The organism is Bifidobacterium canis, assembly GCF_009727065.1.
Taxonomy (GTDB): domain Bacteria; phylum Actinomycetota; class Actinomycetes; order Actinomycetales; family Bifidobacteriaceae; genus Bifidobacterium; species Bifidobacterium canis.
This window is the reverse complement of the sequence record NZ_WNLP01000002.1, coordinates 57,672-115,342: the sequence shown is the minus strand read 5'-3', so window position 1 is coordinate 115,342 and position 57,671 is coordinate 57,672. Positions and strand designations below refer to the sequence as shown.

Genomic DNA, 57,671 nt, shown 5'->3' with positions numbered 1-57,671 from the left:
TGCACGCCGGCAAACCTCCCCGTGTGCTTCCAACAGCAACATCCTGTTAAGTGCACGCCAGAATGATCCTTCGCGCACACCCAGCAGAACTACGCTGTTCAACGCACGCCAGCAAACTTCTTCATGCACATCTAACAGGATCATTCTGCTAGATGCACGCCAACGCGCGCCTACGCGCACGCTGAGCATAATCATCCTGCTAAGTGTGCGCCAGCGTACTGCCACGCGCACACGCAACAGGAACGTTCTGCTCAGTGCACGCCAGCGGGCTTCTCCGCGCACTCCCCACAGCGCCATCCTGCTAAATGCACGTCAAGATAATCCCTCATGCACTCCCAACAGCACTCACCTGCGAAGTGCACGCCAGCGGGCTCCTTCGCGCACTCCCAACAGGAACATACCGCTCAATGCACGCCAGCCGATCATCTCGCGCACTCTCAGCAGCATCATTCTGTTAGATGCACGCCGACGTGCGCCTACATGCACATCGAACATAATCATCCTGTTGAAAGCACACCAGCAAACTCCCCCACGTGCATGCAACAGTTTCGTTCTGCTAAAGGCACGCTAACAGCCTTCTTTGCGTGCACTCCGCAGCAATAATCTGCTGAGTGCACGCAAATGAGCTATGCCCGCCTCACGTTGGCGAGCATGTACTTTATAATGATGATGCTATGTCACTTGGTTTGAACATTCTGCTGATTTTCGTCTTTCTTCTGCTCGGCTCTGTGTTTGCCGGCACCGAGCTCGCGCTGGTTTCGCTGCGCGGTTCGCAAATCGATCAGATGGAACAGGAGGATGCTCGCGGCGCGCGCGTAGCGAAGATCGCGCGCGATCCAAACACGTTCCTGTCTACCGTGCAGATCGGCGTCACGCTCTCCGGCTTCCTCTCCGCTTCGTTCGGCGAATCGTCAATTTCGCCGTTCATCGTGCCGGTTGTGGAGAGCTGGGGCGTGCCAAGTAACGTTGCCGCGCCGCTCACCACGATTGTGCTCACGCTGATTATTTCGTATTGCTCGATTGTGATCTCCGAAATGGTGCCTAAGCGCATCGCGATGCAGCGCAACGAGCAGATCGCACGCGCAGTGGTGCCGGCGATCAGCGCGTTCGCCACGATTTGCAAACCGATTATTTGGCTTATTGGCAAGAACACGAACGGCATTGTGCGCTTGCTTGGCTTCGACCCGAATGAAACTGAATCCGAGGTGTCTGACGAAGAGCTGCGCGTGCTCGTCAGCTCGAACACGAACCTGACGAAGGATGAGCGCACGATTCTCGATGATGTGTTCGACGCTTCCGAGACCATCGTGGCTGAAGTGATGCGACCACGCGCAGACGTGGTGTTCCTCGACGGGTCGATGCCGTTGAAGGAAGCGGCGGAGCAAGTGCGCGAAATGCCATATTCTCGCTACCCCGTTATCGGCAAGTCGTTCGATGACGTGCTCGGATTCATTCACGTGCGTGACTTGCTCGACGTGCGCGATCCGAATGCGAAAACCGTTGCAGACGTGACTCGCGAGGGCATTTCGCTTCCTGGCACATCGAAGCTGCTGCCGAGCTTGTCGCTGCTACGCAAGCGCAGCATTCATCTGGCCGTGGTGATCGACGAATACGGTGGCACTGATGGCATTGTGACGCTTGAAGACATGACCGAGGAACTCGTCGGCGATATTCGTGACGAATACGATTTGCCTGAAGACACCCCGAAGAAGGATTTGCCGACTGACGTGTTCGTGAATGGCGTGGCTACGATCGACGGTGGCATGACCATCGAGGATTTCGCCGATTTGACTGGCATAGAGCTTGAAGATGGGCCTTACGAGACAGTCGCCGGCTACTTCCTCGCTCACTCCGGAAAGATGGGCGAAGTGGGCGATCGTCTGGTGATCGACAATGCCTACACAATGACAATCACGAAGGTGGATGGCCGTCGCATCGAGACAATCGAAGTACGCAAGCAGTCCCCTGAAGACGCCGCCGCTGCTGAAGATTCCGACTCTGCTGACTCTTCGGATTCCTCCAACTGATCCCTCCACCCCCAGTTTGCTGGTGGAGATATAAAACCTCACAACCTTCGAGTAGCCTCCTCACAAGAACGTTGAAAATAGCCATTTTTCAGATCGGCATACTCGAGCCTTTGGCAGTTTTGTATCCCCGCCAGCAAAATAAGCGAACGAGATAGAGATCACATTAGGCTTTCAGCTCATGGAAGCTCCGTTTGCGCGCGCCTTCTCATAAGCTCGAACTACATACCAATCTTGGGAAAGGATTGACATCATGGCACTTTCATTCATTGTTCCAGGTCTCGACGAAGCAACCTCCGAAAAGGTGATCGGCATTCTGCAGGAACGTCTGAGCCAAGAGCAGGAAGCCGCGCTCGTTCTGAAGCACGCGCACTGGAACGTTGCAGGCCCGAACTTCATCGCCGTGCACGAGATGCTCGACCCGCAGGTTGACGAAGTGCTCGCGATGGCCGACGAAACCGCAGAGCGTATCGCCGCTCTCGGTGGTTCGCCAAGCGGCCGCCCAGACGACATCGTGCGCTACCGCACTTGGACGAAGTTCGAGATGGAAGGTCGTCAGGACACCCTCGACTATCTGCGCGCACTCGACAAGTATTATGACGCGTTCATCGTCGCAGACCGCAAGGCCGTCGCTGAACTCGACGATCTCGATTTCGTCAGCTCGAATATCATTCAGGATCATGTGCAGAAGCTCGAGCAGTTCCAGTGGTTCATGCGCTCGTTCCTGGTTGACTGATTTGTGAGCAATATCAAGTAACTGAAGTCAACGCATTATTAGTTATGCGGGCTCCCCGGCAACTACTGCGTGCTGGGGAGCCCACATATTTTGCGCGATAATCGCTGTTTTTCAAATAACACGGATTCCCACCAAACTTTCAGGTTGTGCCATGAGTTCGCCAAGCATCGTGGGGTTAACTATAAATCAACAGCTGAAAAGCTGAACTTCTTTCTTCTCTTCTCTCTTCCCCGGTATTTCCCCACCGGGGTTCTCTTTTCTGCCATGCTTCGCATAATTCGCCACGCCAACGTGCATCACCCAATAATATTTTTCCCGAAAGAGCTAGAATATAGAGACATGTGCAACGGCGCACATTGGGGAATCAAGGAGTTTTACTATGGTCAACAATACTGAGAGCAAGCACAGAAGCACCCGTGCTATCGGCGTCGTGATCGCTGTGGTGATTGCGGTAGCTGTGATCGTGGGTGCACTGGCGTGGAACGGTTCTAATCGTTACACTCCGCAAGCCGCGCAAGAGCAGACGCAGACAGTTCCGGCGACGGAATCCAAGGAACTGAAAGAGTCGCGCGCCGCGCTTGAGAAGAAGCTCGCGGAAGCGCAGAAAGTGTATGACGCGAACTACAGCAAAGTGGTCGATCCGGAAACATGCGGCAAACTCGGTGCTCTGATCGATGGCACCGAAGGGTTGCTGGAAGCCCAGCCGGCGCTCGCGGAGAACTTCAAGACTCGCGCAACCGAGCTTGATACCGCGATGAAGGCCATGCAGGAGGCAGCAAAGGAAGATCCGCAGGTTGCATACACTCGCTTGGTGAACGAGACGAAGGCTCGTGAGGCCGAAGCGGACGAGATGCAGGCTCAGGCGGACAAGATCAACGCTGAAATAGATCGCAATACCCGTAAGGAGTATGAGCGTCAGCAAGCGGAGATGGAGAAGCAGGCTGAGGAGATGCTACAGAGCACGGATCAGCTTTCGTAGCGAACTCAACGCACGGTGCGAACGCCTAGCTTATGCGGTTTGCTTGCGGGTCAAACGCACGGTCACTTTGTGAGTGAGCGTTTGGAGCGCGGAGACGAGGTAGGCGGCGGCGAGCACGATAATCAGATCGAGCGGCGGGAAGCACAGGGCGAGTACGGCTGTGGCGAGTAACGGTTTGCGAGTCCATGCGGAGACGAGCGATGCAGTGGTCACGCAGACGACGAGGATCGGATCCACACCGAACCACAAAGCCAGCGCATAGCCCAAGCACACGCCGCAGAAGATGGTTGGGAAGAATTCGCCGCCTACCCAGTCTGCTGCTACACACAGCTTGGTCAGGAACAGTTTGAGCACCACCAGCAGCACGAGCATGATCGGCGCCCAGCTGGTCCACTCGTGCATCATGTCTTCCGTACCAGTCTGACCGGAGAACAGCACGCCTGGCATGAAGCAGGCGACGGCGCCCAGTGCGATGCCGCAGATGATCGCGCGTGGCAGCGGATCTGGTCCGACGTGTGCCATGAGCTTCTTCGACCATGCGTTGAACAGGTCGCCCATCGCCGCGCATGCCCAGCCAACGAACAGCGCAAGCACTGCCACGGCGATTGAGGTGCCGGAAAGCGAGCTGAAGTCCAGAGTGTCGAAGCGTGCGATGGCGGCGAAATGACCGAGGATGCGTACGACCAACGCGCATCCACCGGCGAAGCCAAGGCCGGCGATAGCCCACACAATCGTCCTCAGTAAGCGTGGATGCGGGATGTCGTAGGTTTCGGAGATCTTGCTCTCGTGACCGCCACTCGAGGAAGTCTGTGCGGAAGTGGTGGGGTCAGTGGGATCTTTAGCGTCCTTAGATGCAGTGTTAGCTGTCGAGCCGCCGGTCGTAGCGGAAGCGTCAGCCGTGGCAGTGGAGTCATCGGAGGAGGCGAGCAGTGCGGTGAACGCGGCTGTTACAGGATGCTTCGGTTTCGACAGCGCTCCCCTGCCAGCTCTGCGCACGGAGTTCGAGAGCCCTGATAATCCAGCAGCAGCGAAGCCGGAGATGCCGGCTTCTGGGCCGACTGCGCCGCCAAACGCGATAGGAAGGATGAATAATATGAGCGACTCACCCCAGTTGGGAACGCGGTATCCGCCATCTCTTTTGTAGTCCGCGATCACCTCGCCCATCGTGTCGAGCGTGTAGCCGCATTTGCGGGTCCAGAGTCCGATGGCGACGCCGCCAATCAAGCACAGAATAAGCGGAGCCACCATGTGAAGAGGGCCGGAAGCGTCGAAGAAGAACTTCTCCCAGATGTGCTCCTGCAGGAGGTCGGCAATGCCCAGAACGCCCATCGTGCCGAAACCAACCACTACGCCGAGCACGGCGGCGAGCAACACCACCAGCAGTATCGTGACCGCGAGGTTCGAGGCCGGAATCGCGCGGCGCTCTGCGTTCGCAGGTGTAGAGTCTTTCTTCACAGGTGCAGCCCTCCTCGTTCGGCGATGCGGTTCGGTGCTATGCGCGCCGCCGCTCACAGGTGTCGATTTGCTTGCTCGTAGGTGGCTTATGTGCGTTTACACGCCCACACGCAAGCGAAGCCGAACACGCTCAAAAGCTTTACTTTCCAACGATTGTAGACTATAGCCCATGAGCATCACACAGCTTTGCCGCACACCAGCGAAGAGCGAAATGTGCATCAGCGGGCACTGGGTTGACTAGCTGCGGAAAGAGCACGAGCAAACTTCGTGTTTGCAGGCGAATATATGAAGACGTACAGAAGAAAGGGGCGAGCATGCTGGAAACGGAGAGATTGCTGCTCACGAACTGGGATGAGCGTGATGCGTCCGAGTTTTGCGAATCACGCGGAATCCCAATATTTTGCCGGCGACCGGCTGCCCTGTAATAACCAGTCTTGAAGAAGCGCAGCGAGCACTGTGCGATGAGTATTGTGCGGCGGAGAATTACAAAATACTCCTCAAAAATGCTGGTGTGAATGGTGACGGCTCTAGCGATGCCGAGCGTGGGAAATCTGAGATAATCATTGGAAATATTGGCCTGCGCTTTGGTGAGGACGCGTGTTCGGAGAGTACGAGCGAGCCTGAGGTGGGATTCTGGCTGGATGAGCAGTTTCAGGGGCGCGGGTATGCGAGCGAGGCGCTGGCGGAGGTGTTGCGGCATGCGCAAGAAGATCTGCATTGCCCTGCCGTGTGGGGTTGCCATTATGAGGGGAACGAGAAGTCGGCGCGGGTGCTGGAGCGCGCGGGATTTGTGCGAGTGCGGGTGAATCCGCGCGGAGATACGCGGCTCGGGTACACGTTGCCGGAGGTCGAGATGAAGCGGGAGTTTTGAGTTCTCGATGATCTCAGTGAGCCACTAGCGCGTACATTGAAAACCCGTGCAGTGTTGCCTGCACGGGTTGAATACAAAGGCTTACTAATAGTGCGGTACGGTCTCACAGAGTTTTGTAGCGCAGCCAGACGGCGCCGCTTTCGGAAGAGGGCTCGCACGAAATGAGCTTCAGGTGTGTGACGGGAGCGTTCGGGGCGAGACCGTCGAAGACGCCGGGCATACCTTCGCGTCCGTCGATGCCGGGACCGATCACCACGCTGATCTCGTCGAGTAAGCCAGCTTTGAGGAAGCCGCCGTTGATGTGTGCGCCGCCGACGACTGCCATGCGTTCGACGCCGAAGTCGGTGGCGAGAATGCTGCACACCTGCGCGAGATCGATGGAATCAGTGCCTGCGGCAATCCAAGCAATGCCCTTGCTGTCGAGATAGTCGGCGTATGCCTGCGGCGCCTGCCCGCTCATGGCGATCAGGAGGTGGCGATCCCCTGAGTGCGCGCCGTTCCACAGCAGAGTGCCATGCGTATCCATGATCACTTCGTATGCGCCACCGTTTTCTGCAGCATTCGCAGGCACTGCGGAGTGGCACGGGTGACCGATCGGAGTCTTGTCGCCGTCGAATACGCCGGATGCCATTTCGTCTTGCGCGGTCACGCGGCCGCTCACGCGAGTGGGTGCGTCGAGCGCGGCGAGTGAGTCGTAATAGACGTCGTTGCCGGCGAGCTGCGCGGTCATGCCGCAGTCGATGCGGCCGTCGACTGATGACATCATGTGGCAGATTATGTAGGGTCTTGGCATCGTGAGTCCTTTTCTAGAAAGTGCTTATGTCGGTTTCTGGGAATCATTGTAAGATCCACACAATTACTTAGACATAAGTATGACGCGAAAAGATCGGCGCTGTTCAACCTCAACAATAAGTACAGAGATGCGTTCTGATAATCATCAAAACTTACTAGTTCCCGAACGGAACATAGGGACCATCAGAACGCAACCGTCAATCTGCAACACTGTAATATTGAACCGTCGGTTTAATCTGCTGAGCATCGCACTGGCTATAGGCCTCAAAGCGCACTTTCTCACCAGGAGCCCAAGAATTTACATTGGCATATGCTTCTTGCTTCACACCATCTTTGTCATACAGGTTCAAGACCACAGAAACATTCTCAAATGAATACTCTGTAGTATTCTCAACTATCGCAGTGTAAGTGTAATTGTCATAGCCTTCATCATTCTTCTTAAATTCAGCAGACGAAATCAGCTTGTTGATCGCTTCTTTCTCCTCTTTTTCTTTCGCCGCAGAAGTACCATTAGCAACTAGATCTTTAAGCGTGTTCTCATATTGCGCGCTTACCTTCAGACCATAATCATCTACAAAAGTTTTGAGAATCTGTGTTCTCTTGTCATAAACTTCTGTCCATTTTCTACATACTCAGTGGACTCATAGGAGTATTTGTCAATCACGCCAAGGGACTCTTCAAGAACATTAATGTAACCAATAACCTGTTCCTGCAGTTTCGAATTTTCGTACTGACGATCTTTTAAAGGCTTATCAGTATTCAACTCCGTGTTAACTGCTTCGCGCACTGTTTTCGCACCAGAATTATCATCAGAATCTTGTTGATCAACTATCGCAAAGCGTTTTTCCAACCCTTGGGAAATGACAGACATCGCCTCATCATCCGCATAGTCAGGACCAGATTCTTTCTGACCAGAACACGCAGCAAAAGTAACAATTAAACCAAAACAAGTCAATATAACAAAGATTTTACTCATTATTGATTTTCTCATCTGCACTCCTTATTTTTCTCTACTCTTCAACAGCGCAACATAGGTGCAATAGATATTTAAGATTTGCTATCAACCTATATTTTTAACGCTGATTGTGAATTATCATAACGAATTCCACACAATGTTTAAACAAAGTACGATTATTTGAACACAACATGCACTTTCATGCATTGATAAGACATTGCAATTAATGAGATGAATCGATCTTTTGCATCCTGAATTTTTATTAGGACCACAATGCGACTACATAGGTAGACAATATCAAGAATATTCGCATCAGAAAACGACTGAGCATAAGCTGCACACAGGTGAAAAGCTGCTCTGCTTTCCTATAGGCTCATTGTTATGCTGTTGCTTACAGATCCCCTGTGAAACGGGATCTCCAGATCGCCGGGGTGCTCCCTCGGCATTTTCTTCAGCACGACTGTTTGCCACGTGAATAGTGCTGCGGAGCCGACAACAAGCGACATCCAATTGCCAGCTCCGCGCGACGGTGAGATCGAACTTCACCCTTCAATAATCAGTAAGTAGAAAGTATGGTGATGAGATTTGGATTGGGAGCTGGGGTCTGTACCATGACGCCCAATTTGGGGTCTTTTCCATAGTGAGCAACGATAAGATTCAATAATTCGTCTGTCTGCTCTTGCGTCACGGTATTAGCATGGAATGTGACAGAAACCACTTTGACTGGTTTTGATTCAGAGTCTTCTTCGTTGGAATCCAACACGAGTGTGGCTGGAGTAGATTCGATAATTGCATCAGCAATGGATTCCATCGACGCATTGGCATCATAAGGCAGGAATTCGGCATTCAGGATGAAATCTTGCGACATGCAGGTAATGTAGGGATCATTGGAGTCATCGTAATTGTCGTCGTCTTCCCACTCTGATCTGGCTTCCCATACTGCCTCGTCAATAGCGTCGATTTTCTCTTGGTCCGCCTCCGCAGGAGGCGTCATTCCTTGAATGAGTGCAAGCTCTTGCGCAGTAATAAGATTGAGTCCCTTCATGATCATCACTCCATACTCGTATTTTTAAACAAAATATATGGGTTAGTCTATATCGTTGCTTGTTGCGACGCGCTCTATGAGAACCAATGACATGCATGCACCTGCATGCCGTAATACTTATATTTTTACGACTGCTTTCGGCGCGTACAATACAACTACACCGATAATGAAGGCAGGATCGACGATGGCAACTGGCGTACTTTATGTGATGTCTTCTGCAGTAAAAGGACTTATAAAGATAGGCAAGACCGAAACCAGAAATTTCCCCGAACGCATGCGTAAATTGGAGACTGACGGCTATCGCAATGTCACGAGCTTCAAACGTCGATTTGCGATTGAAGTTGAAGACTACGATGAGAAAGAGCGAATGCTCGATGAAATCTTCTCTAAGGCACGCGTCAGCGAATCCGAGTTATTCGCACTCGATATAGATCTGGCAGTCAAACTACTCTCGTCGTTCGAAGGACGACAGATCTACCCAGAAGCAGAGCCCAAGGAACAGGTGTTTGCCGAAGCGACCAAACAGCACCACGAGCACACCGATGTGCTGAAAATTCCTAACGGCACGTATTACCTTGTCAGGAAGAAGCCGCCACTTCATGTTCAGATGATCGTAGAGGATGGTGAGCTGACCATTCCAGCCGGACAACGTGTATCAACAACTGAAGGAGCCAGCATAGATCCACACACCCGAATCGGTGCGCAACGGCGGGAATGTGTCGACCAAGCCGGCGTAGTGATCAAGGACATGCATTTTGACACACCATCTGCCGCTGGAGTCTTTGCAATCGGACGGGCATGCAACGGCTGGAAAGAGTGGAAGACGGAAGATGGACGTGTGATTGGCAGTTTTCGATGAGATGATACTTGCAATTACCCTTATCCCTTCCACCACCAAGCATCTTGTCCTTGGGTTACTCGTCCACCTCCGGATCGGTAATGAAAATCAGCTCCCTTCGCACGTAACCCATTCATAAACTCTTTCAATTCTTCATAACCACCAATAACCCAAAGACTGCCACCCTTATCTCGATAATCAAAATATGGTATATGTGCTTTTCAATCATTGCAACGATCGGATCGTTTGTCTCCTCGTTTGCGATAGAAATCACACCTTTTACCGTACGGAATGGGGAACCACTGCAATAATGGTAAATTGTTTTGCATTGAGCGAATATTCATCAACAAGCTCATCTATAAGTTGTTTTGATCTATCGCCCCGCCATAAGCTTGAATTTTGTCATATATCACTTGGCGAATAGAGACATATGGTTTCATATCCCATTCACGTAGGCCCCAATCATCTTTATTGACTCGTACAGTTTCAGGATTTGCAGATAGCATATTGCTTACATTTACAATATTTGTACCCAATTGAATGGCAGCAGCTATTTCCTCCGCACTCATAGGCTTATGCTCAATTGAGAGAATGGCCATAGACATACGCGTTTTCGTTGGCTGCAAAATCACATGGCCTTTATAGAAGGCGGCAGCGGAATACTGCAACCAATTTTTAGTAATTTCTATAGAGCCTTCCTTATTTTTATCACGAAAACATATTTTGCGAGGCTATCCTCGGGCAGCACACCATATTTATTAGCAAACCGCTCAAGTGAATTGTCAAAGAAAGTTTGCGCATCTTTAATTGTTGGCGCTGCGACCCATCCATCTTTAATTTCCAATTGAATCTGATGGTTATACTGAGACAAGATAATGTTAGCCAGGGGAGCATTCAGCCCAGGCAATACGTCATTGAGTTCTGGGAAGCGCAGAGTTGCTTGTTCACAGGTCAAGAAAGGTATACCCTGATCAAAAAGATTGGTGAGTTTTGACCAGATTTTAAATCTTTTGAATACTGGAGCTAACCGTTTACGAATCTCTGCTTCTAGCTGACGGATGCGTTCCCGACTGATCCCATAATCATCACCTATTGAACTCAAGGAATCGGGAATTGTTTTTGTGAAACGCCTTACAAAAATATCAAAATCTCGTTCATCAAATCCAGAAAGTACTTGACTAAGATTGTCAGAGAAGCAATCCGCTTTGTCTGTTGGAGCTTCTTTAATCGCAAGAACTACATCTTCTTGCGATTCGCCACCAATAAGAAAGTCTCTCGCGGTGAGACTATTAAGCTGCTGCGTAATACCTCTAATATCCGATGGAGCATTCTCACTAACGGATAGGGCAAATGGATGCGACTCACTTTGCTCATGCTCACACAGCCATGTAGCAACTTTCAGGAAATCAGACAGTAAAACAAACGAGGGAAGATCCGTGACTTCTTCATCAGAGCGGAACGTATCATCGTCAACAGGCCAGTCATTATCGATCAGCATGTTGGATATAATACCGCAATAACAATGGTATTGTATAATAGTTTATCTTTTACACCCTAAAGGATCTAAACACAGTTTGGTCTAAAGAGCACTGGCCAGCCCATTAGGACTATGTCAAGTATATAAGAATCTTCATCTTTGCCAATAGATGCCGAGATTGAAAATGACGCTCTTGATGCTTAATCCGCATAACAATCACCATTAGCAGACTGCTCACAAGTATAGGTTTTGCCGTACCGCTTATCGTATACTCAATGGCCAGAGATAAATGAAAGAGGGCGGAGAATACGGTTTCAACGAGAAGTTGAAGATCCGCATCGACGTCAACACCGCAAAGCGTCTGCCCTCATGTGCAAAGCCGTTACTAAATCAAATCATTTCTTAACGTTTTTTATAACAGTTTGAAGAACCTTCGGACCGTACTTTTTGACTGCCATACCACCCAGCGCGACGACACCTGCGATTCCGAATCCTGTCTCTGCGCACTTCATGTCACAGCGATAGCAGTAATCGCTCTTTCTCTTCAACGAGATTCGCTTACCACACGAAGCGCATTTTCGGCTTTTAGTCGTTTGTGCTTCTGTGGTCTCAATCTCTTGCGCGTCATCGTTATTGTCTTTATTCTTCTTCTGGAACATCAGCAGAAACTTCCTTTTCATCTTCAATCTGCTTCGAATCAGTATCCTGAACACTAGCAGTAATGGCATCTGCCGTATCTCCGGCCTCCAGCTCAGAATGCAGTTGCTTCGTCCGCTTTATAATCTGCTGGAATTGTTCAATCAGTTTCTGCCCGCCTACCTCTACGTCAAGAGGTCCGTTGAGATCTAGCAGCGTATTCTCATCATCGAGCCTTCGATCTTCAACAAATTCAGCGAACTCCAGAAGACTCTCTTGAGCAGCGTCTACCTGGTTGAGCAGTATGTGACCCTGGCATTCCACCTGTACCATGTTCGCTATGGCCACAAGGTCTTGCATAGCGTCCGACGCAGCTTTTTCTGCAAGGTCAGCGTTCCCTGTCACCACATTCTTTGCAATGGCGAAAATGCCACTGTCATTCCCCTCAATCACACGCTGACGTTCAACAAAGTTTCTCATCAGTGTGCGCTTTGCATCTGTAGCCGTGGAGAGTGCTACACGGACATATTCATCGCGAGCGCGACCCTCTGGAATCATCTGAGCCTGCCGCAACTTGTCCCATGCGCTATCTGCAATCGCCAAGCGATCGTTCTGTAGATCCTTGCTCAGCGATTCAATCATTTCACCCATGTGCTCTATCTGCGCGGCAACCATCGCGATTGCAGCTTGGGTCTCCAAATGCCGCAACGAATGCAACAGCTCCGGATTAGAGGCCACCTCTTTGAGGCGCACCTGCTTGGCGAAATGGCCTTTCTCATCGAAGAGAACAGGCAGCAGGCCACCTTCGCTCTCTTTCAGAACAAGCTTTCCTTCATCGATAAGCTTGCAGTAATAAGCAGGAAGATCGGCAACCCACCGAGTTTCCGTTTCATTCATCGCCATAGCACGAATAGCTTCCGCAAGCGCGGGAAGCGCCACTACAAGCCGATCCCAGCTGCCCAGCAATCTGCCGAGTCTCTTACTGTCAGCGGGAGCCAGATCTACAAGCTCGATTTCTGACATCTCTTCCTCATCCTCTTCCTGAGCATTGAGAGGATCCCAACGGGTGATTGCCATCTTCACCGACAGCGCAGGTAGATACTCGTCTTGCGTTGCGATGGACCGTGTATTATCTTCGCTTTCAAAACCGCAGTACGGGCAACGTTTTGCACGGTCGGAGATATTAGTTCCGCATTCGGGGCAACGGATCATCGCCATATGATTCTCCTGTGAACAGCAACAGCAATGTATTCCAGTATATTCGTAAGCTTTCGAAAGATGTATGTAGGAGCCAGAACATGAACAAAAGAGTTGCAAGTCACCGGCACTTTTCATCGAGCATCCGATTACATTCCTCATCCACCAACGTGCACCGAATATACCTCTCACTTACGAGGCGACATTATCCGAGATATCAGCCGCTATAGCGGCCGGAAAACCGCTATATTGACCCATGCATACAGAGTAGTATGCCCACTAATGTCACCTTGTAAGCAAAATTACCGCGAAATGCCTGCGAAAATCACTCGTCAGAGTCTGCGCTATCTTCAAGCTGCTCGCTGTGCGACTTCCAGATGTCGAGCACGGTCATTCCCAACCAGCCCAACGCGAGCGCGCAGAACATGCGCGAGCGTCCCTTGGCTCCCGAACGACTGTATGCAGACGACGCGGAACTGCACGCCGACGCCGCAGCGATGTACGGCAGCGTCCTATCAGTGATCCAATCCGTAAGCTTCATGATTCCTCCTCGATCATGGCAAATATTTAGCCAAACTAAACCAACGCCTTCCATTGTAAATACACTTACGCACACCAGTTATAGAACGAGTCCGCATCGCTTATCATCCTGAAGTATCATCCTCAAGGTTGAGAGGGCGGCAAGAGCGCGCGTAGATTCATCCGCAAGCCCGATTCAAACAACGGACGAGCCCACATACAGTAAGAACCATCAAGCAAACAACAGGCCAACAAGCAGAAAGGAAACGGCCATGAGCATGATGGATATGATGATGGGCATCGGACTGGCAACCAGCGGCATCCCAACCACAACGACTGCCTCGGCCACTACCTTGATGATGATGACCGACGCCGAAACCGCCCGCAACAACAACTGATCTTCCAAAAACAAACCTATTGGCTGGCAGGAGAAAAACTCAGGAGTCGGAGCGGCCCGTCGTTTCGCGCAACACGATTGTTGGCTCCAACGACTCATGCAAAGCGCCAACATGCACATCAGTCGGAATGGGCTTTCCCAGTAGCTGCAACACTTTTGCGGCAGCCATGCGCCCTAGCTCCACGGGGTCTTGGTGAATGGTGGTCAGGTCTGCGGCAACGGCGATGTTGGCGTCATCGAAGCCGATCACCGAAACGTCTTCCGGCACGCGTAAATGCTGGCGTCGAAGCTCTTTGACCAGCGCGATCGCCACTGCATCGGTTTCCGCGCACACCGCCGTGGGATGCCTCTGCGACGACAGCAGTTGCGCCACCAATTGCGAAGCGAGCTCCGAAAGCGGCAAGGGGCGCTCGTGAGGCTCGGCAGACACGATGTCGATATGGTCTTCGTCGTATCCGTTCTGCTCTGCGGCCTCCAGGAACGCCTCCGTGCGCTGGCTCGTGCTGTACACCATGTTCGTCGGAATGTAGTCAACGGCAAACGCGATGCTGCGATGCCCCAACGATTTGAGCAGGCGCACAGCCTTCTCCATGCCGCCGAAGTTGTCGGCCTCCACTGACGCATCGCAGAACGACGCCGACGGAATGTTGACGCCAACCGAGGGCATATCGATCCCCTTGAGCTGTTGCTGCAGCGTTCCGTCGAGTTGGAACGACGAAACAATGATCGCATCGGCATTGCGGTTCTTCGGCAGTTGTGCGAAATACGCGTCCGCCTCCTCTTTGCCGAGAATCACCGCAGGCGAGACGTCGTATCCCTCCGGATCGAGCACCTCATACACACCTTCGAGCACGTTGGCGTCAAACCAGTCATTAAGCTTGCCTGAGCTCAGCAGAATCACCCGCATAGTTTTGCCCGACGCCAGCGATGACGCGTTCTTCGACAGCGTGAAGTTGAGCTGATCCGCCGCCTGCTCGACCTTCTGCCGTGTGCGCTCCGTCACGTTGTCGGCTCCGTGCAACGCGCGCGACACCGTGGCTTGCGAGACGCCCGCCAGCTTCGCCACATCGGCAATAGTCGATCGTGCCATGCGCCGCTTCCCCCAAATCTACTGTGATTCTCGCTATGATTCTTCGCTGAATTTGCCGAGAGCATTCTCGCAGATTCGCTACAAATCATGATTATGATCATCGCTTCCATATTTGCTAATCGTTGATTTTACAAGCAAACACTCCGAAGACACTCCCGATTTGCAACCTCAAAATGTAAGCGTTATCATTCTAAGCAACAACTCAGTCAACGAAGACACAATCTCTGATTACTGAAGAAGTTGCCAAAGAAGAGAATATAACTGAATATATAGTTAACTATACAAATTCAGTCAAAATGTAAGCGCTGTCATAGATGACACGCACACGAGAGGGAGACGACGATGACACAGCAGACAAGCTCACCGCTGCACAGTGCAGACGCGCAGTGGTGGAAGCAGGCCGTTGTATATCAGGTCTACCCGCGTTCGTTCAAAGACACGAGCGGCTCCGGCCTCGGCGACATCGCCGGCGTGACCGAACAAGTGCCGTATTTGAAAAAGCTCGGCGTAGATGCCATCTGGCTGAGCCCGTTCTACCCGTCACAGCTGGCAGACGGCGGTTACGACGTCGACGATTACCGCAATGTGGACCCGAACTTGGGCACAATGGACGACTTCGACGAACTCGCACGCGCCGCACATGAAGCCGGCCTCAAACTCGTCGTCGACATCGTGCCGAACCATTCGTCGAATAGGCACGAGTGGTTCAAGGCTGCGGTAGCGGCAGGCCCCGGCTCCCCCGCGCGCGACCGCTACATTTTCCGCGATGGCCGCGGCGAGCATGGCGAACTGCCGCCAACAAATTGGATCGCCAGTTTCGGCGGCTCGGCATGGACTCGCGTGCCGGACGGCCAGTGGTATTTGCACATGTTCACCGCCGAGCAACCGGACTGGAACTGGAAGAACGCCGACGTGCACGAAGACTTCAAGAAGACGTTGCGTTTCTGGCTCGATCACGGCGCAGACGGCTTCCGCATTGACGTGGCGCACGGTTTGGCGAAAGATCTCGACCGCGACGATCTCGACGATTTCAAGATCATCGGCGACGAAACAAGAATCACCGACGGCACACATCCGCTCTACGACCGCAACGAAGTGCACGACATCTACCGCGAATGGCGCACGGTGTTCAATGAATACGATCCGCCAGCATTCGCCGTGGCAGAGGCCTGGTGCCCGCCGAACCGCCAATATCTGTATGCTTCTCCAGACGAGCTCGGCCAAGTGTTCAACTTCGAATTCGCCAAAGCCGACTGGATTCGCGACAGCTTCCACACCGCCATCGAAGAGGGTCTTGCAGCCGCCGAGCGCTCAGGATCCACATCAACATGGGTGATGAGCAACCACGATGTTCCCCGTCACGCCACGCGTTACGGGCTTCCCCAAGTCCCCTCGGCGGCACACCACCAATTCGTCAAGGATTGGCTGCTGCGCGACGGCACGAGCTACACGGAAGATCGCGAACTCGGCGCACGCCGCGCACGTGCCGCGATTCTGATGGAGCTCGCACTGCCCGGCTCTGCCTACATCTACCAGGGTGAGGAGCTTGGCTTGCCCGAAGTCGCCGATATTCCTTGGGATCAGCTCGAAGATCCGACCGCGTTCCACCGCGTTCGCGCGCAGTCCGAAAAGGGTCGCGACGGCTGCCGCGTGCCGCTTCCTTGGACTGCGGACGGCACTTCGTTCGGCTTCTCTCCGGAAACCAAGCGCGCCGGAGTCGGCGTCTCGGCTGACGAGATCGGCACTGCGGCTGAGAAGCCGCATCTTCCGCAACCCGCTTGGTTCGCACACTACGCAGCCAGCGAGCAAGACGATGACCCCGATTCCATGCTCAACCTATATCGCGAAGCCCTGGCACTGCGCCACGAGCTCATGCCCGCAGACACGTCGCTGACCTGGCTTCGCGAAGATCGTTCCTCCGGCAACGCAGACGGAGCGAACGGCCAACTCGGCGGAACGATTGCGTTCCGCCGAGCCAATGGCTGGGTGAGCATAACCAACTTCGGCGCCGAGCCAGTCGATCTGCCCGACGGCGCAGTGGTGCTGATGTCCGCGCCGCTCACCGACGACGGCAGATTACCGCAAGACACCACAGCGTGGCTGATGCAGTAAATAAAAGAATTATAATAATTTATTTTTATAATAACGAGGAAAGAGAAATTATGAACCGCAATATCACAAAGATAATCGCAGTTGCCACAGCCACCGTGCTGACAGCTTCGCTGGCAGCGTGCGGCGGCAATAGCTCGGATTCCGAGAATGGGCACGTCTACTTCATGAATAACAAGCCCGAAGTAGTCGACCAATACAAGCAGCTCGCAGAGATGTATACGAAGAAAACCGGCGTCAAAGTTGACGTGCAGACCAGTGCGTCGGGTTCGTATGACACGACGATGAAGTCCGAACTCGCGAAGAGCAACGCGCCGACGATGTTCAACATCTCCGGTTTCGACCAGTTCGCCAAGTACGAGAACTATGTCGAGCCGCTGCAAGACACCGAAGTGTTCAAACTGCTCAACGACAACGGTAAAGCGTATTCCTACACGATCGACGGCAAATCGTACACGCTGCCCTACGCCGCGGAATGGTACGGAATAATTTATAACAAGAAAATAATCAATGACTACTGCAAAAAGATTATGCGGTGATCAAGAGCGCCGATGAAATCAATAATTATGACACGTTGAAGAAAGTCGCGGAATCCATTCAAGCGCACAAAAGTGATCTCGGACTCGACGGCGCGTTCACTACAGCGGGCTTGGACGCCTCCGATACCTACCGTTTCACCGCGCACATGAGCCGCATTCCGCTGTATTACGAATACAAAGACATGAACACGACGTTCTCGAAGACCATCAAGGGAACGTATCTCGACCAATACAAGGATCTTTTCGATCTTGAACTGAAGAACAGCCCGACCGAACCGACGATGGTCAGCTCGAAGACCTACGACGACGTGACATCCGAATTCTCACTCGGCAAGGTCGCCTTCTACCCGAACGGCGTGTGGGCATATTCGCAGATCAAGAACAACAAGGTCGCCGACGACGACCTCGGCATGCTGCCGTACTACATGGGCATCAAGGGCGAGGAGGCGAGTGGACCTGCGGGCGTGTATGACGCAAGCTGGGCGGTGAACAAGAACGCTTCCGAAAAAGACAAGAAAGCTACACTCGACTTCATCAAGTGGATGGTCACCGACGATTCGGCCAAGAAGATCCTTGCCAAAGACATGGGCTTCTCCGTTCCGTTCACCACATTCACCAAGGACTACCAGCCTGAAAATCCGTTGACCACGGCAGCACAGGCCTACACGAAGGCGGGCAAGACCGAGGTTCGCAGCTTCACGATCCCAGACCAGCAGTGGCAAGACGATCTCTCTTCGGCTTTGCTGGCATACGCTCAAGGAACCGGAGACTGGGGCCAGGTCAAGGATGCATTTGTGAACGGCTGGGCCACCGAATGGGCTAACAACGAGGAATCGCTGGGCTCCGTTCCGCAGGCTCAGAAGTTCAACGCCTGACCTTCTTTCTTCACCTGTTCCCTCCACCCACAGGTTACGGCTCGCCTCCCTTGATTTTCCGGGCGAGCCGTAGCCAGCACCCTAGCTTCACGGATTCGCGGTCATGCGAAGGATCTAGTTTCTCCACCCTTCATCCTTCTCCTAGTTTCTTCGTGTGACCGCCCGTGAACCACACAATATTCTTCCCTTCCCCTTCTCTCATCAGTACAAGGTGGTTGGGGCGAACACGCTTCTGTCCGCCCCAACCACCTTTCTTTACGTTTGCCCTTTGATACTGCCTCATGCCCTCAGCCATCATCCCCGTCAGCAAAATGATGGGCTATGGTTGACGATTATCCGGCTGAATTGCCAGCTCCTTTAGCAACTTGACCCATTTGTTTGTCGCATCTTCAATCTCATCTTTCTCCCATTTCTTCAACAGCGTTTCTCCTGCCATGAATTGGAATTTCAGACTTTGACTGGCTATATCGAATTCCTTCACCTTGGCCGGTGGAAGCAAATTGTTTCGCAATGAGTTCTCTTGCGTAGACATTAAGCACAGATTGCCAAAAGAGTCTTTGTCTTCGGGTGATGGCTCATTCTTGTTTTTGTTGCAGACCCCTCTCCGACAACAGGATTCTGCGGATAGAAGTGCTCCACGGAATCCCGATACCGGAATCGGAACGCACTGACATCTAACGGCTTCCCTCGTTCCACTCCCTCTTTCCTAATCCTCTCCTTGAGTTCGTCGAATTCAACGCGCACCTTCTCGCAGATTTCAGAAGAAGCCACATTCTCGGGCCCTGCCAGCATGTTCCACAGCGCATAGTCGAGGTAGTTGAAGATGAAATGATTCGTCTTGACACCCCGATTCACCGTTTCCCTGATTCGCTGCACGGATTCCTCAGGACCGCTCGACTCATCCAGACCCAGCACACTACGCAAACGCTTTTGCGCATACTCTTGCAGGTCTCGCTGGAACGCTTCATCACCAATAACAATCGCATGCTCATCACGCACTTGCTTGAACAGCCACTGCAACATCTCTTGCAGAGCGTTCTTATAAGTTCTGCCCGATTCCGTTACCTGGAACATCGACTGAAGCATAACGATGTTATTTTGCGTCGACGGGTTCCTCTGTGATGATGTTTCAGCTGTCTCAACATCTCCGTCATCTGCTCCGAAGGAATTCACCAGCACATAGCTTGCATTTCTCTTACTGTCCACAGTCTTCTTGTATTTCTTCAGAATCCAGTCGTAGTCGTTTTGACCGTCATCGGCGCTGCTCTTGATGATGTAGTTGTCAAACAAAAAGCGCCCCAGTAACAGCTCGGCAGCAAACTCACGAACGCAGTCTTCGTTGGCATCATTGATGAGATATGTATCAAAATTGTTCAGCAGCCGCTGGTCATCAAGGGATACTTCGTTTTGTCCACCACTGGCTCCATCCGCCACATCCCCATGCTTCCTATGCATATAAACCGACAGAATCTGCAGCAGAAAATTCGGGAAGTCGATAATCGGGCGATAGCGCGAGGGATGATCTTCCACCTCCGAAACTTTCCTGATATCCGTAGTTTCAGATTCATTGTGCTCTGAAATTTCACCTAAAATATCTTCAATACTTTTCAGCTCATGATATTCTTCGCCGGAGTCCTCACCATCGGTCGCCGATGCTGTGCCAAACAAATCTTGTGATGTCAACTTTTCAGGAGAACACCAGTCCCCGCCGAACCAGCGCTCGCGCATATCTGTTGCGACATTGGCTTGCACGTAGTGATCCATGTCGGCGCAGGCGTCCCAAATCTGGGAGAATGCCTCTCTATCCGACTTCTTGTTCAGTTGAGACATCAGTCGTGCCTTGACGATTTCATGCGCCTCAAGCTGCTGACCGCGCGTATTCATAATTTCAAAGTAGTGATTGAGATCCGTTTTAGCGGGCAAGAAGTCTCGCACGAGCTTCACGTTATTCTTCAAATAATTGCAATACTCTGCTGAATCATCGCCTATATTCTGCTCGAAATACTGATGAATCCGGTCGTAGCCGTCATACAACGATTGAGCTACAGCATCTCCCTTCTGAGCAGGGGTATCAGCGTTTCTCCTCCGCAACTGCTGCAATGCACGCGTGTATTGGTCACGGCAGTCAAACTCCAATGTCATGTTCCATGAATCCATTGCAACTGACGGCTGATCCTCCGAATTTCTGTTCTTCAAATATGAGAAAAGCAGATACAGGGTGGTGAGTCGCTGCTGGCCGTCGATCACCGTGCATACGGTTTTGCCATCTCGGTTGTCTTCATGAAGGACGAGCGAACCAAGATAGTATGCCGGGCTCCCCTGCTTCCGCGCGTTGCTAATGTCACTGAGCAAGGTATCGATTTCATCCCGACCCCATGCATAGGCGCGCTGGTAGATCGGCACGACGTATGTTCCCTCACCAGTGAATAGATCACCAAGAGAAACGACATCGGATTTCTCGACTATTTCACTCATTGCGCGTCTCCATCATTGTTATCTGATTCACTATTGGCAGATGCAATCACCGGCTGAATAGCCGAAGAAATCCATTTGAGAATGTCATCTTTTCTTGTAAATTCAAATAAACCATCAGAATACCAATGCCAGCTCTTACTTTCGTGTCTGGTCACATGTTTTTGCTCAAGCAGTTGGAAGAGCATCCAGCGGTCGGTAATTCCTTGCTTTGCAAGATCACGAAGTCGATCGGCAAGTTGGTCACGATTCTGAACACCCTGAAAAGGCGCACCATATTCTCGATCTCCATCGCTGCTTGTGCCATGCGAAGAATCCGTAATTTTTTATACAGTTGCAATAGATCCTCATTTCGAGGTATATCTTCAATCCTTTCGTCAAGCGAAATACCGAGTACATCTTCGGGAGCCTTTGCGTTGCGAATTATCTCGAACATGCGCTGGTTCCCGTCGTATCGTGTCGATAACGCGAGGGCGTAACTATTTACCGATGCAAATCCCAAACTCCTCAAGAGCAGTCGTAAACGTGCGGCATACAGGAAGAAGAGACGAATGGCTTCATTCAAACACTGCTCGCCAAATCGGTCTACGTAATAGAGCAGCTCGCAGAAGAACAGATCCTTCACCTGTCTGTATCTCCAATTAGTAGAAGCCTTGGTCTGCATAAAGTCGAATATTTCTCCGGATGTCTCATTCAGTTCAAGTGTGGGCTCTCCCCACAAACCGAGGTTTCTAGCCAGTTGATAGTAGTGTTCGGTGAATTCAAAGAATGTTTCACCGTTGACGACTGGCTGATCAATTTGGAACGGATACTCAAGCTGAGACGCGACTTTTGATCGCTCAAGCACACCATTATCGCGCTTATAGTTGTTCACGCACTGCCGAGCCAGCAGGTAAACCTTGCTCCAATTATTTGCTGGATTTTCTTGCGAAATACTAACGCCCTCGAACAGCGGGATTTGCGCGGCTGTGAAACCATATTCGCGAATCGAAACGCCGTGCGACCACTGTTTAGCCCTATACAAAAATGCGTTGAACAGATAGTGCAACCCAACGGGAGGTATTTGCTCCCATTGGCGCACCAGCTCATATTCGCGAGCATGAGTAACGCCGTCTTGCTCCATTTGACGGATGTGGAACGCCTTGAGTAGATCAGTAGGATCGAGTGCTTTGCCACGCGCGTTCTGCGAATCGAACATCTGAAACGCTTCGGAGAGCTCGTGCACAGTTACGATAAGCACTTTACAGTGATCCAAAGGTAGTCATAAAATTGCTGAGCATACGTGTCATCCCAATTATTAATCGCGCGCTCAACCGCTTGCTCGTTGGCTTGAATATTGCTCACTGTGGTGGGATTAGACACAATCTGAAGATGAGCCGAAATCTTTTTATCTTCACTAATCTTAAATCTGTTCTGCAAAGCATTGAGCAAAATAGCGAAGGTGACTGTGCGCTGCTGACCATCAACGAGATTATGCGTTTTATCTTCTTCATGCATAATGACTGTGCCGATGCGGTATTCGTCATAACTGCGCGAGAACAGTTTGATGTCAGAAATCAGCTGACGAACATTGTCAGGAGTCCAAGTGTACGGACGTTGATAATCCGGTACGGTCAACTCTTTGCCGGTAAGTAGCTCACGAATGGTTGAGGTTTGAACTTCCACCCCTGTACTGTTCGTGGAATCTTGTTGCTCGCTAGAATCACTTTGATCATTCGTCATGCCACACCGCCCTATGCCGAGATATATAGCCGATTATAAAGCGAGAGCAGCGTCTCATAGGCTATCTCGCTTACGAGGCGACATTAGTTGGGGCATCGGCAAGTACAAACGATGGAAAAGCGCAGAATCTCAAAGGTTCTCAAACGCAGTATTTTTGATTTTCGATAATAATGTCGCCTCGTAAGCAAAATACCCACTCGTGACTCAAGTCGTGGTCGCCTCCAGTGGGCTATCCACCCTCCTCGCGATCCCCTAATTTTGCTGGTGGGGATACAAAACCATCAACCTTCTAAGTAGCTGGAGTCACAAAAGCGCTATTTTCCGCCATTTTCCCCACTTATCTACTTGAGTCCTTGAGGGTTTCATATCCCCACCAGCAAAATGGGACCGGACGCCGCCACACTCGCAGTGGTGCGGAGTGCTCGCGGGGGTGCAGGCGCGCTCGCCACCGGCTACTCCTGTGCTGATGGCAATGCCCGATTGCCATGATGCTCTGAGGCACCGGAATCGGCTCGGCTCCACGAGGCGACGGTTTTGCGCATTTGCGCTATGTCGAGGATGGAATATGCGAATTCCTTACGCACCAGGCTGGTTGGCAGGTATTCATCGTATTTGTCGAACACCGGCACCTCGGCTGGATAGACGAGCGTCATCGGGTCGAAGTCTCGCATCGCCTCTTCGGTGACGATCTGGAAGAACTCATCACGGCTCACCTTCATCTGGAACGTGATGTAGTAAGGCCGCACGGACTGGAAATGCGAAAGTCCGAGCCGCTCGGCGCAACGAATCCGCAGCAGGCGTTCCAACGCCAGGAACGCATACGTTCCAGTCCACGGGAACAGGCACCACGTATTCGCGCCGACATTGACGAGCACATCGCGATCCAACCCCGCCGCAAACGCCGTGCGTCGCGCCTCCACCAATCGTGCGATGGCATGCGGACCCAAATACGGGTACGCCTCCTTCTGTGTGAGCACGCGGTGCATGCGCTCAAGGATCTTCGGATCGATGTCTCCAGCCACATCCCCGAAATACGCCGGAATGCGCCCTTTCACCTGATGCACCCAGAGTTCGTGCCGTTGGTGGTCCACGCCTTCCACAATCCACACGCGCCCCGCAATCGCCACCTTCTCACCCACCGGAGGCGGCGAAACGAGCGTGCCGAGCTCCTCACTACCAGCGTGCACGGAGTATTCGATGTTCTCTTGGAACACGGCGAGGAACTTGTGGTTGTTGACGATCCGCTCGCCCGCCAACCCGAGCACGAGTCCGCCACCCTCGGTCCGCTCAATGTGATCCTTCGAGATCAGGTGCCGCAACAGTTCGCGGTAATCGTCTTGACTCACGTTGTGGAACGCGGCGAGCGTGAGCACACGGCTCGCAAGTTCGGCGGGCGTCATCTCGCCGCCCGACGCAAGCGTGGCCATGGTCTGGTGGTACAGCAGACTGTACGGCAACCTGTTCGGCCGCGGCGGTTCCACCCAGTGCTCCTCCGCGTAGAGCTGCACGAGCGCAATACCTTGCAGCAGAGGCCACGGAATCCGTTCCGGCAGTAGGGCTCGCGGCTCAACGTGCTCTTCGCGCATCACGAACCACATCTCCGGTGGCTGCCCACGCCGACCTGTGCGACCCATGCGCTGCAAGAAACCCGACACTGTGAACGGTGCATCGATATGAAACGCTCGCTCCAGCTGCCCCACGTCAATGCCGAGCTCAAGCGTGGCCGTCGCGCAGGTGGTGGTGAGCGAGTCCTCGTCTTTCATCAGATCTTCGGCACCCTCGCGCACCGATTGCGAAAGGTTGCCGTGATGAATCAAGAACCGATCCGGCTCGCCGCTCGCCTCGCAATACTGATGCAGCTGCTGGCACACGGCCTCGCACTCCTCGCGCGAGTTCGTGAACACCAGGCACTTCCGCCCGCGCGTGCGGTCGAAAATATACAGCAAACCCGGATCTGCGAGCACGCCGAGACTCCTGCGCGCCCCGCTCTGCTCCGCCTGCGCACTGGTGTGCGCATCGGACAGCTCACCGTCTTGTTCGCGCGCCGCCTGCTCGAGCGGCGTGCCGTCAGTGGCCTGCGGATCCTGATTGTAGAAATGCTCCATCGAGAGCCGCCACGTCTGCTTTCCCTGCTCGAAGCGCGGCACAACAGTCGGGCGCCCCGAGTTCGCGCCGAGGAATCGCGCGGCTTCGCGCGGATCGCCAATCGTGGCAGACAAACCGATTCTGCGCGGACGCACGTCCGCCAGTCTGCTCAATCGTTCGATCAAACAGAACGCCTGTGCTCCGCGGTCGGAGCGCAGAAATGAGTGCAATTCGTCGATCACAATGAATCGCAGATCTCCGAATAATCTTGGAATTTCGTTGTGCTTTCTCAGGAGCAGCGACTCGAGCGATTCGGGTATGATCTGCAGCACACCGCTCGGGTTGCGTAGCAGTTTGCGTTTCGCGGTCTGGTTCGCGTCGCCGTGCCAAGCGGTGACGTGAATATCCGCGGGCTCGCACAGCGCGCTGAGTCGCTCATGCTGGTCGTTGATGAGCGCTTTGAGCGGCGCGATATACAGGCACCCGATCGAAGTGCTGGGGTGTTCATACAGCTCAGTCAGAATCGGCAGAAACGCGGCCTCCGTTTTGCCCGACGCCGTGGAACTGGTGAGCAGCACGTTCGACTCGGTGTTGAAAATGGCGTCTGCGGCCGCGGTTTGCACCGGCCGCAGACTCTGCCACCCCTGCTCGTAGATCCAGTCCTGCACGAACGGCGCGTACTGTGCGAACACATGCATGATTACTCCATAATATAAAGTTATTTAAATTTACTTAAATAGTAAATTCTGCAAATTCTTCTGTTGTTTTATTAGAAACAACGTCAGACTGCGCATATGTGAATTCCTGCGAACCGAGCAGTCCACTGACGCTCATATTCGGATGTTGCTGCAGAATATCGAGTAGCTCAATGAAATCGCGGATGACTTCGCGTGGCGTGATGGTGTGATCCGCGCCGATTCTACCGTATTCAATCTGAATGAATTTCGCGAGATCCTCGTCGGTGAGCGTCTGCTCGTATTGGAACAAACTCGCATGCATTTGCGCGAGTTTGCCGACGAGCACGGTCATCTCCTCGGCACTCAGCGGCTCGAGGTAGATGAGCGGCGCGGCCATGTCATGACGTCCGTCGCCGGAGAAGCGCCCGCTCGCAAGCCTACTGCGGAGCGCCTCGTAGCTGAACACACCCCGCCGTTTATCTTCCACGGCCTGCGGGGTGCCGCACATGAGTACACCTAAATATCTTGCTTTTCCTTGCAATACATCGTTATATATTGCAAGTATTTTTCATAATTATATTGACGTGAGATAGCGTTCGGAATTTTCGACAGATTCACGAGCTCGTCGATCATGATGTAGAGTCCTGCATACCCGGCTTGGCGGAAAAACACTGCAAACAATTTCAGGTAATCGTACCAATCGTCGTCGGAGATGATGACGGAGACGCCGAGCTCGTTCTTGGCATCGGTCTTCCGCTCGTATTCGCCGCGGAACCACTTGAGTACCGCCGATTTCGTCGCCTTGTCATCGGCGAGACTCGCACGATAATATTTTCCAATAATTGCGCAAAATCAAATCCGTGCACAAGTTCGTCGAGCGAGCCGATGGTTTCGCCTATTTTCTTGTCAACTGCCTGCGTGAACGCCGGATCTGACGGGTCGAGGCCGGTTTCTTGCGCGGTTTGCTGCTGCACCGAACTGATCCAGCGGTCGAGCACAAGCACGAGCGCGCCACCCTCAGGCTTGGTTTTCGTGGCGAGGTTGGCGACGAGCTCGCGGTACGTGGCGAGTCCCTGGCCGGCAGTGCCGTGCAGACGGCGGTTCGGGGAGAGATCGGCGTCGACGACCACGAAACCGCGGTCCATCACGTAATTGCGCAGACTCTGCAGCAGGAACGACTTGCCGGAACCATAGCGCCCGACGATGAAGCGGAACGAGGCGCCGCCGTCCGCGACTATGTCCACGTCATGCAGCAATGCTTTTATTTCCGCGGTTCTGCCGACCGTGATGTATGGCAGGCCAATGCGCGGCACCACACCGCCCTTGAGCGAGTTGATGACGGTCTGCGCAATGCGGCGCGGAATTCTACGTTGTTGCTCAGGCATGATTCTCCTTTATTCAGATATGTTCGCGAGTATGCCGCGCACGTCGGGCACATAGTCTTCGATCAGCGCGGGGTCGCCGTTGTCATCGGTTTCCAGCACGCTGTCCGCTACAACGTCGAACACTTTCTCGTTGATCGAGTCGGCGAGCACCGACGGCAGCAGATGCTTGGCGAGCAGTTTCGGCTTCCACTCGGCGGGCGGCTCTCCTGCGGCGAGCGCGCGCAGCAACAGCAGTTCGTCGGGAGACAGCTGCAGATCTGTTTCGGAGTTCCCAGAGTTTTCCGGCATCTCCGAATTTTCTATTGTCTCAGTAACCTCAGCATGTATCGCATTTTCAACAGAGCATTTTCGCCATACTCTGAGAGACCTTGCAATTCTTGAGATTCAGACTGACAGAGCTTTTCAGTCTGCACTTCTTCAGTTGCCGTCCTATCTTCAGTCACTGCCTCACGCTCCGCTTCGAGCTCGGCTTCGGTGAGCAGGCTGTCGCGCGTGCCAGCGGCAGCTTCACGAATCGAACTGAGACGCGTGAGATCCACGTGAATTGGCGGATGCTCCCGCTCCCACTGCTCGCGGTCGAGCTGCGTCTTGAGCTCAGTCAACGCGCGCTTGATTATCTGACTGCACGGCGGGTGACTACCGCGCGGTTTGAGAGCGCGGCCAGTGTGCCAGATTTGCCGACCTACGCGATCTACCTCATGCAGCAGATTGTTCATATTCGTGCGCTGGAACGCAACGGGCTCGTATGTGTTGATGTACCAGCGTTTGTTCTCATACGTGTACGAGCACGCGGGATCGACGCTGACCCGCCGCTCGCCTTGCGGCATGCGAGCGGCGGCACGAGTACGCGAGAAGACAGCTGTGCTGAACAGCGAAACCGGGCGCGCGTGCTGCATGGCGATGTAATTGTCGAAGAAGCTGCTCGGCTCGGCGGGATCGCGATCTGCGGCGATGGCGAGCCATGCGGCGGCAAGCGCGCGGTCATACAGCGTGAGATTGCTCGACGACTGCGGCACTAGCTTGTTGAGCGGCGACTTGCTCGCGTTGTATGAGCTCAGTGAGCGCAGCGCGTGCACGATCTGCTCAGCAGTGCGGTTTTGCGGCTGTATGAGCGTGGCATACGTTTCGTCTTCGCTTATTTGCGCGCCGAATTGTTCACGCATGCATTCTTCGGGCAGATCGTAGGCGATGACCATATCTCGCAGCCAACTATTGGCGTAGTAAGCCATGCTCTTGTCATACTGATCGACATAGTGTTCGCGGAACTCGTTGAGACGGCGGTATGCGTCGGTCATGTTCTGCACACCGATGCCATTGAGCAGCTCGTACACATACACGTAGGCAGTCGACGAGGACGTGGGCACATAGTCGCCGTGGCGTATGCAGGTGCGCCAGGCGAAGTAGCCTTTGAGCTGGCTGACGGTCATGTCGCTGTACACGGGAAAGAACTCATTGAACGACGAGTCGAAAGTGCCCTTGGGCTCATAATCGGCCATGTATTCAGCTTGTTCGAGGAACTCTTCGGTGCGCTCTGGATCGTGCGAGAAGCGGAACATGCCGACGAGATGGCGGATTTCTGGAGGGTCGAGCGGAGTGGCGTCGAAGGCAGTGGCAATCGACGTGGCGTTGTAGCGCTCCTCGTGATGCGTTTCGTGGAGCACTCGGCGCAGCTGTGCATAGGCGTCTGCCCGCGCATCCATTCGCGTTCCTGCCCGCGCATCCGCCCGCACGCGAGACGGGGTAGGTTGCCTAGAAACAGACGCAGCGAAATGGTTGCGCAAAGCATCAGCATCACGCATTTTCGGCGAAGGAATTGCTGAACTAGTGAGCTCACGTGGAATTGGTTCAGCGCCGTAAACGATGCTGGATTCAGTGACCATGTGATCAGCTTGCTCGACGGCGGCATCGTTACCATTGAGCGAAGCCTCATACCCAGCGGCACCGAACACACCCTTGCTCATGCCGCCTCCCACCTCAACGCATACTGCCATGTCCAGCGAAATCACCAGTATACCGCATTTCGAACAAATGTTCTACCAAACAATGCGTTCAAACCACGCGTTGCGACTTTTTGCCAGCATGCGACCGCAACGCAAGCACTGACGCCCCAACGCAGAAAAGTATAAAAGTATAAAAAGTATAAAAGCGCTACCCAAAGCGAAGAGAATGCACAGCATCAGCTCGCACGTTCCGTCCACAACCAACAACGGCTCGCCTAATCGCTGGGGGAGATATAAAACTTCCGAACGCCGGAGTATCCGCATTGCCAAAAGCGCTAATTTCCAACGTTTTACAAAACCGGCTACTCAAGCCCTACACGGTTTTATATCCCCACCAGCAAAGTGAGGTGGCGAAGGCTTCACTCAACGATCAACCTTGTGCGCCAACCACCCTTGCCTAATTGGTCACTGAGCCAATTGACAGTTGAAGTAATCAGCCTTTGAGCTCGGCGTCGGCGAGCAGCGTGCAACGGTTGAGTTCACGACGCAACTGCTTCCAATTCGGCAGATAGTCGGTCATGCGCGCTTGGAATGCAGCACCGTGACCGCTCTCCCACAAATGGGTCATCTCATGCACGAGCACATATTCAAGGAACTTCGGATCCATCAGCCCGAGTTGTAGATTCAGGCGGATCCTCGCGGTTTTTGGCGTGCACGAACCCCAGCGGGATGACATCGTGCGCAAGGTGATGCGACTTGGCGAGCGTCCGACGACAGGCTCCCATTTGCGAAGTAGCGCGGGCAATTGCTGTTCAATCGATTCGCGTGCACGCTCCTTATACACTTCGTTCCACGTGAAACTATCGCCAGAAGGTGCACCAACGTCGGTGTTCCCGCGATCCCCATGTGCCATAACAGAGCTCGAGGGAACATTGGAATCCACTTCAGTCGAAGCAAACGTACGCTGACGAGCCTCCGCCATATTGCGCAGCGCTTCTTCGATCCATCCTCGACGTTCGCGCACGAACGACACGATCACGTCTTTGCTCATGCGAGTCGGGGCGGTGATTTCGATCATGCCATACGGCGGTTTCACATGCAGATACATATTGCGGTTGTTCTTGCGCACCACCGTCACCTGCAGGCCGTCGATATTGAGTGTTTCACGGGAAACAATTGCACGACGCGGCTGCGCACGCCTAGAAAATGAACGGACTCGAGGCATTCCACGAAAAGACATAGCTGATATTATCGAGTTCAATTCGGACAAATGTTCGAATTACACCCTTCTTCGCGCGCACTCAACCACGCAGATCAATGTTCAATACTTCAACGCTGAACTTTATAGAGATAGCACTCCGGCTCATGAGAATTGATTATTCCTGCCGCTTGCAAATATGAATACATGATCGTCGGTCCGACGAACTTCATACCGCGCTTCTTCAGATCTTTCGACAGCGCATCCGACAACGGCGACGTCGCTTGACCGACTTCATACACCACTTCCCCGTCGCTCCAATTCCATAGATAGTTCGCGAAACTGCCATATTCCGCAGCAATATCTCGGAATATATTGGCATTGCTCACGGCGGCTTTGATCTTCGCGCCGTTGCGAATAATGCGTGAATCGTTCTTCAGATCAGCCATTTTCCGCTCATCATACGCGGCGACCGCGTTCACATCGAAATTATCGAACGCGTCGCGGAATCCTTGGCGTCGGTTCAGAATGGATTCCCAGGTGAGCCCTGCCTGGAACCCTTCGAGTACGAGCATTTCGAAGAGCTCATGGTCATCGTGAGTTGGCACGCACCACTCGGAATCGTGGTAGGCCACATATGCCGGATTATTCAGATTCACCCAAGAGCAGCGGGATTTGCCGTCGTCAGTGCGCTCAGTCATACGACCAGCATAGGCACACTTCCACGCGCCGCAGAGCGACACGCCGAAGCAGCACCAAGTTGCGCGCTTAGTCGAACGAGTGTATTCTATCTATCTGTTGCGTCTCGCACGTAGCGGTTCGGGCCCGTAGCTCAGGTGGTTAGAGCGCATCCCTGATAAGGATGAGGTCGGAGGTTCAAGTCCTCCCGGGCCCACGTGGAGAGCATTCTCACGTGCTTTCCCGTTGGGGCTATAGCGCAGCTGGTAGCGCATCTGCTTTGCAAGCAGAGGGTCACCGGTTCGAACCCGGTTAGCTCCACTAGCGGTAACCGTTGAAAACATTGGGTTTTCAGCGGTTTTTCTATTATTTGCCCCAACCCGATTTCAAGCCGAAATCGGGTCATTTTTGGGCGTTTTTCGCACCTCAAGGCGCTGAGATTGCGCTGAAGACAACACTACGACACGCCGAGCTTTTCAACGGTTGAGGCAAGAAAACTCATCTCAAGTGTTGCAGAGTCGATGCAATCGCACGCTGATGATTTCGGCACTGCACAGTTCCTCACGGCACGCTCGGCACACACAGCCAACCACAGAACGCCTGATATATCAACGTTTTGCCGCACACCACGAGACTTTTCATCGCACGCGGCACGCACGCCCAATGCATGCAAAATCGCAAGCTAATCGCACGCGAATCGCACGACAAGTTGCCCGCAAGTTGCCCGTGCATGAAAAACACGCGCAGCTATCTCACACCCCGCAAGCTCACAGCCCAGTGGCGTGCGCGGGTGGCGTCAACGTCGGCGCAACCGCCTCCAGGATCGGATCGCACTGCGGCTTGTTGCTCTCCGGATATTCGAACGACACCGAATACACCACGCCCTCGCGCAAGATATTGCGCACATAATGAATGGTGCTGCCGTCCTTCCAGCTGGCCACCACCACGTCGCCGTCCACGAGCGAATAACTCACGTTGTAACGATCGCGATACGTCTGGTCGAAGTATTGCTGCGGAGTCAGCGTCGTGTGCATCGCAGCCGCCGTAATGGTCATGTTCAGCGAACTGTTCACAAACTCTTTGCCATCCCCGTTGTCAGATTCAGGTTGCGCAGCGAAATCGCCCGGCACAGTCACCGTAAACCCATATCGCGAGTTCGCATACGTCTGCGTGGCAGAACTGCCCGCAGACTGCCCTGCCGAGCTGTTGCCATCAGTTTGCCCACCAGTCTGCCCCTGCGTCGACTGCTGCTGAGACTCCGTTCCCGCCGACTCAGATGCCTGCGCAGATTCCTGCTCGGCTTTCTGCTGCTCGGCTTTCTTCTTCGCAGCCTCCTCTTCCGCAGTTTTCTTCGCCTTTTGTTCTTTGCTGCTCTGCACGGCATTCATGGCCGTCTCGAGCGATTTGAAATCGCTGGCCTGAGACTCACGCCACGATTGCGCGCGACTCGTCACCTGCCGCAGCGCCTCCGCACTCGCACTAGCGGGGCAAGAGAGCCCGCTTTTATCTCCGGTGATCTTCTGATATTTGTCGAGCGCAGATTTGAGCTGCTTCACTGTGCTCGCATCAGTGACTTCACTGTTCGACGTCTTCGCCAGCGTCGCCGCCTCCTCAACCTTCGCGGCGTTCTCTTCGGTCTGCGTATTGAGCGCATCGACTGCTTGCTGGCACGCGGACTGCGCTGCCGCGACTTCAGACTTGCGGCGCGAAGAGACATACCAGAACACTCCCCCGCCGATCAGCGCGAGCACCACAACGATGGCCGTCACGATAATCCATACGCGCTTTCTCGACGGCTTGTTCGCAGACTGCTGCGTACCACCGTCTGGTGCACCAGAGCCGATGCCTCCGGAATTACCCGCAGGCGGCAACGGCGCAGACGGAAACACCGTGTTCTGCGGCGGCAGAACCGGAGATGGCTGCCCCGCTGGCTGAGTTGAGTTCTGAGCTGAGTTGTCGAGCGACGGCATATGAATGACCGCCGTAGGTGTTTCCGAATAAATCAGCGGATTCGCTGAGGAACTCTGCACAGAGGAGTTCGCAGCATGCGACTCGCTTGGCATCGTCACGGTATCTTCAGGAGTTCCCTGCACCGGATACCCACAGTTTCCGCAGACCGTCGCACCTTCTGGAAGCGGCTGCCCGCAATTCATGCAATACCGCATCGTCCCTCCTCGCTCCACGCTTGCATTATATCGGCGATACCTCTCAGAATCACCCCATATAACGCAATTGCCCGCCAAACAAGCATATTTTGGCGGGCAATTGCGTTAGCGAAGCGCTTTTCAAGTTATTTCGGTTCACACGTGCTGTTCTTTGAGCGCGTCACGAATTTCCTGCAGCAGAATCACCGTCTGCTCATCTGGGCTGAGCTCCGGCTCCTCTTCGACCACGCTGCCGTCGTCGTTCTTCCTGACCTTCGCCATGGCCTTCTCAGAAAGACCGCGCAGCTTATTGATCGGCACGATGATGCAGAAATACACGGCAACGGCGACGGCGAAGAAGTTGATCAGCGCGCCGAGCACTGCGCCGAACGAGACCGTTGAATTATTGAACGTGAACGCCAGCAGACCGCTCATATCTTGCTTACCGAAGATCATGGCGATGAGTGGGTTGATGACGCTGTTCACAATGGAGTTGACGACTGTGGTGACTGCTGCGCCCATGACCACGCCGACTGCCATGTCGATCATGTTGCCGCGGGCAATAAATTTTTTGAATCCGTCGATCATATTTTTCTCCTGACTTGTGGAAATACTTGTATTATTACGCAAATATATGCAATCTGTCTGACGTTTTCGCTACTGCAAGATGCTCACTTCCAACCGATATATACATCGGTCGCAAAAGGGTCGCGCGGCAGATGACCTGCCGCGCGACCCCATCGAATTGCACAGTGCTGAATTACACAGTGCTGAATATCAGACTCAGATTTACTGGTGCCAGATCACGGGTAGCCGGTAGTAACTACCGGCTACCGACTGACAAACGGCAAATGGCTGCCTCTTGTCAGCACGCCAGCGAGCGCACTAGCGATGCTGGCGGGATTGGCGAGCCCATGCCAGCGTCACAGCTCCGGCGAGCACCAGCGCCACCGCGACGGCCACAACCACTGCGGTTGACGAGCCGGTGCTGGCGACCTGCGAGGCCTCGCTCGCCGCAGCATTGCTTGCAGTTTCTCCAGCTGGTTTGTTCGTTTCGCCGGCAGTGTTGCTGCCGCCGGTTGACGGGTTGCTCGGCTCAGTCGGCTGAACAGGCGTGGTCGGCGTAGTTGGCTCCTGATTGTCATCTTGCGCGAAGTTGATCGGGCACGTGGCTGGATCGCCAGCGGCGATGTCAGCGGAATAATCAGGGGTTTCCGGTTCGGTCGGCTCAGATGGCTCAGTCGGCTCCGAAGGCTCGGACGGCGTCTCGGAGGTGTTGCCATCGGATGGCACGACCTTCAGGTCGTCGATGCCGAATTCCACAGCCGGATCATCTGCCCAGGTGTTGCCGGCAACAACGATCTCCTTGATGAGTGCGAGGTCATCGGCCTTCATCGTCTTGCCTTTGTTGGCGTCTTCAGGCCACGACTGCGTGAGCGAAGGATTGCCCACCAAGTCGATCTCGATGTTGTTCCAGCCTTGAGGCATGGCGGAATCGAGCTTCTGATCGACGTGGAAATACTTGCCGTCGGCGGTGCCGATCTGGATTGCCATGGCGTTGTTGGAGCCGTTGTTCTTCAAACGGAACGTGAGCTTGCCTTCGCCGGTCCAGTTGTTGCGGGTCGCATCGTTCTGGATGAACGTGGCAACGTCGTACCAGCCGCCCTCTGGGTGGGAGTACTTCATGTATTTGTTGCCATCAGCTTCAGTTTCGAGCGACAGCACTTCAGTGTGGCCACGGTTGCCCCAGGCATCCTGCAGTGCGGCGGTGTCGGCATACGATTCGAAGTCGTCGAGCGTGATCGGCTCGGCAGGCTCCGAAGGCTCGGATGGCTGCTCTTCCGGCACGTATGGGTCGCGTTCACCGACGAGCTTGATCGAATCGAACACGATGTCGCCGGTGCGCGGACGCCCAGCACCATCATGCAGCTCGTTGTCGTTGTCGTTCACGTAAATCGCAAAGGAACCGACCTTCGAAAGCAGCTGCTGGCTTGGGGTCTTGCCGGCATTCGTGGTGTCCCAGCTGGCGACCTTCCACACGTCAGGATCGTCGAACGGCAGCTCGATGGTCTGCGCTTCCGTGCCCTTGAGCGACGGGTATGCCTCGAAGGTCACGCCGTTGGCGTTCATCTGAATCACGAGCTTGTGATCGGAGCCGTCTGGCTTGTAGAACATGCTGATGCCGGTGTATTTCGACCAGTCGCGCTTCGGATCGAACGAGCGCGCGTAGCCGGTGTAGCCCGGGTTCGCGTTGTAGTCGTAGTGCAGATTCACGGCGTTGCCGTATTCAGCACCTTCAGGGCTTGCGACGAGCGTGAAGAAATCGCTCTTGCCGTTGTTCGGAGCGTATGCGGCATTCAGCTCGTCATCGTTGTCGTAATCGAAATCGTCGATGACGTTCTCGGCAACGGCCGGAGCCTCACCGAGCTTGATCTCAACCGTGCCATCGGTGCCCTCCGGCGACTTGAGCAGCGTGCCGTCGTTCAAGGCAATCTGCGGGGTGAGCTTGAGCGTGCCGTTGTCGAGCGCGATGCCAGCCTTGGCAAGGTCAAGTGTGCCGGTGAGGTAGCCATTGCAGGTGTAGGTGAGCGGAACGGTCACGGCATTGCCGTCAGCGTCTTTGCGGTCAGTCACGATGCCGTTGCTGATGACGTATGGAGCCTTGTCGGTGTTGTCGAACTTCACCTTGCCCATGTTCACGTCGTCCACCTTGACGCGAATCGCGATCTCGTTCGAAGTCACGCGGCTGCCGTTCGTCGGCGTCACAATGCGTGCGGTGCCCGTCTTCGCGGCAACTGCCGGAGCATGCGAATAATCCACATTGCTCGCGCTTGCCATCAGCTTGTCGGAGCTGTTCGCGAACTCCACGAACTCAGGTTCGGCGTCCTGCCCCTTCCACGGCGTGTATGCCTGGAAGTTGTCTCCGGAACCGCCGAAGTTCGCCCACGTCATCATGTATGCAGTGTTCGGGGCGTTCTGAGCGAGCGCATCGCGCAGTTCCGAGAAGAACTGCTTGTCTTTTGTTTCAGTGTCTTTCTTATAGCCGCGCGCACCGCTGCGACCGAACTCGGTGAAAGCCACGATCTTGCCGCGCTCGGTGGCCTGATCGTTGATCATCTTCATGTCTTTCATCACCGGAGCGAGCCAGGCAGAGGCGTCGTCTTTCTCGTTGTCGCTGTCGTAGGTGTCGTAGCCGAGCACGTCAACGTAACCGTCGCCCGGGTACGTCTTCAAATAGGCGTTCGCGTTGCCGTCGAGCGTGCCGCCCGGCGAATACGCATACAGGAAGTTATGCACGCCCTTGATGTCACGCAAATAGTTCACGGTGTAGCGGAACAGTTCCTTGTATTCATCTGCTGTGGCGTGCGTCGCGCCCCACCAGAACCAGTTGCCGGTGTTCTCGTGCAGCGGGCGGAAGATAATCGGAATCTGCGTGCCGTCTGCGCGCTTGGATTCTTCGGCTACTTTGGCGATGCCGTCGAGCATCGTGTTGAACTTGGCTGAATACGCGCCTCCCGGAAGCAGATCGGCTACGACGCGCGTCGTATCATCATAGTTTCCGCCGGTTTTCGGGTTGCTCCAGTGCGCGGACAGCGTGACGATCGCACCGAGTTCGTCGGCTTTCACGATTTCGTCGGCGAGCAGTGCGGCGTTGGCGTTCTGATCGGAGCCACTGCCCGGCTTTTCGCGACCTTCGAGCACGAGTCCGGCATCCCAGCCGAACACCGCGGGGTATTTGCCTGTCATTTCATACACGTCACCCTGCGTTGCCGTGGGGCTGATGTGCTCGTCGGTGGCGTGCTGCTGGCCGAAGCGCACGTCGCCCGCCTGCGTATCGCGCAGTGACGCGAACAATGCGCGGGTTTCTGCGGTTGCCTGTGCGTCGCTTGTGTTGACCGCCGCACCGTTGCCTGCGTTCTCGTCGGCGAGCGCCGAGGTCGAGAGTGCCGCCGTGCCGAGCAACGTTGCCGACGCGGCACATAACGCAATCAATTTCTTCATTATTGACTGTGCCAAGGGGAATCCTTCCATCTTCACTAATGAGCATTCGACTTTGCATGCTCATTGGCTGACATTCTAACAACTTAAACGTTTAAGTGCATGTCGGCGTTGTTCAGTTCGCAATAGCTCGAATCGTTGTAATCTCAAGCTTTACATAACTGAATATTGAACTGCTTGAAGCTCGCGCACACACTTTCTCCCCATCATTTCGATTTTTACTTTCCAGTTATTCTGCCCGCTGATAGCAGGTAGATAGAATGATGCCGGACGAACAAAAGGGACGGCATGGCAAGCACAGAGCATCGCAAGCAGCAGGGCGGGTGGCGTAAACCGCAGCAAACCGAGCAGAGCAGCAAGTCAAGTAACAAAGAGCGGCTGATCACGCGAGACGTGGCGCTCATCATGGCGGCGACGTTCTTCTTCATGGCATCCAGCATGCTGTCGGGCCCGATCATCGCCGGCTATGCGCACACGCTCGGCGCAAGCGGCACGCTGATGGGCTTCATCGCCGGCGCGCTCTCGCTCTCCGCGCTGTTCTGCCGCCCCGTCGCCGGTCATTTGGCGGATCGCACGAGCAAACGGCGGCTCGCCGTGCTCGGCGCTTCACTGTATGTGCTGACGAATATTTGGTACGCGTACGCGTCGAATCCGGCGTCGCTGCTGTGTGCGCGCATAGTCAACGGCGTTGGCTTCGCCTGCATATCGGTATGCCTGTCTACATGGCTGTCGATGCTGCTGCCGGTGCGCCGCATGGGCGCGGGCATGGGACTCTACGGCACGATGAACGCGCTGGCACAGGCGTTCGGCCCCGACCTCGGCATCCGTGTTTCGAAAACCGCCGGCTACCGCACCGCGTTCTGGATCGGTGCGGGACTCGCGATCACGGTCGTCATCTGCGTGCTGCTCATACGCGACGCCGGTAAACCGTACGCTGCACGCACTGCGGTGCAGCACACGCAGCACAGATTCAAACTGAGCACGTTGTTCGAGCCGAAAGTCATTCCGATTGCGGTGATTTTCATGATGTTCGGCATTCCCTATTTCGCGAACCAGTCGTTCATCGTCAACTATGCGAGTGACACGCATGTGCGTTTCGGCGTCTCCGTGTTCTTCCCCATCTATGCGATCGCGCTGCTTATTCTGCGCATCAGCTTGCGCAATTGGTTCGATTCGAAATCATTCGTATTCTTCATGATCATCTGCACGGCGAGCGACTGCGTGATGCTGCTGTCTCTCACTTATTTGCACGCGTTCTGGCAGCTCGCGCTGGCTGCCGTCGCCACTGCGTGCGGCTACGGCATGATGAGCTCGGTGACGCAGGCGAAGGCTGTGATCATCGCCGGCAAAGCACGCAGCGGCATGGCAAACACCACATATTATGCGGGCATCGACCTCGGCATGTTCCTCGGCCCGCTGCTCGGCGGCATGCTCTATGGCGGACTGCCGATCCGCTGGTTCTACCCGACGCTGCTGCTCACTATGCCGGTGGCATGGGCGGTGTTCGCCGCGTTCCACCGCACGATTTCGCGGGCAGACAATACTCCTCGTATTTCCAGCACAATCAAGACCGCGAGCGCGAATACGGGAACTCAGAATTCCAATAATTGAAAATGTGTATTCACAACAGTGCGCGCGCTCTTTACAATAAATGAGATTTATCCGCCCACATAGAAAGAGAAACAATGCTCACTGACGAGTATGTGAAGCGCGTGTACGAGCAGGTCGAAGCTCGTGACCCAGATCAGTCCGAATTCCTGCAGGCTGTGCAGGAAGTCTTCGAAAGCATCGAACCTGTGTTCGCCAAGCACCCGGAATACGAGGCGGCAGGCGTACTGCAGCGCTTCGTCGAGCCGGAGCGACTGGTCAAGTTCCGCGTCGCCTGGGTTGACGACAACGGCGACGTGCAGGTGAACCGTGGCTACCGCGTGCAGTTCAACTCGGCGATCGGCCCATACAAGGGCGGTCTGCGCTTCCACCCAACCGTCACCGAGAGCGTCATCAAGTTCCTCGGCTTCGAGCAGATTCTGAAGAACTCGCTGACCGGCCTGCCCATGGGCGGCGGCAAGGGCGGCTCGGATTTCAACCCGAAGGGCCGTTCCGATGCTGAAGTGATGCGTTTCTGCCAGGCGTTCATGACCGAGCTGCAGCGTCACATCGGCCAGTTCACCGACGTTCCTGCCGGCGACATCAACGTTGGCGCACGCGAGGTCGGCTACCTGTTTGGCCAATACAAGCGCTTGCGCAACGAGTTCACTGGCGTGCTGACCGGCAAGGGCCTGGAGTTCGGCGGTTCACTCGCCCGCACCGAGGCGACCGGCTACGGCCTGTGCTACTACACGCAGGAGGCTCTGCGCGTTCTGCGCAACGATTCCTTCGAAGGCAAGACCGTCGTCGTTTCCGGTTCCGGCAACGTGGCCATCTTCGCCATCGAGAAGGCCACCCAGCTGGGCGCGAAGGTCGTCACCTGCTCCGATTCCAACGGCTATGTGTATGACCCGAAGGGCATCGACCTGGATGTGGTCAAGGACATCAAGCTCAACAAGCGTGGCCGCATTCGCGAATACATTGACCGCGTTGACGGCGCTGAATACCACGAGGGTTGCAGCGGCGTGTGGACCGTGCCATGTGACATCGCGCTGCCTTGCGCCACCCAGAACGAGATCGACGGCGAATCCGCCCAGACGCTCGTCGACAACGGCTGCACGGTGGTGTGCGAAGGCGCCAACATGCCTTCCACGCCTCAGGCCATCGAGGTCTACCAGAAGAACGGCCTGCTCTATGGCCCAGCCAAGGCTGCGAACGCCGGTGGCGTCGCCGTTTCCGGCCTGGAGATGAGCCAGAACTCCTATCGCCTCTCGTGGACCTTCGAGAAGGTCGATGAAGAGCTCAAGGGCATCATGAAGAACATCGTTTCCGAGTCTCTGGATGCTGCCAAGGAATACGGTCACGATGGCGACCTGATGTTCGGCGCCAATGTCGCCGGCTTCACGAAGGTTGCCAACGCGATGGTCGCACAGGGCATCTTCTAAGCTGCTCGAGGTGAATCGCTTTCGCAATCTACCATGCATGCGCATAGCTTGCACAGGTGATTGACTGAGGGGTTATGTGCTGCGGCACATAACCCCTCCGCTGTATATGAGCGAATACACCTTAGGAATAACATTCATGAAGTTCGAATATTGATTCCTTAAGCTGGGGCATATGACGAGTAAGGGTATGAACCGTAGAAATCAGCCGCGCAGTGCGTATTTCAGGGATTCGCGCATGAAGCGCAACAACCGCCATGTGGGGCAACTGCCGCGCCAAAGCAAGCCGCGCAAGGCGGTCACTGCGAAGAAGCTGCACGAGAAGAAGGAATTGAGCGAGAAGATCAACGTGAAGAAGGAGCAGAACCAGATTCTGCGCGAGAAGCCGAAGCTGCGCGGCTGGTTCCACTTGGTGTTCTTTCCGATTGCCACGGCTGCGTCGATCGTGCTGATCTGCCTGGCGCCGAGCGGTTACATGAAGGTGGGCGTGAGCATCTACACCGCCACCGTGATCCTGTTGTTCGGTAACAGCGCCGCACTGCACATCGGGCACGGGTATTGGCCGCCGAAAGTCGACCGCGTGCTCACGTTGATCGACTATTCCAACATCTTCCTGATCATTGCGGGCACATGCACGCCGTTCCTGTTCGCGCTCGACAATTGGCCGGTGTGCTGGACGTATTTCGGCATTCTCTGGGGCGCCGCCGTGATCGGCACGGTCTGCCACCTGCTGTGGCCTGAAGGATTGGATTGGCTGTTCACGATCATCTATTGCGTGATGGGCTTGGCTCCGGCGACGATCATCGCGCTGTTCTGGCGATCGAAATACATCGGTCCCGTGCCCACGATTCTGGTACTCGCGGGCGGCGCATGCTACATAGCCGGCGCGGTGTGCTTCGCGCTGCGCAAGCCGAACCCGTTCCCGAAGTGGTTCGGCTACCACGAGATCTTCCACTTGGGCACGATCGCCGGCTATTCGTGCCACGTGGTCGCGCTGTTCATCACAGTGGTGCAGATGCGCGCCGCCCTCGGCCACTAATCGACCAAACTGCATAAGGGGCGCCAGAGGCGCTGCAAACGGCCGACATATCGGTCGCAGACAGCACTCTGGCGCCCCTTATCTGGTTCGGTCACTCAGCAGCTCTTGTTGACCGATATATATCGGTCAACAAGAGCGGTCAGAAATGCTGTGCTCACTTGGAGGCATTGGGAGTATTGGGCTGCGAGGCTTGCTGTGAAATGCTCTGTTGAATGTTCTGTGCCTGCGCCGAAGTCGGTATGGCCACAGTCGGCATCGAAGCGGACGCATTCGCAGCACCTGCCGGCGCAGCTGGCACGGTCTGCTGAGCAACGGGCGCGGCAGCATTTGCGCCACCGGCGGCAGAGCCCGTGTCTGGCAATCCGGCAACGCCATAGCTGAACGTGCGCGGCGTGGAGCTTGCAGTGCCCGGCACCAAATCCCACGGCATGCACTTCTTGACGATCCAGAAGATGAGCAGTGCGAGCAGAATCCAACCCCACGGCCCGCGGTTCATCACGAAGCACACGAACACAGCGCCGAGCAGCAGCGTGCGAATCGCATAGAATGCGAGCCTCTGCATGCGGTTGCGGGTCTTCGTCTCAATCGTCATATGCGTGTAGCGGCAGCCGAGCGTCTGCCCGTCATGCCGGTACGGAATCCACATCTCGAATATCAGGAATGCGATGCCCGCGGTAATCCATGTCAAATAATCGAGCACGCGCGGTTCGAGCGTGAGCGAGAGCCACACGAAGTGCCCGTCTCCGGTCGGCTTGAAAATCAGGTAGAACAGCGTCACATAGAGCAAGCTCAGCGGCACATACACGAGATCGATGAGCAGGAAGTCGATCGTCATCGAAACGAAGCGGTGCACGAATCCCGGGCTTGTGTTCGTGCCCTTGAGCTGCTTCGCCTTCTTTGGCACGAGCTTCGTGTAGAGCACGGCTATGCCATAGCCGAGCATCGCGCCCAGCGTGTTCGTCAGCATGTCGTCAACGTCGAACTGGCGGTAGGCACACGGGTAGATGCCCCAGATGCCGGTGAGCTGTGAGGTTTCTATGAACACCGAGCAGCCAAGCGCGAACGGCGTGGCCACCCAGAATTTCCAGCCTGCCCAGCGGCAGAGCATGAATCCGAGTGGCATGAACAGCACGACGTTCATCGCGAGCTGCAGCACGCCGTAGAGTCCGGTCTGTGCGTCTTGAATGAATTCGAAAATATTGAGCTGCGGCGCGAGGTGATGCGTCGCGCAGTATTGTGCAGCGTCATCTGGCATCGGGTACATCGTGAACGCGAGCAAGCCGAGCGCGTAGAGTACCGCCACGTATGCGGTGAACGCGCTGGTGAAGCTCAGGCGGTGATTGCGGTGGTAGATGAACGCGATGATCGGCAACGTGAGCAGGAACGACACGAACGGCCACGCGATGAGCGCGATGGTAAACGATGAACTGAATAACCCTAGATATCGAAGCACATGAATGAGTGTAACGCGCGCGCAGACGCAGCGAACTGGTTCTCAAGAATGATTGTGCCCCTCTCAGCGCTCGGCTGAGAGGGGCACAATCTAAAAATATGTATTATCAGTCGTCGCCGAGCGTGACATGTACGCCGCCGACGAGCGCGCTGACCACGTTGTAGAGCAGCGCGAAGATCGTGCACAGAATGGTGATGAGCACCATTTCGACGATGGAGAAGATCGTGACTGCGCTGAGCACGGTTGGCAGCGACAGCACGTTCGCCAAGTTCAGACTGCCGGAGTCAAGACCTGCGGAAGACACGATCTGAGTCACCTGGTCGAACACGCCGACCGCCTTGAGCAGCAGCCACAGCAGCAGCGTGGCGATGATCTGAATGATTGCTCCGGCGAGCGACAGCATGAAGCTCACCTTGGCGACCGACCATGCGCTGACGCGCGTCAGCGACAGGTTCATGCGGCGCGCATGCGGCTTCTGACGGTTGCGAGCAGGACGAACCGGACGGTTCTGCTCGGGGTGGTCTTTGTCGGCAATCAATGGCTGGTTCGAGGCAGAACGCGCCACACGTGGAGCGTTCGAGGCGTCAGCTTTGGACTGATCGCCGTGGTCAAGCGGAGTATCCGCAGTATTCTCGCTCATATTCGCTCCTTGAAGAAGTTCTACATGTTGAGATTATCAATGTTTCAAGACCTTGGAGCCGTGAGAGGACTCACGGCTCCGCAATCTAGACAATTGACGTCTCAGCGATTTATTCTTCGTCGTTTTCGGCACTCTCGCCGCTTTCGCCGTTGTCACCCTGCTGGGTTTCCTCGATGGCGGCGGATTCCTCTTCGATCACCGGCATGCCGTCTTCGCTGCGTTCCTCGAACACCGGCTGGCCTTCGGCTGGCTGGGTTTCGGTGGAACCTGCGGAAGACTCGGTGACGGTGGTCTCACCGTCTGCCTCGTCTTCGGTTTCGGCATTGCGCGCGATCGAGATGATCTCATCGCCGGCATCCGGCTTGGCAAGCGTGACTCCCTGCGTGGTGCGGCCGGTGAGCTTGACTTCGCTGACGTTGGAGCGAATCACCTTGCCGGACTTCATGATGGCCATGATCTGGTCTTCTTCGGTCACGACGACTGCACCGACGAGCGTGCCGCGTTCCTCGGTGAGCTGCACGGCCTTCACGCCGAAGCCGTTACGACCCTGCAGGCGGTATTCACTCAAGGCAGTGCGCTTGGCGAAGCCCTGGTTCGTCACCACGAGCAGATCCTTGCTCTCGTCACCCCAGATTACATCCATGGCGAGCAGTTCGTCCTCGGCACGGAACTTCATGCCCTGCACGCCTGCGGTCTGGCGACCCATTGGGCGCAGCTGCTCGTCGTCGGCACGGAACTTGAGGCTCATGCCGAGCTTCGACACCAGAATGATGTCGTCATCGGCATTGCACAGCGCCGCACCGATCACTTCGTCGGTGGTTTCGCCCGACTCGTCTTGCATCAGGCGAACGGCGATCAGGCCGCCCTGACGAGGCGAATCGTATTCGGAAAGGCGCGTCTTCTTGACCTTGCCGGAGCGGGTGGCGAGCACCAGGTAGTCGGCCACCTCGTAGTTCGGAATCGAGAGCACGGCCTGAATCGACTCGTCCGGCGTGAACTGCAGCAGATTCGCCACATGCTGGCCCTTGGAGTCGCGCGACCCCTCCGGCAGCTCGTATGCCTTGAGGCGATACACACGGCCCTTGTTCGTGAAGAACAGCAGCCAGTTGTGCGTGCTCGTCAGGAAGAAGTGATCCACCACGTCGTCATCGCGCAGCTTGGCACCCTTGATGCCCTTGCCGCCGCGGTGCTGTGCGCGGTATTCATCGGCCTTCGTGCGCTTGATGAAGCCGGCGTGCGTGACGGTCACAACCACGTTCTCTTCGGCGATCAGGTCTTCGACGTTCATCTCGCCGGAGAACGGCAGGATCTTCGTGCGACGGTCATCACCGTACTTCGCCACGATCTCGTCGAGTTCGTCACCGACGATCTTGCGCTGGCGTTCCGGCTTGGCCAGAATGTCGGCGTAGTCGGCGATGCGGCGCATCAATTCGTCGTGCTCGTCGAGAATCTTCTGACGTTCGAGGGCTGCCAGTCGGCGAAGCTGCATCGCGAGAATCGCGTCGGCCTGAATGCCGTCGACGTCGAGCAAATCCATGAGGCCGGTGCGAGCGATCTCAACGGTTTGCGACGAACGGATCAGGTGAATGACCTCGTCGATCATGTCGAGAGCCTTCAAATAGCCCTGCAGAATGTGGTCGCGTTCCTCTGCCTCGCGCTTGAGGTAGGCGGTGCGGCGGGCGATAACGTCGAGCTGGTGGGCGACCCAATGGCGAATGAACGCGTCGAGGCTCAGCGTGCGCGGCACGCCATCGACCAATGCGAGCATGTTCGCGCCGAAGGTCTGCTGCAGCTGCGAATGCTTGTAGAGGTTGTTGAGCACCACCTTCGGCACGGCGTCGCGCTTGAGCACGAGCACCAGGCGTTGGCCGGTACGACCGGAGGTTTCATCGCGCATGTCGGCGATGCCGTTGATCTTGCCGTCACGCACGGCTTCACGAATCGATGCGACCAAGCGGTCGGGGTTCACCTGATACGGCAGCTCGGTGACGACCAGGCACATACGCCCCTTGATCTCTTCGGTGTTGACCACGGCGCGCATCGTGATGAGGCCACGACCTGTGCGGTAGGCCTGTTCGATGCCCTTGTGACCCAGAATCGTCGCGCCGGTTGGGAAGTCAGGGCCCTTGATGCGTTCGATCAGTGCGTCGAGCAGCTCTTCACGGCTGGCATCTGGGTGGTCAAGCGCCCAATGCACGCCATCGGCCACCTCGCGCATGTTGTGCGGAGGAATGTTCGTGGCCATGCCGACGGCGATGCCGGAGGAACCGTTGACGAGCAGGTTCGGGAAGCGAGCAGGCAGCACGGTCGGCTCCTGCGTCTTGCCGTCGTAGTTCGGCACGAAGTCAACGGTGTCTTTGTCGATGTCGCGCACCATCTCCATGGCGAGCGGAGCCATACGGCATTCGGTGTAACGCATTGCAGCGGCCGGGTCGTCGCCCGGAGAGCCGAAGTTGCCCTGACCGTCGACGAGCATGTAGCGCATCGACCAGCTCTGCGCCATACGCACCAAAGTGTCGTAGATGGCGGAATCGCCGTGCGGGTGGTATTTACCCATGACGTCGCCGACCACGCGCGAGCACTTGTTGTAACCACGATCCGGGCGGTAGCCGCCGTCATACATCGCGTAGACCACGCGACGATGCACCGGCTTCATGCCATCGCGCACGTCAGGCAACGCGCGCTCAACGATCACCGAGAGTGCGTACGACAAATACGATTGACGCATTTCGTCTTGCAAGTCGATCGGCTGCACGCGCTGGCCGCTCAGCAGGCCGTAATCGGTTTGATCGGCCTCCTGCGGGCTCAACGGTTCCATCGAGCCGTCGGGCACGTTCTGCTCGTCATCAGTGCCAGTGTTCTGTTCGTCTGCCACTTGAAATCCTTTACCTTAAAAATCAAATTCTTCGAATACGAATACGCGCGTGAACTCAGGCGTCGATCCAGCGAGCGTTGTGAGCGTTGCGCTGAATGAACAGGCGGCGCGGCTCAACTTCGTCGCCCATCAGCATCGAGAACGTCTCGTCTGCCTGCAATGCGTCTTCGATGTGCACTTGCTTCAAGATGCGGTGATCAGGGTCCATCGTGGTCTCCCACAGCTCCTGATAGCTCATCTCGCCCAAGCCCTTGTAGCGCTGGATACCTTCGCCCTTTGGCAGCTGACGCCCCTTCGCCTTGCCTTCAGCGAGCACGCGGTCGCGCTCGGCGTCGGTGTAGACGAAATCGTGCGGACCCTTCGTCCACTTGAGTCGGTACAGCGGCGGCATAGCCACATACACGAAGCCGGCGGTGATCATCGGGCGCATGTAGCGGAAGAACAGCGTCAGGTTCAGCGTGGCAATGTGGGCGCCGTCAACATCGGCATCCGCCATGATGATGACCTTGTGGTAGCGCACCTTGTCGATGTCGAAGTCTTCGCCGTAGCCGCCGCCGATGGCGGTGATAAGCGATTCGATCGTGTCGGACTTCAGCATGCGGTCCAGGCTCGCGCGCTCGGTGTTCAGAATCTTGCCGCGCAACGGCAGAATCGCCTGCGTAAGCGGGTTGCGCCCCTGAATGGCGGAGCCGCCTGCGGAATCACCCTCGACGATGAACAGCTCGCACTCACTCGGATCGTTCGACTGGCAATCCTTGAGCTTGTCGGGCATGCCAGCGGATTCGAAAATCGACTTGCGGCGCGTGTTCTCGCGGGCTTTCTTCGCTGCGAGACGTGCGCGCGAAGCCTCCATCGCCTTCTGAATGATGTTCTTCGCCTCGGTCGGATGCGAGTCGAGCCAATCGCTGAGCTTCTCGTTCATCACGCGCTGCACGAAGGTCTTCGCCTCGGAATTGCCGAGCTTCGTCTTCGTCTGGCCTTCGAACTGCGGATTCGTGAGCTTCACCGAGATGACGGCGGTCAAGCCTTCGCGCACGTCGTCACCGGAGAGGTTGTCATCTTTGTCTTTCAAGATGTTCTTGTCGCGAGCGTAACGGTTGATCATGCTCGTCAACGCGGCACGGAAGCCCTCTTCGTGAGTGCCGCCCTCGGTCGTCGAAATCGTGTTTGCAAAGGTGTGCACAGACTCGGAATATGCGGTCGTCCACTGCATCGCGATTTCAGCGGAGATGCCCAAGTTCAGGTCTTCGGATTCGATGTCGATCACATCAGGCTCGATCGGCGTCGTGTTGCGCGACTTCACCAGAAACGCCACGTAATCCTTGATGCCGTTCTTGTATTGGTAGGTGACGGTCTGGTGCATCTCTTCAACAGCGTTGTCGCCGTCGCCGGCCACCTCGTCGCGAGCCTCGTCCACCTGACGAAGATCGGTGAGCGTGATCTTCAAGCCCTTGTTCAGGAACGCCATCTGCTGGAAACGGCTGCGCAGGGTCTCGAAATCGTAGATCGTGGTTTCGAAGATCTTCGGATCGGCCCAGAACGTGACCGACGTGCCGGTCGATTCACCCGGATCCATAGCGCGGCCCTTCTTCAACGGGGCGGTCGGATGCTGATCGATGTAGGTCTGCGTCCAGTAATAGCCCTGACGACGCACTTCCACATCAACGCGCGTGGAGAGCGCGTTCACCACGGAGATGCCCACGCCGTGCAAGCCGCCGGAGACCGCGTAGCCGCCGCCACCGAATTTGCCGCCTGCGTGCAGCTTCGTCATAACCGTTTCAACGCCGGAAATGCCTTCGCCCGGCACTTCGTCGACCGGAATGCCTCGGCCATCGTCGACGACGCGAATGCCGTTGTCGGGCAGAATCGTCACTTCGATGTGCGTGGCGTATCCTGCCAGAGCCTCGTCAACGGAGTTGTCGACGATCTCATACACCAGGTGGTGCAAGCCTCGCGGGCCGGTGGAACCGATGTACATGCCCGGTCGGATGCGCACCGCCTCAAGGCCTTCGAGCACTTTGAGGTCGCTGGCGTCGTAGTGCTCAGGAGACAGGGTGTCGTCCAGCTGCGCGTCATCGGCGTTGTTCTGCGTGCTGGGATCGATCGATGCCGACGATTCCGGCATGGAATCAGATGGTTGATCTGCCACAGAGATTCCTTTCTGTGAAGTTCGTTTGAAGGGTTCGCTACAAAGCGATATGCCCTATAACACGAATAAAACGCCCTTGTGGGCGTTCAACTACTCTGTTAAATATTCTACTCATGCGTGGGGACGTGAAAGCGTAGCGCCCTTACAGCGTATTTTCCCTTTTTTCAGCGTTCTTCATACACAAAAAAGTTGGCCTCTTGGAACGCGCGCATTCTGGAAAACGCGTTCCAAGAGGCCAACCGGGTCGAGCGGCCGCGAGTAGGTAAGGTCAGGATGGGGAATATCGGCCGCCCGAAGTCTCAACTATGCAGGTCAGGAATTCGACGTTGAACTCGACGAATCGAAGCTCGACGAGTTTGAGCTGGAATTGCTGTTCGAATTGCCGTTGCTCTGGCTATCGCCTTGCGAATCGCTCTGGCCGTTGCTGTTTCCGCTCTGACCGCCAGGCATGCCACCCTGCCCGTTCTGGCTGGTGCCACCTTGACCTCCCTGACCGCCGCCAGGCATGCCGCCACCGGGCATCTGCATCTGCTGCGAGGTCGAGGTCTTGTTGCCTGCCACAGACGTGTAGACCAATCCGCCTCCGACGCCGCCGACCACGCCGCACAGCAGTGTGACGCCTACCAGAAGCGTTATCGTTTTGCCGCCGAGTCCCTTCTTCGGAGCCGCCACAGCCGAGGCGGAGGAGGAAGCAGGCGCAGTGTTCATCTGCACGTTCAGCGGTTCGATCGGGGTCGTCTGCGACGACGTATTCGCCGAAGCGTTCGTTGGAGTGAATGTGGTGTGTTCGGAATCGGTGTTGTTGGTGCCGTTGTTGTTGCCGAATGGGTTGCTCATGGGTGTTCCTTTCAAAGTATTGCTATTATTCGGTGATCTTGGGTGCTGGGGGGAGAGAGAGAAACCGTTGTGCAAAGCGGCTTGTCAGCCCCTGTCAGCCCGCGTCATGCCATCGTCCACGTGGTCTTCGTGTCGAATTCGCTGTCGTAGTCGAAACCCAAAACGAGTGAGATCACTGCGGCGCTTACGATAAGCGGTTGTACGCGCGGCCCCGCAGTGCGCGGATGTTGTGCCGGCTGGCTCATCGCTCCTCCTTGCGTAAAGAGTGGTCAACTTGTTAGGCTCAAGTAGACCGCGCGAAGTCGTGAGGAGACTGCAAACCAGCGAAACCGTGCCATCAAATTCTCTGAAAGCTCGCTGAGAGACCATGCTCGCAAATATTAATTATTCATTTATATTTATATAATAATTTATATTATTTTTGTTCAGCGTGCGCGATAGTGCATGTTCTGGCGCACGTATTGCTTCTTCCGCGTGGCAGGACCGTGCGCCTGCGGTCCGGTGACTCGAATCTCGCGAATATCGAGCCCATCGAGTTTTTCTCGTATCGTTTTCTGCAGCTCCGGTATCAGGAACGTGAGTTGCGTCGTCCACGACGGTGATTTCGCATGAATCGTGAGCACTCCGTTCGAGAGCGAGCCGACTGTGGTGTTGCGCGCGATCACGTCTCCGACGATCGACGCCCAGTCGTTGCGCAGCGTGGCGAGCTTCATGTGCGGAACCCAGCCAGCCTGTTTCGCAACGGCGGTGAACACCGAGCCGAGTTTCACTTCATCGCGCCCCGGTTTGCCGAAGTTCTCGAGCGCTTCCTCGCGTTTGATTCGACGTTCCGCAATAAGTCCTGATCGGGCGGAAATTCTTTCGAACTCTTCCGCTGGCAATGTCTGCTCGTTGAGTTTGAGCTGCTCTACGATCGGTGCGTCACTCATGCCGCGCTCCCCCGTTTCGCGGCTTGCGCAGCTTGCTTAAGCAACGGATCATCGTCGGATTGCGCAGCCACATGAGCCACGTCGATCACATTCGCATCAGCGAATTGCGGTACATCGGATTGCGCGGCGGCGGTTATCAGCACTTGATCCTGCTTGGCTGCGAACTCCATGATCTTCGCGCGACGCGTCGGGTCGAGCTGCGCGAACACATCGTCGAGCACGACGATCGGCCGTTCGCCATGCTCCTGCTCAAGCAGGCGATACACCGCCATTTTCATGGCAAGCGCCAGCGTCCAGCTCTCGCCGTTCGACGAGTATTCGCGTGCGGGCATGCCGTTGAGTTCGATCGACACATCGTCGCGTTGCGGGCCGATCAGATTGACTCCACGCGCCACCTCACCTGGGTAGATGCGTTGGAAATGCGCGCTGATCGCCGCATACGCCTCGTCATTGGATGCCATCGTCAGCAGCTCGTCGAACGACGGCTCATACACCAGCCGAGCTTCTTCAGCGTCATCACTCAATTCACGGACGATCGAACCGAAAAAGTATTGAGCAGTTCGATCATATGATTGCGGTCTCTAGTGATCTGCGATCCGATGTCAATGAACTGCCCCGTCCAAATCTCCAGTCCACTCAGCGCAGCGTCGCGTTGCACGTCACCATCTTGCGAACCCAGCTGTTTCAACAGCGCAGCGCGTTGCTTGGCGATATGGGTGAACTGCTGCAACCGTTGCGCATATCCGCGCACCAGCACCGCCGCAGTCTGGTCGATGAAGTGCCTGCGTACGGCAGGATCTCCCCACACCAGTCGTTGGTCGTCAGGAGTGAACGCAATAAAAGGAATTTTTCCGATTATATCGCGCATATAGATGCTGGCGCCGCCGTTGATACGCGCTCGATTCGCTCCCCTGGCACGAATTGTCAACTCAAAAGTTGTTGTCGAATCTTCATTATTTGACTTTTGTTCTTCTATATTTGCGCGAATAGTCGCCGTTTGAAAACCGCGTTGCACAAGCGGGAGCGAAGACGAGGCACGGTGAGACGAGCCAGTCGACAGCACTTCCAGCGCCTCGACGATATTCGTCTTGCCGAGCCCATTCGCACCCTGCAGAATATTGACGCCAGGTGTGAAGTCGAACATGCAGTGAGTCCAGGAGCGGAAGTGGTCGAGAACCAGTCTGCTGACGGTTATCATGTCACTCCGCTCCCCTCACTCGCAGTATGCAGTATCAGTATTCGTAAATTGGTGAACTTCGTACGATCAGACGTTGAAACGCATCGGCACGAGCAGGTAACGGTAGTTCATCGACTCCTCGGAATCCTGCTCCTGCTGGCCGTTGAATTCCACCGGCTTCACCGCGGTCGTCATCTTCATGCGAATGTATGGCTCGGTGATCACGCTCAAACCGTCACGCAGATACGCCGGATTGAATGCCACCGTGATGTCTTCGCCATCGAGATCGACAGGGAGCGTCTGCTTCGCCGAAGCCTCGTCAATACCGCCAGCGGTGAGCAGCACCTGTTGCTCAGTGAACACCATGCGAATCGGGGCGTTGCGCTCGGCGACCAGCGACACGCGCTTGGCGGCTTCGAGCAAATCGGTTTTGTTGATGACGGCCTGAATCGGGTAGGAGTCCGCATACAGGCGGTCAACAGACGGGAACTCGCCATCGATCAGCTGCACCGTGGAAACGCGGCCGGCGTTCTCAATGCCGATGAGCGAAGGATTCTCGGCGTCCAAATAAATCGTGACGTTCTCGCGTTCATCCATCGAACGGGCGATCTTCGTCAAATACGCGCCACGCACCAACGCAGTGGTTTCCAGCTGCTCATCCTGCGAAGTCCAGTGGAAGCTCGCACGCGCCAAACGGAAGCGATCAGTAGAGCTCAGCGTCACCTCATCGCCGTTGAAACGCATGTGCACGCCGGTCAGAACCGGGCGATTCTCATCGCGAGCCACCGCAATGGCAGCCTGATTCACCGTCTGCATGAACGTCTGCGCGTCCACCTGGCCGAGCTGCTGCGGCAGTTCCGGCAAATCCGGGTATTCACTCTCCGGCATCAGTTGCAGCGTGAAGCTCGCAGCACCGGAAGTGATCGTCATCGTCGTCTCGTTGGCGTCCAGATACGTTTTCTCAGCAGGCAGCGATTTGCTGATGTCAGCAAGCAGTTTGCCAAGCACCACAACGGTTCCAGCCTCATCAATACCTGCCTCAACGTGATCTCGCGCAGAAATCTCATAGGTGAACACCGAAAGCTGCATCGTGCCATCCTGAGCTTCCAATTTCACACCCGCGAGAATAGGATTTGCCGGACGAGCGTCGATCACGCTAGTGGTCCAAGCTACTGCATCTGCGAATGCAGCGGTGTTGACTTCAACTTTCATTGCTGTTCCTTGCTCTTGATGCTTGATTTCGTGCTATGTGCTGATTGTTTATTCTAGCGGGTTCGTAGATCGAGCTGTGCTTAATGTTTTTGCTTTCCCGAGTTATTGCTGTTATCAGCTTTATAAGAAAAGTAAGTAAGTAGTAATAATAAGCGCGGTGGATGTTGTGGATAACTGTGGAAAGTGTTGAAACCGCGCAAGTTATCCACAATCGAACTATGTGGATAACTTCTGAATCTCGTGTGCATAACTAGGCGAGTTTTCCACAGCCGTCAAACCTCCCAAAAGTTATCCACATCTCGTAAAGCCTTATCCACAGCGGGTTTCGGCGTTTCTCACATGCAATCCACCGGCGATGCCCACAAATGTGGATAACCATGTGGATAAGTTATTTTCACGCCGCACATTGCTATGTTCGTTGAATTTTCGGGCTTTTCCCACGATATTGGGGACGCATGACTTGGCGCATGGATTGCATGGTTGTTTCGCGTGGCGCGCAGATATTTTTGATTTTCTGCCGACGTAGTGTGACTGGGCTGTGTGGGTGGCGGCGCGCGGAGACCCGCGCTTCGTCAGGGGTGTCGCGAGCTTCGCGCGCGCACATTCCTCAGCACAGGTCTCCGCGCGCCGCCACCCACACGGGTAAAGGACCCCTAATCGGCGCAAAATCGGCGTGAAGGGGAGGGCTAGTCGTTGATGTGCTGCTTGAGCTCGGCGGTTAGCTCGTTGACGTAGTTGTAGATCTCCTGCTTCTCCTGCATTTCGTCGTTGATGTGCTTACACGCATGCATCACCGTCGTGTGGTCACGGCCTCCGAAGATCTGGCCTATGTTGACCAGACTCATACTGGTCATATCCCTTGTCAGATACATGGCGATCTGCCTCGCCAGCGTCACATTCCTTGGGCGGGCAGGGCCAACCAGGTCGTCGAAGGTCAGGTGGAAATACTTGGCGACCCTGGCGATGATGTCGGTCGGCTTGATCTCCACTTCCGTCGTGAAGAAGTCCTGCAACGCACGCTCGGTGAGCGAACGCGTCACCGGCTGATGCGTCAACGACGCCATGGCGATAACACGCTTGAGCGCACCCTCAAGCTCACGAATGTTGTCGGTGAACCGTTCGGCAATCAGGTCGAGCACATCATTGGGCACACGCGTATGGTTCTGGTCGGCCAACGTGTGCAGAATCGCAATACGCGTCTCCAGATTCGGCGGCTTGATATCAACCGTGAGACCCTGCTCGAAACGCGAAATCAAACGATCCTCGAAATCCTCGAGATTGCGTGGCGGCACATCAGAGGCGATAACAATGCGCTTATTCGCCTGATAAAGCGAATTGAACGTGTGGAAGAACTGCTCGAGCGTACCCGGCTTGCCACCGAGGAACTGGATGTCGTCGATGAGCAACACATCCACATCACGGTATTTGCGGTAGAAATTGCCCATTCCGGGCGCTTCCTTGTCTTGCCCCGACGTACGAATCGACTCGATGAAATCGTTCGTGAACTCCTCGCTCGTCACATAGAGCACACGCGGACGCGGCTTCTGATTCTGCACAGCATAGTTGCCGATAGCATGCAGCAAATGCGTTTTGCCAAGGCCAGAGCCGCCATAAATACACAACGGGTTGTAGTCACGGCCAGAACCCTCGGCAACCGCTAACGCCACCGTGCGCGCAAAACGGTTAGAATCGCCCTGCACGAACGTGTCGAACGTGTCGTTGCTATTGAGATGCGTCTGAGGATCGCGGAACGTGTTCGCCTGACCCGCACCCAGGTCTGGGGCGATGGAAGGAGCCGCATCGAAATCAGTGGCGGCATATTGCGGGGGAGTGGCGGTGGCAACACTCGGGCCGAAACTCGCCACCGGATCGATGTCTTCAAACGTCTGCACAATCGCCTCGTCGTAATGCGAATCGCGACGGGCCGGCTGCTGCGCGACGGCTGGCGCAGGAACGGTTTGCGTGGCCGTAGCTGGTACTGGTTGCGGAACGACTACCGGGGTCTGAAGCGGTTGAGATGCCGGCTGCGCTTGAGCGGCTGGCGCTGAGGCCGCCGGTGCCTGCTGAGTTGCGACTGGAGCAGCGGGCGCTGCCGGCGCTGGCTCTGCTGCCGGCGCAGGCTGTGGAACGGGCGCTGGGGGCATGATTTTGAACGCGGGCAGCATCTGCTCGCCGCCGTTCGCGATCTCCAATGCGTCGAGCAGCGGGCGATTGAGCTCGGTCTGCAGCACCTGCAGTGTCTGCGCGTTCTCCACATCGAGAACTATCGTGGTGCCAAACACGGCTTCTGGGTTCACTCCTGCGAGCCAACCTTGTTCACGGGCGGTCAGGCTGGAATTCTGCTGCAGCAACGCAAGCGTGTCAGACCATATGGTCGCGGCCTGCGTAGCCGGGTCGAAATTCTCTGCGTTCATCGAGCACGTCACCCATTCTGTCGTTTCAAAGTGCAATACACTATTATTACTCCATCGTAAAGAAGTTATCCACAGGGTTGCGTGTTGAAAACACTGGGTTTTGCACTAATTTGTGCATTGCGGTGGACGACACGGCGAAGTAATCCCCCGAATTTCAACGCATTTGTGGATAACTTTGGTGATTCACCCACAAGCTGAGTGTGATTTTGTGCGCCAAATAATTCACCCACATAGTAGTGGGGAACCAGTGGGGAAGGGGTACTTGTAAAGTGGTAGAGCTTGACTCATGAGGAGCCGTGCATCAGCATGGCCGAATAACCGGGAGTTTATTATGAAGAGGACATACCAGCCGAACAACCGTCGCCGTCACATGAAGAGCGGCTTCCGCGTCCGTATGCGCACCCGCGCAGGCCGCGCGCTGATCAACCGTCGTCGCGCCAAGGGCCGCAAGACCCTCTCCGCCTGATTCCAGACTGATTCAGACGAAGTGGAGCGGCTGAAAACCACCGTGAATTCGTCGCCGTGCTCAAACGCCGTCGCCGCGTGACCGATGCGGATATCGTGCTGCACTACATCGTGCGCACGCCATCGGATTCGCCGCACACCGGCAGGGGGCCGACGAGGCGTTTGGGCTTGGCCGTTTCCAAATCGGTGGGAAATGCGGTGGTACGCAACACGGTGAAACGACGCTTTCGCGTTTTGGCGCATCGCTACGAAGACGAGCTTCCCGCAGACTGCGACATCGTTCTGCGCGCGAAGCCGGGGGCTGCCCATGCCTCTTTTCAATCACTCGAAGCGCAAATGCAGACGCTTTTTCGCGCAGTGACGCGTAAATCGGAGCAATCATGACCGGGTATGTAGGGCGTGTGATGATTCGTTGCATTCGCTGGTATCAGCGAAGGATTTCAGCGAACATACCGCCCTCTTGCCATTATTACCCCAGCTGTTCCAACTATGCCCTTGAGGCGGTGCAACGGTTCGGAGCATTCCGTGGTGGAATGCTCGCCGCGCTGAGACTGTTGCGCTGCAGGCCTTGGAGCCCCTGCGGTATCGACGACGTTCCCCAGCGCTTCTCGCTGTTCTACAGGTTTTCATGGTCGAAGGCACATGAGGAGCCTAGACTGACCCCGCTGCCATCACATCGGAAGGAGCAGGCAGCCTAAATGAATACAGATAACTTTCTTCTCGACGCTGGCATCTGGGGGTTTGTTTACAAAATCCTGACGCCTATCGAATGGCTGATGACGCAGATCATGTGGCTGTTCCACAAGCTGTTCACGCTTCTCGGCATGCCTGAACACGGCCTTTCCTGGGCGCTGGCCATCATCTTCCTGGTGATCGTGGTGCAGGCCTGCGTGTTCCCGCTCTACTACAAGAGCATGAAGGGCATGCGAGCTATGCAGGCGATGCAGCCGAAGATGGCGAAGATCCAGAACAAATACAAGGGCAAGAACGACCCGGCCTCGAAAGAGGCGATGCAGCGCGAAATGATGAAGCTGTATCAAGACAACCACGCGAACCCAGCCGGATCCTGCCTGCCAATGTTGCTGCAGGGCCCTGTGTTCATGTGTATGTTCTACGTGCTCTCCGCGATCCCATACATCGCCCGCGGCAAGCGCAGTCCGCTTGGCGCCTTCGATGTGGAGACGGCGCAGTCGTTCTCGCAGTCCACGTATTTCGGTGTCAAGATCACCGACACGTTTACGTCGAGTGGCACCACCGGCAAAATCGTCATTGGCATCTTCGTGGCGTTGATGTGCGCCTGCCTGTGGTACATGCAGTACTATTCGATGCGCCACAACACTGCGCCCGCCACGGTGAACCGCCAGAGCGCGATGATGCAGAAGGCGATGCTGTGGATCTTCCCGATCATGTATATCTTCTCCGGCGTCGCGATGCCATTCGCAGTGCTCATCTACTGGCTCGCCAACAACATCTGCAACCTTCTGCGCACGATGTGGCAGGTGCGTGAGTTCCCGACCCCGGGCAGCCCAGCCGCCGAAGCGAAGGTGATTCGTGACCACGACAACGAGAACAAGAAGCGTGCTAGGGAAGGCAAGCCGTCTCTCGAAGAGGAAGAGCTCGAACGCGCCAAGTCCGAGGCCGAAGCTCGCGTCTCGCAAGGATTCCAGCGTCAGCAGCCGAAGCGAAAGAACCGTAACAAGAAGAAGTAACGCCAATTTTTGGCTTATCTTGACAGTCATTTTGGAAGGAATGCCCATGGTTCAACATGACGAGAAAACAATCGATCAGCTCAATGAAGAAGCTGACATCGCCGCCGATTACCTCGAAGAGCTCCTCGACATCGCCGACTACGAAGGCGATATCGAAATGGGTGTGCGTAACGGCCGCCCGATGGTGCAGATCGTGGCAGACGACGACACCGACATCAAGCATCTGATCGGACGCAACGGCGAAGTGGTTGACGCGTTGCAGCAGCTGACCCGCCTTGCCGTGCAGCAGGCCACCGGCGAGCGTTCGCACCTGATCGTCGACGTCGACGGCTTCCTGAAGCGCAAGCGCCAGACGCTGCGCGACATGGCCCTCGATGCCGTCGATGAGGTTCGCGAAACCGGTGAGCCGGTCGATTTGAAGCCGATGAACTCGTTCGAACGCAAGATCATTCACGATGTGGTTCGTGACGAAGGGCTCCGTTCCCGTTCGCATGGTGAAGAACCGCACCGCTACGTGACCGTGTACCTGAAGCGTACGGAGACGGAAGACGATGGCATTGAGGAAGACGAGTTCCTCGTCGACGACTGATCGCGATTGCTGATACGCGCATACACGCGGAGATCATACAGGCGAATATGCAGTGGAGGGGCGTTCCCATTCGGGAGCGCCCCTCCACTGTTGTAAGCGCCGCGGCTATGGAGACCAGGTTTTCCGGTGCCGCGGCAAGAGCCGAGATGACGCCGACACTCGAGGGGATCTACGCACCGGCGATCACGGACTGCCGATTATCGTAACTCATGAACGCCGTGCAGCGCCTGCTTTGTAGACGTGTGCTTACATGAGTTGAATGTTTCACGTGGTGTCGTGACGTTTGTTCGCGGTAGGATGGTGCATTATGAGTGTTGAGA

48 protein-coding genes, 2 tRNA genes and 4 pseudogenes (1 of these 54 only partly in view) are annotated in these 57,671 nt (G+C 55.4%); 19 read left to right on the top strand and 35 right to left on the bottom strand.

From position 1 onward, the window contains the following. The first annotated feature begins 674 nt into the window (after positions 1 to 674). The 3 genes from GSD1FS_RS02880 (at position 675) to GSD1FS_RS02870 (ending at position 3,739) form a co-directional block, all read left to right on the top strand. On the top strand, positions 675 to 2,027 hold the full coding sequence (locus GSD1FS_RS02880) for a hemolysin family protein (protein WP_155588297.1): 1,353 nt from the start codon (positions 675 to 677) through the stop codon (positions 2,025 to 2,027). A 250-nt stretch (positions 2,028 to 2,277) separates the two neighbouring features. Then, on the top strand, positions 2,278 to 2,760 hold the full coding sequence (locus GSD1FS_RS02875; RefSeq protein ID WP_155588296.1) for a Dps family protein: 483 nt from the start codon (positions 2,278 to 2,280) through the stop codon (positions 2,758 to 2,760). 379 nt (positions 2,761 to 3,139) lie between these two features. Further along, on the top strand, positions 3,140 to 3,739 hold the full coding sequence (locus GSD1FS_RS02870) for a hypothetical protein (protein WP_155588295.1): 600 nt from the start codon (positions 3,140 to 3,142) through the stop codon (positions 3,737 to 3,739). Positions 3,740 to 3,769: 30 nt separating this feature from the next. Here GSD1FS_RS02870 and GSD1FS_RS02865 read toward each other — a convergent pair whose 3' ends face one another. After that, a complete protein-coding gene (locus GSD1FS_RS02865) occupies positions 3,770 to 5,194 on the bottom strand; it encodes a chloride channel protein (RefSeq protein WP_155588294.1) in 1,425 nt (474 codons plus the stop codon). Positions 5,195 to 5,594: 400 nt separating this feature from the next. Between GSD1FS_RS02865 and GSD1FS_RS02860 the strand changes: the two genes are divergently transcribed. Beyond that, positions 5,595 to 6,065 (top strand): GNAT family N-acetyltransferase, encoded by a 471-nt coding sequence (locus tag GSD1FS_RS02860; protein ID WP_196425011.1) that lies wholly within the window; start codon positions 5,595 to 5,597, stop codon positions 6,063 to 6,065. A gap of 103 nt (positions 6,066 to 6,168) precedes the next feature. Here GSD1FS_RS02860 and GSD1FS_RS02855 read toward each other — a convergent pair whose 3' ends face one another. From GSD1FS_RS02855 to GSD1FS_RS02840, 4 genes are all read right to left on the bottom strand, one after another. Continuing rightward, positions 6,169 to 6,858: a dihydrofolate reductase family protein gene (locus tag GSD1FS_RS02855; RefSeq protein ID WP_155588292.1), complete on the bottom strand. Its 690-nt coding sequence runs from the start codon at positions 6,856 to 6,858 to the stop codon at positions 6,169 to 6,171. A 196-nt stretch (positions 6,859 to 7,054) separates the two neighbouring features. Further along, positions 7,055 to 7,315, bottom strand: a complete 261-nt coding sequence (locus GSD1FS_RS10375) for an FxLYD domain-containing protein (RefSeq protein ID WP_425481778.1) — start codon at positions 7,313 to 7,315, stop codon at positions 7,055 to 7,057. A gap of 113 nt (positions 7,316 to 7,428) precedes the next feature. Then, a complete protein-coding gene (locus GSD1FS_RS02845) occupies positions 7,429 to 7,848 on the bottom strand; it encodes a hypothetical protein (protein WP_155588290.1) in 420 nt (139 codons plus the stop codon). Positions 7,849 to 8,368: 520 nt separating this feature from the next. After that, entirely contained in the window at positions 8,369 to 8,857 is a 489-nt protein-coding gene (locus GSD1FS_RS02840; protein ID WP_155588289.1) for a hypothetical protein, read from the bottom strand. 184 nt (positions 8,858 to 9,041) lie between these two features. Here GSD1FS_RS02840 and GSD1FS_RS02835 point away from each other — a divergent pair, with 184 nt between their 5' ends. Then, entirely contained in the window at positions 9,042 to 9,716 is a 675-nt protein-coding gene (locus GSD1FS_RS02835) for a DUF4357 domain-containing protein (protein WP_196425010.1), read from the top strand. 335 nt (positions 9,717 to 10,051) lie between these two features. On the opposite strand, the gene GSD1FS_RS02830 is transcribed toward GSD1FS_RS02835, so the two are convergent. The 5 genes from GSD1FS_RS02830 to GSD1FS_RS02810 form a co-directional block, all read right to left on the bottom strand. Next, positions 10,052 to 10,300 carry a hypothetical protein gene (locus tag GSD1FS_RS02830; RefSeq protein WP_155588287.1) on the bottom strand — a complete coding sequence of 83 codons (249 nt, stop codon included), beginning with the start codon at positions 10,298 to 10,300 and terminating at the stop codon, positions 10,052 to 10,054. An 80-nt stretch (positions 10,301 to 10,380) separates the two neighbouring features. Then, positions 10,381 to 11,193, bottom strand: a complete 813-nt coding sequence (locus tag GSD1FS_RS02825) for a sigma factor-like helix-turn-helix DNA-binding protein (protein WP_155588286.1) — start codon at positions 11,191 to 11,193, stop codon at positions 10,381 to 10,383. A 374-nt stretch (positions 11,194 to 11,567) separates the two neighbouring features. Then, positions 11,568 to 11,831 carry a hypothetical protein gene (locus GSD1FS_RS02820; protein WP_155588285.1) on the bottom strand — a complete coding sequence of 88 codons (264 nt, stop codon included), beginning with the start codon at positions 11,829 to 11,831 and terminating at the stop codon, positions 11,568 to 11,570. After that, positions 11,812 to 13,026 (bottom strand): zinc ribbon domain-containing protein, encoded by a 1,215-nt coding sequence (locus tag GSD1FS_RS02815; protein ID WP_196425009.1) that lies wholly within the window; start codon positions 13,024 to 13,026, stop codon positions 11,812 to 11,814. The genes GSD1FS_RS02820 and GSD1FS_RS02815 overlap by 20 nt, the downstream gene beginning before the upstream one ends. A gap of 304 nt (positions 13,027 to 13,330) precedes the next feature. Then, entirely contained in the window at positions 13,331 to 13,546 is a 216-nt protein-coding gene (locus GSD1FS_RS02810) for a hypothetical protein (RefSeq protein ID WP_155588283.1), read from the bottom strand. Between the two features lie 250 nt (positions 13,547 to 13,796). Between GSD1FS_RS02810 and GSD1FS_RS10120 the strand changes: the two genes are divergently transcribed. Beyond that, positions 13,797 to 13,922, top strand: coding sequence for a hypothetical protein (locus GSD1FS_RS10120; protein WP_281349825.1), 126 nt, complete (start codon positions 13,797 to 13,799; stop codon positions 13,920 to 13,922). A 39-nt stretch (positions 13,923 to 13,961) separates the two neighbouring features. Here the strand turns inward: GSD1FS_RS10120 and GSD1FS_RS02805 are convergent, their stop codons facing one another. Next, entirely contained in the window at positions 13,962 to 15,011 is a 1,050-nt protein-coding gene (locus GSD1FS_RS02805) for a LacI family DNA-binding transcriptional regulator (protein WP_155588282.1), read from the bottom strand. A 342-nt stretch (positions 15,012 to 15,353) separates the two neighbouring features. Between GSD1FS_RS02805 and GSD1FS_RS02800 the strand changes: the two genes are divergently transcribed. Next, positions 15,354 to 17,123 carry a glycoside hydrolase family 13 protein gene (locus GSD1FS_RS02800; protein ID WP_155588281.1) on the top strand — a complete coding sequence of 590 codons (1,770 nt, stop codon included), beginning with the start codon at positions 15,354 to 15,356 and terminating at the stop codon, positions 17,121 to 17,123. A 50-nt stretch (positions 17,124 to 17,173) separates the two neighbouring features. Next, positions 17,174 to 18,534, top strand: a pseudogene (locus GSD1FS_RS10370) (ABC transporter substrate-binding protein). Positions 18,535 to 18,853: 319 nt separating this feature from the next. On the opposite strand, the gene GSD1FS_RS09475 reads toward GSD1FS_RS10370, so the two are convergent. The 11 genes and pseudogenes from GSD1FS_RS09475 to GSD1FS_RS02740 all read right to left on the bottom strand — a co-directional run bounded on the left by GSD1FS_RS09475 (position 18,854) and on the right by GSD1FS_RS02740 (position 30,714). Further along, the gene (locus tag GSD1FS_RS09475) at positions 18,854 to 19,066 is read right to left on the bottom strand and encodes a hypothetical protein (RefSeq protein WP_196425008.1); all 213 of its coding nucleotides are present in this window, start codon (positions 19,064 to 19,066) and stop codon (positions 18,854 to 18,856) included. Continuing rightward, entirely contained in the window at positions 19,066 to 21,009 is a 1,944-nt protein-coding gene (locus tag GSD1FS_RS09470) for a DUF262 domain-containing protein (RefSeq protein WP_196425007.1), read from the bottom strand. The genes GSD1FS_RS09475 and GSD1FS_RS09470 overlap by 1 nt, the downstream gene beginning before the upstream one ends. Continuing rightward, positions 21,006 to 21,164, bottom strand: coding sequence for a hypothetical protein (locus GSD1FS_RS02780; RefSeq protein WP_155588280.1), 159 nt, complete (start codon positions 21,162 to 21,164; stop codon positions 21,006 to 21,008). The genes GSD1FS_RS09470 and GSD1FS_RS02780 overlap by 4 nt, the downstream gene beginning before the upstream one ends. Further along, entirely contained in the window at positions 21,161 to 22,204 is a 1,044-nt protein-coding gene (locus tag GSD1FS_RS02775) for a DUF7834 domain-containing protein (RefSeq protein ID WP_155588279.1), read from the bottom strand. The genes GSD1FS_RS02780 and GSD1FS_RS02775 overlap by 4 nt, the downstream gene beginning before the upstream one ends. Before the next feature lie 29 nt (positions 22,205 to 22,233). Beyond that, positions 22,234 to 22,728 carry a DUF262 domain-containing protein gene (locus GSD1FS_RS02770; RefSeq protein ID WP_155588278.1) on the bottom strand — a complete coding sequence of 165 codons (495 nt, stop codon included), beginning with the start codon at positions 22,726 to 22,728 and terminating at the stop codon, positions 22,234 to 22,236. Between the two features lie 452 nt (positions 22,729 to 23,180). Continuing rightward, the gene (locus GSD1FS_RS02765; protein ID WP_155588277.1) at positions 23,181 to 25,511 is read right to left on the bottom strand and encodes a DEAD/DEAH box helicase; all 2,331 of its coding nucleotides are present in this window, start codon (positions 25,509 to 25,511) and stop codon (positions 23,181 to 23,183) included. Positions 25,512 to 25,545: 34 nt separating this feature from the next. Beyond that, a pseudogene (locus tag GSD1FS_RS02760) lies at positions 25,546 to 26,875 on the bottom strand (ATP-binding protein). A gap of 9 nt (positions 26,876 to 26,884) precedes the next feature. Then, complete coding sequence (locus GSD1FS_RS02755; RefSeq protein WP_155588276.1) at positions 26,885 to 27,163, bottom strand: tellurite resistance TerB C-terminal domain-containing protein; 279 nt, start codon at positions 27,161 to 27,163, stop codon at positions 26,885 to 26,887. 11 nt (positions 27,164 to 27,174) lie between these two features. Further along, positions 27,175 to 28,836, bottom strand: coding sequence for a TerB N-terminal domain-containing protein (locus GSD1FS_RS02750; RefSeq protein WP_196425006.1), 1,662 nt, complete (start codon positions 28,834 to 28,836; stop codon positions 27,175 to 27,177). A gap of 472 nt (positions 28,837 to 29,308) precedes the next feature. Next, on the bottom strand, positions 29,309 to 30,055 hold the full coding sequence (locus tag GSD1FS_RS02745; RefSeq protein WP_155588274.1) for a YgjP family zinc-dependent metalloprotease: 747 nt from the start codon (positions 30,053 to 30,055) through the stop codon (positions 29,309 to 29,311). Positions 30,056 to 30,144: 89 nt separating this feature from the next. After that, positions 30,145 to 30,714 carry a DNA-3-methyladenine glycosylase I gene (locus GSD1FS_RS02740; RefSeq protein WP_155588273.1) on the bottom strand — a complete coding sequence of 190 codons (570 nt, stop codon included), beginning with the start codon at positions 30,712 to 30,714 and terminating at the stop codon, positions 30,145 to 30,147. A 120-nt stretch (positions 30,715 to 30,834) separates the two neighbouring features. Between GSD1FS_RS02740 and GSD1FS_RS02735 the strand changes: the two genes are divergently transcribed. Both GSD1FS_RS02735 and GSD1FS_RS02730 read left to right on the top strand, forming a co-directional pair. Further along, a tRNA-Ile gene (locus GSD1FS_RS02735) sits at positions 30,835 to 30,908 on the top strand. Between the two features lie 31 nt (positions 30,909 to 30,939). Further along, positions 30,940 to 31,012, top strand: a tRNA-Ala gene (locus GSD1FS_RS02730). A 446-nt stretch (positions 31,013 to 31,458) separates the two neighbouring features. On the opposite strand, the gene GSD1FS_RS02725 is transcribed toward GSD1FS_RS02730, so the two are convergent. The 3 genes from GSD1FS_RS02725 to GSD1FS_RS02715 form a co-directional block, all read right to left on the bottom strand. Then, positions 31,459 to 32,844 (bottom strand): zinc ribbon domain-containing protein, encoded by a 1,386-nt coding sequence (locus GSD1FS_RS02725; RefSeq protein ID WP_196425005.1) that lies wholly within the window; start codon positions 32,842 to 32,844, stop codon positions 31,459 to 31,461. Between the two features lie 147 nt (positions 32,845 to 32,991). Continuing rightward, the gene (mscL, locus tag GSD1FS_RS02720; protein WP_155588271.1) at positions 32,992 to 33,423 is read right to left on the bottom strand and encodes a large conductance mechanosensitive channel protein MscL; all 432 of its coding nucleotides are present in this window, start codon (positions 33,421 to 33,423) and stop codon (positions 32,992 to 32,994) included. Between the two features lie 297 nt (positions 33,424 to 33,720). After that, positions 33,721 to 36,852 (bottom strand): glycosyl hydrolase, encoded by a 3,132-nt coding sequence (locus GSD1FS_RS02715; protein WP_246165731.1) that lies wholly within the window; start codon positions 36,850 to 36,852, stop codon positions 33,721 to 33,723. A gap of 270 nt (positions 36,853 to 37,122) precedes the next feature. Here GSD1FS_RS02715 and GSD1FS_RS02710 point away from each other — a divergent pair, with 270 nt between their 5' ends. From GSD1FS_RS02710 to trhA, 3 genes are all read left to right on the top strand, one after another. Then, positions 37,123 to 38,445, top strand: a complete 1,323-nt coding sequence (locus GSD1FS_RS02710; protein WP_155588270.1) for an MFS transporter — start codon at positions 37,123 to 37,125, stop codon at positions 38,443 to 38,445. Between the two features lie 74 nt (positions 38,446 to 38,519). Then, on the top strand, positions 38,520 to 39,866 hold the full coding sequence (gdhA, locus tag GSD1FS_RS02705; protein ID WP_155588269.1) for an NADP-specific glutamate dehydrogenase: 1,347 nt from the start codon (positions 38,520 to 38,522) through the stop codon (positions 39,864 to 39,866). A 235-nt stretch (positions 39,867 to 40,101) separates the two neighbouring features. Next, entirely contained in the window at positions 40,102 to 40,902 is an 801-nt protein-coding gene (gene trhA / locus GSD1FS_RS02700) for a PAQR family membrane homeostasis protein TrhA (RefSeq protein WP_155588465.1), read from the top strand. A 154-nt stretch (positions 40,903 to 41,056) separates the two neighbouring features. Here the strand turns inward: trhA and GSD1FS_RS02695 are convergent, their stop codons facing one another. From GSD1FS_RS02695 to dnaA, 10 genes and pseudogenes are all read right to left on the bottom strand, one after another. Beyond that, positions 41,057 to 42,355, bottom strand: a complete 1,299-nt coding sequence (locus tag GSD1FS_RS02695; protein WP_343030174.1) for a VanZ family protein — start codon at positions 42,353 to 42,355, stop codon at positions 41,057 to 41,059. A gap of 106 nt (positions 42,356 to 42,461) precedes the next feature. Next, positions 42,462 to 42,995 (bottom strand): DUF3566 domain-containing protein, encoded by a 534-nt coding sequence (locus GSD1FS_RS02690; protein ID WP_155588268.1) that lies wholly within the window; start codon positions 42,993 to 42,995, stop codon positions 42,462 to 42,464. A 109-nt stretch (positions 42,996 to 43,104) separates the two neighbouring features. Continuing rightward, positions 43,105 to 45,813, bottom strand: coding sequence for a DNA gyrase subunit A (gene gyrA / locus GSD1FS_RS02685; protein ID WP_155588464.1), 2,709 nt, complete (start codon positions 45,811 to 45,813; stop codon positions 43,105 to 43,107). Positions 45,814 to 45,925: 112 nt separating this feature from the next. After that, on the bottom strand, positions 45,926 to 48,019 hold the full coding sequence (gene gyrB, locus GSD1FS_RS02680; RefSeq protein WP_425481776.1) for a DNA topoisomerase (ATP-hydrolyzing) subunit B: 2,094 nt from the start codon (positions 48,017 to 48,019) through the stop codon (positions 45,926 to 45,928). Positions 48,020 to 48,331: 312 nt separating this feature from the next. Continuing rightward, positions 48,332 to 48,856, bottom strand: coding sequence for a hypothetical protein (locus GSD1FS_RS02675; protein ID WP_155588267.1), 525 nt, complete (start codon positions 48,854 to 48,856; stop codon positions 48,332 to 48,334). 104 nt (positions 48,857 to 48,960) lie between these two features. Beyond that, positions 48,961 to 49,101, bottom strand: a complete 141-nt coding sequence (locus tag GSD1FS_RS02670; protein ID WP_155588266.1) for a hypothetical protein — start codon at positions 49,099 to 49,101, stop codon at positions 48,961 to 48,963. Positions 49,102 to 49,281: 180 nt separating this feature from the next. Next, a complete protein-coding gene (locus tag GSD1FS_RS02665; protein ID WP_155588265.1) occupies positions 49,282 to 49,785 on the bottom strand; it encodes a DciA family protein in 504 nt (167 codons plus the stop codon). Then, positions 49,782 to 50,980: pseudogene (recF, locus tag GSD1FS_RS02660) on the bottom strand (DNA replication/repair protein RecF). The gene GSD1FS_RS02665 and the pseudogene recF overlap by 4 nt, the downstream one beginning before the upstream one ends. A gap of 69 nt (positions 50,981 to 51,049) precedes the next feature. Beyond that, positions 51,050 to 52,174 (bottom strand): DNA polymerase III subunit beta, encoded by a 1,125-nt coding sequence (gene dnaN / locus GSD1FS_RS02655; protein WP_155588264.1) that lies wholly within the window; start codon positions 52,172 to 52,174, stop codon positions 51,050 to 51,052. Between the two features lie 686 nt (positions 52,175 to 52,860). Beyond that, positions 52,861 to 54,588, bottom strand: coding sequence for a chromosomal replication initiator protein DnaA (dnaA, locus tag GSD1FS_RS02650; protein ID WP_155588263.1), 1,728 nt, complete (start codon positions 54,586 to 54,588; stop codon positions 52,861 to 52,863). A gap of 331 nt (positions 54,589 to 54,919) precedes the next feature. Here dnaA and rpmH point away from each other — a divergent pair, with 331 nt between their 5' ends. The 6 genes and pseudogenes from rpmH to rsmG all read left to right on the top strand — a co-directional run. Continuing rightward, positions 54,920 to 55,054, top strand: a complete 135-nt coding sequence (gene rpmH / locus GSD1FS_RS02645) for a 50S ribosomal protein L34 (RefSeq protein ID WP_155588262.1) — start codon at positions 54,920 to 54,922, stop codon at positions 55,052 to 55,054. A 32-nt stretch (positions 55,055 to 55,086) separates the two neighbouring features. Continuing rightward, a pseudogene (gene rnpA / locus GSD1FS_RS02640) lies at positions 55,087 to 55,437 on the top strand (ribonuclease P protein component); the annotation flags it as partial. A gap of 20 nt (positions 55,438 to 55,457) precedes the next feature. Next, on the top strand, positions 55,458 to 55,751 hold the full coding sequence (yidD, locus tag GSD1FS_RS02635; RefSeq protein WP_155588462.1) for a membrane protein insertion efficiency factor YidD: 294 nt from the start codon (positions 55,458 to 55,460) through the stop codon (positions 55,749 to 55,751). Continuing rightward, entirely contained in the window at positions 55,752 to 56,762 is a 1,011-nt protein-coding gene (yidC, locus tag GSD1FS_RS02630) for a membrane protein insertase YidC (RefSeq protein WP_155588261.1), read from the top strand. It abuts the gene before it with no gap. A 46-nt stretch (positions 56,763 to 56,808) separates the two neighbouring features. Beyond that, positions 56,809 to 57,351: a Jag family protein gene (locus tag GSD1FS_RS02625; protein WP_155588260.1), complete on the top strand. Its 543-nt coding sequence runs from the start codon at positions 56,809 to 56,811 to the stop codon at positions 57,349 to 57,351. A gap of 307 nt (positions 57,352 to 57,658) precedes the next feature. Further along, positions 57,659 to 57,671, top strand: the start of a protein-coding gene (rsmG, locus tag GSD1FS_RS02620; protein ID WP_155588259.1) for a 16S rRNA (guanine(527)-N(7))-methyltransferase RsmG. The gene runs 722 nt beyond the window's last position; only the first 13 of its 735 coding nucleotides appear in the window; its start codon is at positions 57,659 to 57,661; its stop codon lies off the right edge, out of view.

What these genes read in the sequence shown, in the direction of transcription:
- GSD1FS_RS02800 (WP_155588281.1), top strand. Translation starts at nt 15,354, where the DNA reads ATGACACAGCAGACAAGCTCACCGCTGCACAGTGCAGACGCGCAGTGG.
- GSD1FS_RS02725 (WP_196425005.1), bottom strand. Translation starts at nt 32,844, where the DNA reads ATGAATTGCGGGCAGCCGCTTCCAGAAGGTGCGACGGTCTGCGGAAAC.
- dnaA (WP_155588263.1), bottom strand. Translation starts at nt 54,588, where the DNA reads ATGAACGCAGAGAATTTCGACCCGGCTACGCAGGCCGCGACCATATGG.
- GSD1FS_RS02820 (WP_155588285.1), bottom strand. Translation starts at nt 11,831, where the DNA reads ATGTTCCAGAAGAAGAATAAAGACAATAACGATGACGCGCAAGAGATT.
- GSD1FS_RS02875 (WP_155588296.1), top strand. Translation starts at nt 2,278, where the DNA reads ATGGCACTTTCATTCATTGTTCCAGGTCTCGACGAAGCAACCTCCGAA.
- GSD1FS_RS02740 (WP_155588273.1), bottom strand. Translation starts at nt 30,714, where the DNA reads ATGACTGAGCGCACTGACGACGGCAAATCCCGCTGCTCTTGGGTGAAT.
- GSD1FS_RS02870 (WP_155588295.1), top strand. Translation starts at nt 3,140, where the DNA reads ATGGTCAACAATACTGAGAGCAAGCACAGAAGCACCCGTGCTATCGGC.
- GSD1FS_RS02805 (WP_155588282.1), bottom strand. Translation starts at nt 15,011, where the DNA reads ATGGCACGATCGACTATTGCCGATGTGGCGAAGCTGGCGGGCGTCTCG.
- GSD1FS_RS02855 (WP_155588292.1), bottom strand. Translation starts at nt 6,858, where the DNA reads ATGCCAAGACCCTACATAATCTGCCACATGATGTCATCAGTCGACGGC.
- GSD1FS_RS02710 (WP_155588270.1), top strand. Translation starts at nt 37,123, where the DNA reads ATGGCAAGCACAGAGCATCGCAAGCAGCAGGGCGGGTGGCGTAAACCG.
- GSD1FS_RS02675 (WP_155588267.1), bottom strand. Translation starts at nt 48,856, where the DNA reads ATGAGCAACCCATTCGGCAACAACAACGGCACCAACAACACCGATTCC.
- GSD1FS_RS02745 (WP_155588274.1), bottom strand. Translation starts at nt 30,055, where the DNA reads ATGTCTTTTCGTGGAATGCCTCGAGTCCGTTCATTTTCTAGGCGTGCG.
- yidC (WP_155588261.1), top strand. Translation starts at nt 55,752, where the DNA reads ATGAATACAGATAACTTTCTTCTCGACGCTGGCATCTGGGGGTTTGTT.
- gyrA (WP_155588464.1), bottom strand. Translation starts at nt 45,813, where the DNA reads ATGGAACCGTTGAGCCCGCAGGAGGCCGATCAAACCGATTACGGCCTG.
- GSD1FS_RS02775 (WP_155588279.1), bottom strand. Translation starts at nt 22,204, where the DNA reads ATGTTCGATTCGCAGAACGCGCGTGGCAAAGCACTCGATCCTACTGAT.
- GSD1FS_RS02665 (WP_155588265.1), bottom strand. Translation starts at nt 49,785, where the DNA reads ATGAGTGACGCACCGATCGTAGAGCAGCTCAAACTCAACGAGCAGACA.
- GSD1FS_RS02690 (WP_155588268.1), bottom strand. Translation starts at nt 42,995, where the DNA reads ATGAGCGAGAATACTGCGGATACTCCGCTTGACCACGGCGATCAGTCC.
- GSD1FS_RS09475 (WP_196425008.1), bottom strand. Translation starts at nt 19,066, where the DNA reads ATGTCTACGCAAGAGAACTCATTGCGAAACAATTTGCTTCCACCGGCC.
- GSD1FS_RS02840 (WP_155588289.1), bottom strand. Translation starts at nt 8,857, where the DNA reads ATGAAGGGACTCAATCTTATTACTGCGCAAGAGCTTGCACTCATTCAA.
- GSD1FS_RS09470 (WP_196425007.1), bottom strand. Translation starts at nt 21,009, where the DNA reads ATGAGTGAAATAGTCGAGAAATCCGATGTCGTTTCTCTTGGTGATCTA.
- GSD1FS_RS02670 (WP_155588266.1), bottom strand. Translation starts at nt 49,101, where the DNA reads ATGAGCCAGCCGGCACAACATCCGCGCACTGCGGGGCCGCGCGTACAA.
- GSD1FS_RS02815 (WP_196425009.1), bottom strand. Translation starts at nt 13,026, where the DNA reads ATGGCGATGATCCGTTGCCCCGAATGCGGAACTAATATCTCCGACCGT.
- GSD1FS_RS02770 (WP_155588278.1), bottom strand. Translation starts at nt 22,728, where the DNA reads ATGACGAATGATCAAAGTGATTCTAGCGAGCAACAAGATTCCACGAAC.
- yidD (WP_155588462.1), top strand. Translation starts at nt 55,458, where the DNA reads ATGATTCGTTGCATTCGCTGGTATCAGCGAAGGATTTCAGCGAACATA.
- GSD1FS_RS02835 (WP_196425010.1), top strand. Translation starts at nt 9,042, where the DNA reads ATGGCAACTGGCGTACTTTATGTGATGTCTTCTGCAGTAAAAGGACTT.
- rpmH (WP_155588262.1), top strand. Translation starts at nt 54,920, where the DNA reads ATGAAGAGGACATACCAGCCGAACAACCGTCGCCGTCACATGAAGAGC.
- GSD1FS_RS02755 (WP_155588276.1), bottom strand. Translation starts at nt 27,163, where the DNA reads ATGCCGGAAAACTCTGGGAACTCCGAAACAGATCTGCAGCTGTCTCCC.
- GSD1FS_RS02750 (WP_196425006.1), bottom strand. Translation starts at nt 28,836, where the DNA reads ATGAGCAAGGGTGTGTTCGGTGCCGCTGGGTATGAGGCTTCGCTCAAT.
- GSD1FS_RS02830 (WP_155588287.1), bottom strand. Translation starts at nt 10,300, where the DNA reads ATGTCTATGGCCATTCTCTCAATTGAGCATAAGCCTATGAGTGCGGAG.
- GSD1FS_RS02880 (WP_155588297.1), top strand. Translation starts at nt 675, where the DNA reads ATGTCACTTGGTTTGAACATTCTGCTGATTTTCGTCTTTCTTCTGCTC.
- GSD1FS_RS02765 (WP_155588277.1), bottom strand. Translation starts at nt 25,511, where the DNA reads ATGCATGTGTTCGCACAGTACGCGCCGTTCGTGCAGGACTGGATCTAC.
- GSD1FS_RS02845 (WP_155588290.1), bottom strand. Translation starts at nt 7,848, where the DNA reads ATGAGAAAATCAATAATGAGTAAAATCTTTGTTATATTGACTTGTTTT.
- trhA (WP_155588465.1), top strand. Translation starts at nt 40,102, where the DNA reads ATGAAGCGCAACAACCGCCATGTGGGGCAACTGCCGCGCCAAAGCAAG.
- gdhA (WP_155588269.1), top strand. Translation starts at nt 38,520, where the DNA reads ATGCTCACTGACGAGTATGTGAAGCGCGTGTACGAGCAGGTCGAAGCT.
- GSD1FS_RS02810 (WP_155588283.1), bottom strand. Translation starts at nt 13,546, where the DNA reads ATGAAGCTTACGGATTGGATCACTGATAGGACGCTGCCGTACATCGCT.
- dnaN (WP_155588264.1), bottom strand. Translation starts at nt 52,174, where the DNA reads ATGAAAGTTGAAGTCAACACCGCTGCATTCGCAGATGCAGTAGCTTGG.
- GSD1FS_RS02825 (WP_155588286.1), bottom strand. Translation starts at nt 11,193, where the DNA reads ATGCTGATCGATAATGACTGGCCTGTTGACGATGATACGTTCCGCTCT.
- GSD1FS_RS02625 (WP_155588260.1), top strand. Translation starts at nt 56,809, where the DNA reads ATGGTTCAACATGACGAGAAAACAATCGATCAGCTCAATGAAGAAGCT.
- GSD1FS_RS10120 (WP_281349825.1), top strand. Translation starts at nt 13,797, where the DNA reads ATGAGCATGATGGATATGATGATGGGCATCGGACTGGCAACCAGCGGC.
- mscL (WP_155588271.1), bottom strand. Translation starts at nt 33,423, where the DNA reads ATGATCGACGGATTCAAAAAATTTATTGCCCGCGGCAACATGATCGAC.